Origin of the sequence: Aliagarivorans marinus DSM 23064 (assembly GCF_000429485.1) — a bacterium.
Taxonomy (GTDB): Bacteria; Pseudomonadota; Gammaproteobacteria; order Enterobacterales; family Celerinatantimonadaceae; genus Aliagarivorans; species Aliagarivorans marinus.
Window position 1 is genome coordinate 104,361 of record NZ_AUBY01000014.1, and the last position, 56,585, is coordinate 160,945.

Below are 56,585 nucleotides of genomic sequence, written 5' to 3' on the forward strand. Positions count from 1 at the left end.
GGCGGTCAAGGCGGTCAAGGCGGTCAAGGCGGTCAAGGCGGTCAAGGCGGTCAAGGTGGCAACGGCGGTCAAGGTGGCAACGGCGGTAGTGATGGGGGATTTGCGGTCTACGACTTCGATTTTAACCGTATCTTCTCAGACGAAGATAACCCGCAGCTTAACTTCATGACTCCGTATCAGCTATCGGGCACCATCAATACCGATGACTTAGGCTTTGCAAACTTTTCACATATCGACTTTTGGGCTCGAGATCCATCTGTGACCTCAAGTGTTCCAGAGCCGCGTACAGTTCTTTTGTTTGCTCTTGCGTTGCTTATACTTGCCGGGTTAAGCAGACGTGTAAGGGTGTAGTAACAGCGCTTATCTTACATTCGGGCAAAAGCGGGCTGGTCCCGCTTTTCTTAATTTTCAACTTTAACCTCAGACATTTGTAGAACGTCATCCCTGTCGATACACTTGGCCTCTCCAATCCCACAAGCACCAAATTGATGTACACCCTTCGTCCCTACCAGCGAGATTGCGTTCGCGCCACCATCGACTATTTCCGTAAAAATGATGCGCCCGCCTTGCTCTGTTTGCCCACCGGAGCGGGCAAGAGCTTGGTGATTGCCGAGCTGGCGCGCATTGCACGCGGGCGTGTGTTGGTGCTTACTCACGTGAAAGAGCTAGTGGAGCAAAACCATGCTAAGTATAAGAGCTACGATCTTAGCGCGGGCATCTTCTCGGCGGGCTTAGGGCGCAAAGAGAGTGACGACAAGGTGGTGTTTGCCTCGGTGCAATCGATGGTGAAGAGTCTGGATCGCTTCGCCAAAGAGTTCTCGCTACTGGTGATCGACGAGTGTCACCGGGTGCCGGATGATAAAAACTCCAGTTATCGCCGGGCCATTAGTCATCTGCAGGAGGTCAATCCGCAGCTTAAAATCCTCGGACTCACTGCCACCCCTTATCGCTTGGGGATGGGCTGGCTCTACCAGTACCATACCCGTGGTTTGGTGCGCAGCGAAGACCCGCGCTTTTTTAAAGACTGCATCTTCGAGCTGCCGATTGCCTACCTGCTGGATGAGGGCTTTTTATGCCCAGCCAAGATCATGGATATGGCAGTACTGGGTTACGACTTCTCCAGCGTGCACCCCTCTAAAAACGGCTACTTCAAAGACAGCGAACTCAATCGGGTGATTGCCGAACACAAGCGCGCCACCCCGCAGATTATTCAGCAGGTGGTGGATGTGGCTGCCGATCGCAAAGGGGTGATGATCTTCGCCGCCACCGTGGAGCACGCTAAAGAGGTGCTCGGCTACCTGCCCGACGGCGAAGCGGCACTGATTATTGGCGATACCCCGCTGGCCGAGCGCGATGCGTTGATCCAATCCTTCAAGCAACAGCAGCTTAAATACTTGGTGAACGTGTCGGTACTCACCACCGGCTTTGATGCGCCCCATGTGGACCTAATTGCAATCCTGCGTCCCACTGAATCGGTCAGCCTCTATCAGCAGATCGTCGGGCGTGGGTTGCGCCTTAGTGATGGCAAGCAGGATTGCTTGGTGCTGGAGTACGCCGGCAATCACTACGACCTGCATCAGCCAGAGGTGGGCGAGCCCAAGCCTGATTCCAAGGCGGAGATTGTCACCGTTCCCTGCCCAGCCTGCGGCTTTAACAATAACTTTTGGGGCATCCTCGATGACGATGGTTTTTTGGTGGAGCACTACGGCCGCCGCTGTCAGGGTTATTTGGAAGACGATGAGGGCGAGCGCGAAGACTGCGGCTACCGCTTTCGCGCCAAGTTCTGCGATGAGTGCGGCGCCGATAATGATATCGCCGCCCGCCGCTGTCACCTGTGCGATGCAGTGATGGTCGACCCAGACAAAAAGCTACGCGAAGCGCTCAAGCTAAAAGACGCGCTGATCTTCCAGTGCCAAGAGATGCGCTTGGAAGCGACCAAAAACCAATACGGCAAGCCACAGTTGCGGGTGACCTATATCGACGCTGGTGGCGCCGAGCTAAAAGAGCATTGGCAACTCGCCACCAAGCGCCAAAAACAGGATTTCTTAGCCCGCTTTGTGCCCGCCCATTTGGTAGATCGCCATCGCCCCTTCGATACCGCAGCCCCGAGCAAGGTTGCCAAAAGCGCCCACCGCTTTCGCCCCCCGGCGATTATCATTGCCCGCAAGCAGGGGCGTTTTTGGAGTATCCGCCACAAGCTGTTTGAGCTGGAGGGCATCTCCGAGAGCACCGAACGGGCGCTAGCAGGCGAGCTCTAAGGCCGTTAGCACCTAGTCACTGGTGCGTGGCCGGCGACCGATGTTGTGCAAACCAATCTCATCGCCATCCTGATCGCTGGCACTTACCTTCGCCAGTGGACTGCCGGTTTGCTGGTTAAAGAACTGGTAGGGACTGCGCTGCGCACTGGGCACCCAGTTCTCCGACCATTGCCATAATGCCACTAGCACTGGGAACAGATCCCGCCCTTTATTTGTGAGCTGATATTCCTGGCGCGAGCCGTGTTGGCCCACCTCTATCTTTTCCAGGATCCCCGACTCAACCAGTTGGCTTAGGCGGTTGCGTAGGATGTTCTTGGCGATCCCCATGCTGCGCTCAAAATCAGAGAAGCGACGCACACCGGCCATCGCATCACGAATAATCAGAAACGACCAATTATCTCCAACCTGGGCTAGGCATTGGGCTACTGAGCAGTTGAACTGCGAAAAGTTAACTCTAGTCATAAACCCTAGTGTGATTTATTTGGTTGCAATAGGCAACCAAATAATCTAGTCTCCTAACGCAACCAAAGTTGGTTAAAAGATAAACAGCATGTAGGAGGCAATATGGCCAATCTAAGAAAACGCTCGATGGCAATGGTGATGGTGGCAGCAGCGTTGGCGCTGCTGTGGTGGTCGGAGTCGGTGGTGGCTGAAGGTTTGAGTCTAGAGATTTTTGTTGCCGAGCCAGAGGAGATCAATGTCACCTCGGCCTTGATTATGGGGCCCACGGAGATGATGGTTATGAGTGCTCAAGGTACCCGCTCGGCGGCCCTGCGCTTGGCTGACTTGATTGAGAGCAAAGGGCTGGCACTCAAGTATGTTTTCCTTAGTCACCCACACCTCGATCACTCACAAGGTGCCGGGATACTGTTGGAACGCTTCCCTGAGGCTCGCTTTATCGCCACCCCTGAGGTAGCCGCCTTGCAACGCCATCGCATCCCACTAGATGACAAGATGGCGACATCGCGTTATGGCACAAACGCGGCGGTCCCCTCGTTACCTGCAGAGGATTATCTTGCCGATACCATCGAGATCGATGGCTACCCGATTGAGATCTGGAAAGACATCATTGGTGATGCCGGGATCGGCCACCCGGACGAACCCCATGTAGCGCTACATATCCCCGCTTTAAACGCTTTGCTGCCCAGTGACGTGGTTTACTACAACGCCCACGTCATGCTCGGCGGTACCACTGAGGAGAGTCGCCGAATCTGGCTGGAGCAGCTCAATAGTTGGTTGGCAATGGACTTAAGCGTTGTGGTGCCGGGCCATATGCCCAAGGGCGCAGATCTATCACCCAATGGTGCGCTAACCCATACCCGCGACTACATCTTGGCCTACGATCGCGCCATGGCACGACACGACAATGCCGATGCGGTGATTAAGCTTATGTTGGAGCAGTATCCCAACACGCCACATCGCAGTGCCTTGCTGTTGGGCACCTACCTGAACTTTAGTCAGATGCATCGTCTGACCTTTAACCCCAAGGTGGAGAAAGTGGCATCCTGGCTACCGCGCTCGCTGGTAGAGTGGGCCGACAGAAAGTTGTTTGAGCAGCGTAAAAAGGCCTATAACAACCTTGCTGAGGAATAAAAAAGCTGGCCTCAAACGGCCAGCTTTAGCCAAGAGCAATCGGCTGATGCGCTAGGCGCCAATCACCCCGCCATCATCACGAGTGACCACCACAATGGTGGAGCGCGGCTTGCTGTCGCCACCCGCAGGATAATGCGAAGGTTTACCCTTCTCGCCCGGATGTTGGATGCCTACAAACATGCTGCGCTGGTCGTCGCTGAAGGCCAGGCCGGTGATCTCACAGGCAATCGGGCCGGTCATAAAGCGGCGCACTTCACCGGTCATCGGGTCGCCACACAGCATTTGGTTGTTACCCTGGCCCGCGAAATTACCCTCGTTGGAGTAGTTGCCGTCGGTTTGGATCCATAGGCGGCCGGCTTTATCGAAGCCGATACCGTCGGGGCTGTTAAACATGTTGTCTTTATTGATGTTGTCGCTGCCCGCATAGAGGTTGCCTTGGTGCACGGTCGGGTTACCGGCAATCAGGTAGAGATCCCAGTCAAACTCATTGGCCGTGTGGTCGCCACCGGCCGGTGACCAACGTACGATTTGGCCATAGTGGTTCTCGGCGCGCGGGTTCGGACCGCCAACCGGTTGATTGTCTTTAACGCCGCGATTTTTGTTGTTGGTTAGGGTGCAGAACACGTACTGGTTGCCCGGATGCACCGCGACCCACTCAGGGCGGTCCATGGTGGTAGCGCCGACCACGGTTGCTGCGCGGCGGGCGTAGATCAGCACCTCGGCTTGGTCGTTGAAGCCGTTGCTGGCATCCAGGCCATTCTTGCCAAAGCTCAGCTCGATCCACTCGCCTTTGCCTTTCAGGGCATCGGGCTCCATGGAGAACTTGGCGACATACAGGGTGCCTTCTTCCAGCAAGCTGCGGTTGTTGGCGTTGTCGCCCTCGATGTACTTGCCTTTGGAGACGAACTTGTAGAGGTGTTCGCCACGCTCGTCATCGCCCAAGTAGACCACCGCGTGGCCGTCGCCATTGATGGTCATCGCGGCATTTTCATGCTTAAAGCGGCCTAGCGCGGTGCGCTTGAGCGGGGTAGAGCTTGGGTCCATCGGGTCGATTTCCACCACCCAGCCATGGCGGTGCGGCTCGTTGGGGTGCTTGGCCACATCGAAGCGCTCATCGTGGCTGTGCCACAGGTATTTGCTAGGCTTGGCTTTGATGCCATAGCGGCCGTAATCGTCGTTAAGTGCTGTTTGCGTGTTGGCGGCTTGCTCGGTGCCAAAATAGCCGTGGAAGTTCTCTTCACAGGTCAGATAGGTGCCCCACGGTGTTTGGCCGTTAGCACAGTTATTAAAGGTGCCCAGTACTTGGGTTCCACTAGCATCGGCGGCGGTTTTGAGCAGCTCATGGCCAGCGGCCGGGCCGGTGAGCTCCATCTCGGTAAAGGCGGTGATGCGGCGGTTGAGTTTGCCGCCCTTGTCGATTTGCCAGCCATTGCCAGTCTTCGCTAGCTCAACAATGGTGACGCCGTGGGCGGCTTGGGATTTACGCACTTCGTCGGCGCTGAGCTTCTTGCCATCGTGGGCGAACATCAGGTCGATGTTGATGTACTCGTTGTTCACCGCCAGCACGGCACGCTCATCGCTAAGCTGGAAAAAACTCATGCCATCGGTGTTGTCACCAAATTGCTGGGCTTGTGCATCAGAGCCTTGGTTGCCGCTCGGGTCAAACTCTGGCGCGCCGTTAAAGATCGGGTCACCCCAAGACATCAGCACCTCAGCCTGGTAGCCCTTTGGCACCACCACCTTATCGGCGGTGGAAGCGGGCACTGCGTCGAAACCAATCAGCGGGCTACTGGCAGCTGCAATCGCCTTGGCGACGGGGTTGAGGCTTAGGAAGGCACCAGCACTTAGTGCGGCGGTCGCACCCAGAAAGCCACGGCGTGATAGCTGGCTATTAATCATCTGGGTAAATTGTGCGTCCTGCTCTGACATCTCTCTCTCCTTGCTTGTTGAGTGTCGAAACCATCAGATTAGTCGTTGAATGTTGCAAATATGTTAACTTGGGCGTTGGGTTGAGCTCGAGGAAGTTTGCTGAGTTACTGTAGCTGGGTGGAGATGACTGGTGCAGAGAGTCTGCACCAGTTGTAGTGATGCTCGTGGTTAATTACGGTCGAGCATTGTGTAGTTGTTAGGCACTTCAAAGTTACTGTTATGCGCTAAACGATTCTCGACACTTTGGATATCGTAGATATAGCGAACTCTCACATCTTTCATCCATGCGTCGACTTTCTTGTCTACTGCATCATTGGCGGCACTTTTTAGTAGCCCCCCAAGTAAGCTGGTTGCTGCATCTTCCAGCCCATCTACTCCATTGGATAGATCGATACTCAGCGACTCTTTTTCTTTCGCTGGCTTGCTCTCTACACAGGCTTCTTGTTTTTGGAACCATTCAAACTTAATAGACAAAGGGTAACCTTGAATTGCGCTCAGCTCTTGGTTAATAGAGCCCAGTAAATCGGGGCTACCTTTTTCGGTATCGCCGGTTAGTGCGCTAATCGCTCTGAATCCATCTTGGCCCAATAGACGCGATAGCGGCTGATTATTGCCAACCGAGTCTAAATAACGATCTGTGGCTTTTTGATGAATCCTCCAAGCCTCGGTCATTTCGGCATTGGGGGTGGTGGTCCAGAATACCATCTGCACTAAGTTGAGATCCTTAAGCCCTTGGTCATCGGTAAACTCAGTGGTCCATGTGACCTTGTACTCTTCGGTCTCCATTCCCTGCATTTGCCGGGACTCTCCGGTTGCAGCAACCTCAAAGTCGTTGCGGGTTAGCTCCGTTTCGCAGCCTCGCTCCTCGTAGCTTTCGTAGCTCTCGGTATCATCGTCGCGTGGAAACAGCTCTTCGAGCAGGTTGCTGCAGCCAGAAAGCGCGCACTCTTGGTATTGTTTCTTTGTGTGGTCAACTTGCCAGAGCAGGTTTTGGTCCATGCGAAAGATACCGCTGGTATCACTGTTCGCCCAGCGCATGTAAAAGCTGTCGCGTTTAACTTTGTCATGAATCGTTCGCATATCTTCACGGGTGTAGACTGTTTGCTCGCCTTTTGAATCTGGAACAAACAACCCGTTTAATACGTAACTGGCAGTAATGACGGAGGTTAATTCTTGTGGGGTGTCGTCGCTGGGGGTTGAGGCACACGAGCTCAGACCTAGTGCAGCCAAACTGGCGAGTAGAGTAGTTGAACAACGGAGTTTCATTTGCATCCCTTCCAATAAAAAATAAAACTATCAACGAAAGGGAGTGTAACAAAAGGCTTTTTTATCAATAAGGTGGCAGATCAATTTCTATACAGTCGCAGTTTGAAAAATGCTCTGTAACGCACTTAGCGATAAATGGTCTTTATATTCGAACAATTAGCTACTCATAGCCATAATTTCGAAACGAGCATTGATGGAGTGAGTAGTGAAGCAAACCCGAATCTTGGTGGGCATCGGCCTGCTGTTTAATATCATCGCTGCGCTGATTACCAACTTCTATATCGATGAGGCTGGAGCCGAGGCGAATGTCTTGTCTCAGCGACAGCAGCAAAACGACAACCTGATCCGCCAGGTGTGGTTGCAGCTCGACTCGCTGGAACGCAAACGCGAGTTAATTCTTGGCTTGGTCTCGCAGGACACGCCTCCTCCGGCGTCGGTTGGCCAGTTGATCGAGCAAGACCTGCGCTATTGGACGCCCGATATGCCTGCCGCCGAGATCAAGCTTAGTAACTTGCCGGCGTTGAACCAGCACATTCAGGGGATTCAGCTGGAGCTACGCGAACGCATCGACAATTACTATCTGGAGAACCTCGACCTTAATGAGCAGATCAACGAACAAATGCTCCATACCTCGCGCATTCGTAACTTAGCTTTATTTTTACAGATCATTGGCTTAGCCTTGATTTTGGCACGAGACCTGAGCCGGTCGTAGTGCACCTCTCATTTGAGCTCAAGGATTAAGGACCGAGGAGTAGTTATGGACGATCCCCACCACCGCCCGCAGATGGATGCCTTCGATAGCTTGAGTGTGTTGCTCTATCGTGGTGCGTGGCTCAGTTTAGCGGCCATCTTGCTATATGGTTGCTGGCCATTGCTCACAGGTGGCCATGCGGTGGTGCCGCTGTGGCTGTTGGTCGCATCGGTGGCAATGCTCGGCGCGCAGCTGCATATCTACTTAAAGCCGGTGCGGGTCGTTCTGCAACTGGCGGCTTGGAGCGCGCTTGCTCTGGCGCTCATCTACTACCGTTGGCACTGGCCCTTGGCGGCCAGTTTAAGTTTGGGGGCCTGTTATGTGGTTGCCGCAGGGCTTAGTTATAAAGAGAGCTTCTGCTTTCAGTTCGGGCCGCTGCGGCTGCTGCCGATTGTTTTTGTGGCGGATTGGCTAGCCGCACAATTTGCCGTCGGAAGGGTTGTCACCCTGCCAGTGTTGGCGCTTGGAGTGAGCTATATCGCCATTGCCAAGTGTCGCCAACCGCTCGACTTTGATATCGGTGATAAGAGCAAGTATCAGTATTAACCAGCGTTGGGCTGCGGGCTGCGGGCTGCTAGCTTCGGGCTCTTAGCTAGGCGAACACTGTCTTTAACAGAAACACCACCAAACCCAGCATCATCACCGCGATCACCCCATCGATAATCCGCTGAGCAGTCGGGCGGCTTAGCACTGGCGCCAGCTTGCTGCCCAGCAGCGAGAGCGAGAAGAACCATGCGAATGATGCGGTGATCCCGCCCATAACAAAGGCCGGTCGCGCTTCCGGCGTGAGGTTGGCGGCAAAGCTGCCTAGTACCAAAATGGTGTCGATATACACATGAGGGTTGAGCAGGGTGAAGGCCATACAGGCCAGCAGCACCGCCTTGAACTGCCCTTGAGTGCGAGCGCTGGCGACCTGCGATTGACGACGCCACGCACGCTGCGCGCACTGCCAGCCGTAGTAGAGCATAAACAGGCTGCCGCAGATGGTCATGGTGTAGAGCAGCCAAGGCTGGCTGGCAAACAGGCGGGCACCGCCCCATACGCCAATGCTCATAAAGATCACATCGGCAAATGAGCAGAAACTGGCAACAAACAGATGATGCTGTCGGCGGATCCCTTGGTTAAGCACAAAGGCGTTTTGCATACCAATCGGCATAATCATGCCGGCCATCAGGCCTAAGCCACTCAAATAACTGCTCAATATCATTGCTTGTTTCCTTACTCTTTACTCACGCGTTATTGCTGCATTCACGCGTCTTTGTTCACGCGCGTTAGCTACGTGTATTCGCCGTCACTATAACTAGCCGCCTTGATTAATTGCAGCTAATAATATTTATTGGTTATTAGGAAAATTAATATGAGTGTTGTCTATGTCAGGGATGAACCTGGAGCAGCTTGACTACAAGCTGCTAAAAGCCCTTGAAGCGGTGCTGCGTCATCAAAGCTTTGAGGCTGCCGCCGTCAGCCTGCACCTAAGCCAAGGGGCGGTGAGTCAGCGCATCAAGCAATTGGAAACGCTATTGGCACAGCCGGTGTTGCTGCGCACCCAGCCGCTAAGACCAACCCCCTTGGGCCAGCAGTTATTGGGGCACTATCAGCGGGTTCGCCAGTTGGAATCGGAGCTGGCGGTGCAGCTTGAGCAGCAGCAAGGCCCACAAACCCTGCCGCTGGCGGTTAATGCCGATAGCCTGGCCACCTGGTTTATTCCCGCCTTACAGCCCTTGCTCGGCGCCGGGCGATTGGTGCTGAACCTGATGGTGGAAGATGAGTCGCGCACCTGGCAGCGGATGCGTAGCGGCGAGGCCATCGCCTGCGTTACCTCGCGGCAGGAAGGTATTGCTGGTAGCGAGGCGCACTTTCTGGGCTACATGGAGTACCTCTGTGTGGCTACCCCTGAGTTTGCCGAGCGCTACTTTGCCAAAGGCGTCAGCGCTGAATCGTTGCGGCTCGCCCCGGCAATGGTATTCGACCAACACGACGACATGCAGCTGCAGTTTCTCTCCCAGCACTTTGACCTGCAGCCCGGTCAGTATCCTTGCCATGTGGTGCGATCCTCGGAGGGCTTTGTGGCACTTACCGAGGCCAGTGGTGGCTATAGCCTGTGTGCTCGTCCTCAAGTCGAACAACAATTAGCGGCAGGAACCTTGGTAGATATTTGCCCCGAGCGGATGGTGCGGGTGCCCTTGTTCTGGCATCACTGGCAATTAGCAGGTAACTTAGTGATTGAAGTTACAGACTATTTACGGGCATACACCCGTCAGGTGCTGTCTCAACAAACGGCAACGGAATAACGCAACACCATCGTAGAAGGAATTCGCCGATGAAAGTGATTATCGCTCCCGACTCTTTTAAAGAAAGCCTCACTGCCATGGAAGTGGCGGACTATATCGAACTGGGCTTTCGTCAGATCTATCCCGATGCCGAATACTGCAAGGTGCCGCTGGCCGATGGCGGCGAAGGCACCGTACAAGCACTGGTCGATGCCACTGGCGGTCGGATTATGCCGGTGCTGGCGCAGGGACCCTTGGGCCAATCGGTGGAAGCCTTCTTCGGCATGCTCGGCGATGGCGAAACCGCCGCGATCGAGATGGCCGCGGCATCCGGCCTGCACTTGGTGACTCCCCCCGAGTTACGCGATCCCAGACAAACCTCCAGCTACGGCACCGGTGAGCTGATTAAGGCTGCGCTTGATAGCGGCGCTAAGCGTTTGATTCTCGGCCTCGGCGGCAGCGCCACCAATGACGCAGGCTTAGGCATGCTGAAAGCGCTTGGGGCGAAGTTCTTCGACCAGTTTAACAAGCCCTTGGGAGATGGCGGCGCTGCGTTGATCGATCTAGCGCATATCGATGTGAGTGAACTGGACCCGCGCCTTAAGCAAGTGGATATCGAGGTGGCCTGCGATGTGGACAACCCACTGTGTGGCGACAATGGTGCATCGGCGGTATTTGGCCCGCAAAAAGGTGCCACCGAGGACATGGTCGAGCTGCTGGACCGCGCCTTGGGCAACTTTGCCAAGGTGGTCAACACACAGCTAGGTCAAGACGTCGCGCACTTACCCGGTGCCGGTGCGGCCGGCGGTATGGGTGCCGCTTTGGTGGCCTTTATGGGGGCAGAGCTACGCCCCGGCGTGAACATCGTCACTGAAGCGGTGGATCTGGAAAGTAAACTGGAAGGGGCGGATCTGCTGATCACTGGTGAGGGCCGTATCGACAGTCAGACCATTGCCGGTAAAACCCCGTTTGGCGCCGCGCAATTGGCTAAGCAGTTCGACATTCCAGTGATCGCACTGGCGGGCAGTATGCGCTACGACTACGAAGTGGTGCTCGAGCACGGTATCGATGCGGTGTTCTCGGTGGTACCCGGGCCGTGTAGCTTGGAACATGCGCTAACCCACGCAGAGCAAAACTTAGCGGTGGCGGCACGTAATGTGGCAGCGACTCTGAAGATGGGTGGCGGGTTTTAACGTCTCACTTTCGCATTAGCTTACAAGGACAGGTTTGATGTTCGTTATATCGCTGGATTACATCGTCGATTTGGAGCGGGTTGAGCCGCTGATTGACGAGCACTTGGCCTTTCTCGACCGCTACTATTCGCAAGGCGTGTTTGTCGCCTCCGGCAGAAAAGAGCCCCGCACCGGTGGCGTGATCTTGGCGAATAAGGTTTCACGAGCAGAGCTTGAAGCACTGATTAAGGAAGATCCTTTTTACCGGGAGAAGGTGGCTGACTATCAGATAACAGAGTTTCTGGCGACCAAAGTGGGCGAGGGCTTTGAAGCGCTGGCAAGTTAAACGCGCGCCAGTTGTCACGTCCACTTGTCTTGGAAAGAACTTCCGTAAACGTTCAACTAAAACTGGTTGCCTGCGATAGGTAATCCAGTTTCGCCTTTTGCCCATGGTGACCAAAATACCCTCATGTTCGGTCATGCCAAGGAGTCGGGTTAAACAGGCTTAAGGTGTAACACCTTGAGAGGTCTTAGCTACCGCCGTGTTGGCCAGAGAAGGAACCCTATGCACTACAAAGTAATGAAGAACTATTCAGACAACCCATCTAAACCGATACGAGTGCTAGCTGGTGAAGAGCTAGTGGTCATTGAAGAATCTAACCCTGAAGGGGATTGGCCGAACTGGGTGCTCTGTAAAGGGACTAACAAGCAAGGCTGGGTGCCAAAGCAATTGCTTCGCATAGTTGGGAGCAGCGCCACAATGCTAAGCGATTATCACGCTATTGAGCACAGTCTAATCGTGGGAGAAACAGTTGTTGCCCAATCAGAGTTAAATGGCTGGGTGTGGGCAGAAAAAACAGCTGCGCCGGGTCAATTTGCTTGGGCACCGATCAACCACCTGGAACGGCTACCGACAAGCCACCGAGGTTAAGTACTTATTTTATAGTTTTGGGTGTATTGGGAGTCTCTGTTATATGCCTGCGGCCATACCAGCTGTGGACGCGCTGATAGCAAAAACAAACCACGATGGGGATCAGTGAGAACCACAGAATAAACTCTGGCAAGATGGTGTATGCCCGATCTGGCTTACTCACCCCATGAATAATCGAGACTAACCACGCGATCACGGACAGCCAGCAGCTGAAGAAGGTGATCACCCAGTAGGGGGCCCACTCACTATCTGCCGGGGTGAGCTTTTTGGCGACAAACCAGCAGACCAGCCCGGGGATCCAAGCATAAACAATGACGATAGCACTGAACAGGGCCTGCCCGGAGGGGGCGGGCAAAGAAGGCTCAGCTAGGATAAAGCGGTCTTGCCACATATCCACCGCGACCAAGCCCGCAATGGCCAGTTGGATGAGAAGAAAGAGTTTGGTTTTAGCGTGCATCAAAGCGGCTGACATCCTTTGTCGATTGGTGAACAGGCCTATCCATCCTTAGTCAAACAGCGCAATATGCGTGTTTAGATAGTGCTTTCAAAACTATCAACAGAAGTGTGTTTGTTCAAACTATCAATGACCTATGTTTGATCTGATGCGTCTGCCACGCAGCCCTCACCCTACCTTGATAGCTCATCCGCAACAGCATGGCTGATGGATAAGCGTTGGCGCGGATGATAACCTTTTGGTCAATCCTCGGTATTGGCTGCTCCGCTGTTTGCCGTGTTTAGCCGCCATGAAACCGCGTTGTTGTAGGCCCGTAGTATGAAATTGATTTCGATAGTTTTTCTGCTGTTTTTCTCTGTGAGTGCCCATGCTTCTTGTGTGGTGCTTCTACACGGCCTTGCTCGTACGCCAAGTTCGATGAAGGTGTTGGAAGCAACCTTGCAGGAGGAAGGCTTTACACCGGTTAACTTGGGTTATCCGTCGCGGGATTACCCCATCGAGCAGCTGGCCGAGATGGCCATTGAACCCGCCTTAGCAAAGTGTCCAGACGGTATGACGGTCCACTTCGTCACGCATTCCCTTGGCGGTATTTTGCTGCGTCAGTATCTGAGTCAACAGCCCATCAACAACTTGGGACGAGTGGTGATGTTAGGGCCCCCCAATCAAGGCAGTGAGGTGGTCGACAAGCTCGCCGACGTGCCCGGCTTTCGTTTTCTCAATGGTGAGGCTGGGCTGCAGCTCGGCACCGGTGAGCTGAGCGTGCCGAATCGCTTGGGTAAAGCCGAGTTTGATCTGGGCATTATTGCTGGTACTAAGAGCATCAATCTGATCTTGTCACAACTGATCCCAAGCACTGATGATGGCAAGGTATCCATCGAGCGCACCAAGCTCGAGGGGATGAATGATCATATCGAGATGCCGGTTAGCCACCCCTTTTTGATGAAGAACGAGGCGGTTATCAAGCAGGTGGTGCACTACCTGAGAAACGGCAATTTTGAACACCAACAGCCACCTTCGGCTAAGTCGTGAGTTTGCAGGAGTGTGTAGTAGCAATGAGTGAGTATTTTGATCAGTTAGCCAGCACATGGGAGCAAAACCCCATGCGCATCGAGAGAGCTTCGGCGACTGCGGAAAGGGTGAGGAAGACATCGATTAGTTCTTATCGGCACCTGGTTGATTTTGGCGGCGGTACTGGCCTTTTGGGCTGCCTATTGGCGGATCAGTTTGAACGCGTCACCGTCGTCGATACCTCGCAGGCCATGCTCAAAGAGGCAGAGCAAAAAGCACTGACAAACTCGCTGAGCAATATTGATACATCAACGGCTCTTCCCTCTCAGCCTGCATCAGCACTGGTAACGCTAATGGCGCTGCATCATGTCAAGGATCTGGAGGGTTTCTTTAGCCACGCATCCGTTTGCCTCGAGGCGGGTGGAACCTTGATGATTGCCGATCTCTACAAGGAAGACGGCTCATTTCATCACTATGAGCCTGGCTTTGATGGTCACAATGGTTTTGATATCGAACAGTTGTCAAAGATGCTCACCCAGCATCACTTTACGGTGGAAGGTGAGAGCCAGTATTTTTCGATTACTAAAGAAGACGCTGATGGTGAGCTACGTGACTACCCCTTGTTCTTTTTGGTGGCAACCAAGAACTAACAGCGTACTAACTCGCAGCGTGATTAATGCCAAGGAGCGGTGATGATTATCAGCAACACCCTGGAACCCGGCGATCTGGGCAGTATCGTTACACAGCATGGCCTGTTGTATGCCAAAGAGTATGGCTTTGATGCCAGCTTTGAACCCTACGTGGCAGAACCCTTGGCCCAATTCGCCAAGCGTTGCAGCGAGCGAGAGCGGATTTGGCTAGTAAAACAACAAGGAGCACTGCTTGGGTGTATTTGCATCTGCGAGAACTCGATGGCCGAGGCCCAGCTGCGTTGGTTCTTTCTCGATCCCTTCGCTCGAGGCAAGGGGCTCGGTAAACGGCTAATGGATGAAGCGATCACCTTTTGTGCAGAACATGACTATGAAAAGGTCATCTTGTGGACGGTGGCAGGTTTAGCGGTATCCAAGTCGCTGTATTTGCGTTCCGGCTTCGTGTTGGTCAAAGAGTACCCACGTGATCTTTGGGGCAAATCGCTGCTGGAGCAGTGTTACGAAAAGCTGCTTTAGTTATGTTTGGCTGAGTATCAGCGCTTGGTTTTAAGAGGAGTTTTGTCGCGCTTACTTCACCGCAAACTCGACAAAGCTCTCCAGCAATGCTCCGCGATACTTGCTTTTGTGCAGCACCAAGTAATAGTCACGAAACAGCGCTTGCTTAAGCGGTAGGCGCACCACCTGATCGGCCACCCGGCTGGCACGAAGCGAATGCAGTGATAAGCAGGAGAGGCCCAGGCCTGCGGCGACGCCGTTGATGATCGCGGTGGTGGCGTTGAACTGATAGCCCTCTTGCCAGCTGTTAAGCGCGGGGGCCACGTGCTTGAGGAAGTAGTTGCGACTGCCTGAGCCAGTTTCGCGCAGTAGCCACTGCTGTTGCTCTAGCTCGCTAATATCCAGTGATGATGCCGAGGCCAGCGGGCAGTCTTTTGGGGCGATAACGCACATCTCATCGCTGCCAAAGCGCTGAGCGGTTAGCTGAGGGTCGCTCACCTCACCTTCGGTCAGGCCCACGTCTATCTGAAAATCCAGTAGCTGTTGGCATAACAAGTCGTTGTTGGAGATGCGGATATCCTTGTCTACCAAGCCTGGCCCTTGATGGTTGGGGCTAAAGGCCGCCAGCATTGCGGGGAGCAGGTGGTTGCCGATGGTTTGACTGGCGCCAATCTTCAGTTGGCCGGTCAGTGCATTGGGCTGGTTTGACAGGCTTGCTAGCTGCTGATGACGCTGCAACAGTTCATCGCTCAGAGGCAGTAGCTGACGGCCTTGTTGATTGAGCTGGAGTCGCTTGTTAACCCGGTCAAACAAGGAATAGCCTAGCTGCTTTTCAAGCTCGCCAAGGGCCAGACTGACCGCCGCTTTAGACAGGTGCAGCTCAATGGCGGCCTGACTCAAGGATCCCTGCTGGGCAATCTGGCTAAACACCCGCAGCTGTTTGATGGTGATTGCAGGATTCATCGCTGGCTTTTCCTCTGCTCTTCTATCCCTAGTGTGTTTAGTTTCTCAAAACAGCTGTAAATAACAATTAAATATATTAAAACATCAAGCAGGCGTATTATGGCGGCTGTAAGAAAGGCGCGTATGCGCCCGTTGGTTAGGCCCGGTGGGTTACTCTCTTGTTGGTTGTCTCCTTGTTGGTCGCCTCTTTATTGGTAGATAGTGATGAAGCAGAAAGTCGTATTTGTTGCCGCAGCATTGTTATGTTTGTACCCGTTTATCTCCTCTGCGTCAGCATTGGTGATGGGCTTTACCTTGGCGACTTTGGGGCTGGTGCCGGCAAACCTCGAGCTGACGCGCTGGACTAAAAAGCTGCTGGCTTACTCGATTGTCGGTTTGGGCTTTGGCATCAACTTTCAGCAGGCTCTGGCGGTGACCAGTGATGGCCTGGGGCTGATTGTTACCAGCATTGTGGCTACGCTGGCGCTGGGTATGGGGCTGGCGCGGCTACTCAAGCTAGAGGTCACCACTTCCTATCTTATCTCGGCGGGTACCGCCATCTGCGGTGGCAGTGCCATCGCCGCTGTCGCACCAGCGATTAAGGCCAAGGATCAGCAGATTGCCATGGCGCTAGCCACAGTATTTATGCTCAACTCTGTCGCCTTGTTTGTGTTCCCGGTGATTGGTCATGCGCTGCAATTGGACCAAACCACCTTTGGTACCTGGGCGGCGATTGCAATCCACGACACCTCCTCGGTGGTGGGCGCCGCATCCGCCTATGGCGAGCAGGCGCTGATCACCGCCACCACCTTAAAGCTGTCGCGGGCGCTGTGGATTGTGCCAGTGGCCTTGGTCAGTGCGCTGCTGTTTAGAAGCAACAGCCGTAAGATTGTCATTCCCTACTTTATCTTGTTTTACTGCGCCGCCATCTTGCTGAGTGATGCACTACCGCAGTTCCAGCTTGCCTACGATTGGGTATTTAGTCTGGCCAAGCAAGCCTTGGTGCTGTGTCTGTTCTTGATTGGCTCGAGTATCTCGCTGGAGAAGGTGAAGGCCTCGGGGGGCAAGGCCTTAGTGTTTGGCGTGATCCTATGGTTGGCGATATCCAGTGCGACCTTGGCTTGGTTGCTCTTGGGGTAGTGGCTGCTTAGTTACCTGCAAGTTCCTTGCGTAATGTGGGCGCTTGCCAGCGATAGCTGCCTTGATTATGATTACTGTTTTTATATACAGTAATTGCCATGCGTTTATACATTGCAGAAAAGCCTAGTCTGGGGCGCGCCATCGCGGCAGTGCTGCCCAAGCCTCAGAAAAAACACGAAGGTTATATCGAGCTGGCGAATGGCGATTGCGTAACCTGGTGTATTGGCCACTTGCTGGAGCTGGCCGAGCCCGAGCAGTATGACGAGCGCTTCAAACAGTGGCGCTTGGATACCTTACCCATTGTGCCCGAGCAGTGGCAGTGGCGCCCCAAGCGGCAAACCTCCAAGCAGCTTACGGCGATCAAAAAGCTCGCCAAGCAAGCCTCTCAGCTGGTACACGCCGGTGACCCGGACCGCGAAGGGCAGCTATTAGTCGATTTGGTGATTGAACATTGCCGCCTGCCCAAGGCCAAGATGACCAGCATTCAGCGGCTGCTAATCAACGACCTTAACCCGCCTGCGGTGCGCAAGGCGCTGGATAAGCTACGCGGCAATGGCGAGTTTGCGGCCCTGTCGGATTCGGCCCGTACCCGCAGCCATGCCGATTGGCTGTATGGCATCAACCTGACCCGTGCCTACAGCGTGCGTGGTCGTCAGCAGGGTTATCCGGGTGTGCTGTCGGTCGGGCGGGTGCAAACTCCACTGCTTGGCTTGGTGGTAAGGCGCGATCTGGAGATCGCCAACTTTGTTGCCAAGCCCTACTATCAAGTGCGCGCCGAGCTGCTTACCGAACATGGCGAGCGCTTCTCGGCAATGTGGCAACCCTCCGAGGCCTGCTTGCCCTACCAAGATGAGGAAGGCCGGGTACTGCTGCGCAAACTGGCCGAGCATGTGGCGCGCAAGATCACCCAGCAAAACGCGCTGGTGGATAAGCTGGAGGCCAAGGACAAGCAGCAGGCGCCGCCGCTGCCTTATAACCTCTCCAGCCTGCAAATCGACGCTGCCAAACGCTTTGGCATGAGTGCCAAACAGGTGCTGGAGGTGGCGCAAAGTCTGTATGAGCGCCATACCCTGATCACCTACCCGCGCTCGGATAGCCGCCACCTGCCTCGCCAGCAACATGCCGGAGCGCCCAAGGTGGTGGCTGCGCTGGCCAATAACCATCCTGCGCTCGGTGAGTTCACCGCCAAGGCTGATACCAGCCTAAAATCCAAGGCCTGGAACGATGCAAAGGTGGATGCCCACCATGCGATTATCCCCACCGAAAAACAACTGGCCTCGGCCAAGTTGAGCGATGTGGAGCAGAAGATCTACGGGCTGATCGCCCGTCAGTACTTGGCTCAGTTTTATCCCCACTATCGCTACCGTGAGGTGCGGGCGGAGATCCGCATCGAAGAGGGGCTGTTTTTAGCCAAGGCACGACAAGATTTAGCCTTAGGCTGGAAGGTGTTGTTCCAGCGTGAAGGGGCTACCAACAAGCAAGATAATGCTGAAGAGCAAAGCCGCCTGCCCGCGCTTAGCCAAGGCCAGCAGCTGTTGTGCGAGCAAGGCGTGGTTGAGGACAAGCTGACTCAGCCGCCTAAGCCGTTTAGCGATGCGACTTTACTTGCGGCGATGACCGGGATCGCCCGCTTTGTGCAATCTAAAGAGCTGAAAAAGGTACTCAAAGACACCGATGGTCTGGGTACCGAGGCGACTCGTGCCGGTATTATCGAGCTGTTGTTTAAGCGCGGCTTTTTGCAGCGACAGGGGAAGCAGATCCATGCCTCTGATGCCGGAAAGGCCTTGATTGGTGCATTGCCCGAGGCCTGCAGCCTGCCGGATATGACCGCACTGTGGGAGCAGCAGCTGGAAGCGATAGCGAGCGCCCAGCATCAAAGTGGCGCGTTTATGACAGACCTCAAGCAGCAGTTACAAAGCTTGCTACAGCAGCCGGTGTCTGCGGCGGCCTTCAGCGGCCTGAAAGCGCCGAGCAAGCCGCGCTGGAGCAAAGGTTCGCGAAAAGGCTCTAGCCGTAGTGGCGGGAAGCGGCGTTCAACCAGCTCTCGTAGCACTGGCGGGCGCAGCAAGGCGACCAGCTAAGCGCTTAGCTTGCCGCAAACTGCCGTCGGTAGTGGCTGGGAGAGATCCCTAGCTGCTTGCGAAAATGATGGCGTAGGGTAATGGCGTTATCGAAGCCACTTAGCTGGGCGACCTTATCTATAGCAAACGCCTCGCTCTCCAAGATCTGCTTGGCCAGCTGCAAGCGCTGCTGAGTCAGCCACTGTTGCGGGCTTAGCTTAAAGCTGCTGCGAAACTTGCGATCAAAGGTGCGTCGCGACATGGCGGCCTTGGCTGCCAGAGCGTCGATATCTAAGGGCTCGTGTAAGTGCTCAATTGCCCAATCCAAGGCTTGGGCAAAGTGATTGGGGTGGGCCAGAATTGGCGTTTCTACAAACTGACTTTGCCCACCATCGCGCTGGGCCGATACCACCAAACGCCTTGCCACTTGGTTAGCAATGGCATAGCCATAGTCTTCACGGATCAGCGCCAGACCAAGGTCGATAGCCGCAGCGCTGCCTGCCGAACAGGCTAAGTTGCCATGGCGAACATAGAGCACATCATCCACATAGCTCACCTTGGGAAAGCGTTGCTGAAACAGTTCGGCATAGCGCCAGTGGGTGGTTGCGCGCTGGCCGTCTAGCACGCCCAGCTCGCCCAGTAAGAATGCCCCAGAGCAAAAGGAGACCAGCCGACAGCCACGTTGGTGGGCATGCAATAGCTCTGAGTGCAATAGTTCCGAGCACAGTGGCTCGCTGAGCGTCGGGGCTGCGGTGGGCCAGCTGGGGATCACCACCATCTGATAATCATTCAGGCTCGTCACCGTTTGTGCCTGTAGGGTCAAACCGCCAAGGCTGGCGATGGGTGCATCCTCAAAGCTGACCATGTCACACTGATACCACTGCTCAAACTCCGGCCGTGGCAAGGCAAATAGCTCACTGGCGCAGGCCATCTCGAACAGGGCGACATTGGGGTGGCAGAGTATTGCAACGCGCATAGCGATTCCTTTTCTAAGCGCTAAAGTTCAAACGCGATGGCTGGATATTATCGATAGTTGACTATAAAGCCAATTTCGCAAAGGCTCAACTTGGTGGAGACTGGATTGGTACTCGCGAGGTAACACGCGTAAAACCACAAAAGGAGATTTGATGATGAGTTCCGCCGTTAGCCGTATCCCTGCCGCCAGCCCCGAGCAAGCGTTGGCCCACTTCCAGGCCCTGCAGCAGTTTGAAACCGACTGCTGGGATGTCCACCATGCCCTCAGCAACCAACGCCAAGACTTTGTGCTGTTGGATGTGCGCGCCGAATCGGCCTTCAGCGAAGGGCATATCGCCGGCGCAATAAGCTTTCCCTACGCCAAGTTGAATCAAGCAAACCTAGCGGAGTATCCCCAAGACACGCTGTTCGTGGTCTATTGCGCCGGGCCACATTGTAATGCCACCGAGAAGGCGGCGATCCGCTTGGCTAAGCTTGAGCGCCCGGTGAAGAAGATGATTGGCGGCGTCTGTGGCTGGCTGGACGAAGGCTTTGAGTTGGTATCGGGTAGTGAAGGCTAGCCTGCCGCGTAAGGTTTTTCTGAGAAATCGCAGAGACAATCACCACTAACTTCAGCCCTTGCCGGAGCTTTGCCTGCAAGGGCTTGCTGTGCTGGCGGTAACTACTGAGTTTTCGTTGGCGTTTCAAACAGCTACGGCGATCAATTTACCTGCAGAACTAAGTGTTTATACTGATGCTTTGACTAAATATTCAACAGCTTAAGGACGAGTTATCGATGAAGCCGCTCTATCCACCTGCCAACCCCAACTTTTCTTCTGGCCCCTGCGCGAAGCGTCCGGGCTACGATGTGGCCAAGCTTAAATTGGACACCTTGGGGCGCTCCCACCGCAGCAGCCTCGGCAAGGCAACCTTAAAAGAAGCCATCGAGCTGACCCGGGAGATTTTGCAGATCCCCAGCGATTATCGCATCGGCATTGTGCCTGCCTCCGATACTGGCGCGATGGAGATGGCCATGTGGTCATTATTGGGCGAGCGCCCGGTGGACGTGTTCTCCTGGGAAAGCTTTGGCGCTGGTTGGCTGACCGATATCACCAAGCAGCTCAAGCTGGATGGCGTGACCAGCTACAGCGCCGACTATGGCCAGCTGCCCGAGCTTAGTCAGTACAACGGCGCCAACGATTGCATCTTTACCTGGAACGGCACCACCTCCGGCGTTTGTGTACCCGATGGTGAGTGGATCGCTGATGACCGTGAAGGCTTGACCATCTGCGATGCGACCTCGGCGGTGTTTGCGATGGCGATGCCTTGGCAGAAGCTGGATGTGACCACCTTTAGCTGGCAGAAGGTACTCGGCGGCGAAGGTGGCCACGGCATTATTATCCTTAGCCCCAAAGCGGTGGCGCGTCTGGAAAGCTATACCCCAGCCTGGCCACTGCCGAAGATCTTCCGCTTAACTAAAGGCGGCAAGCTGATTGAAGGGATCTTTGAGGGTGCCACCATCAACACCCCGTCGATGCTGTGTGTGGCCGATTACATCGATGCGCTGCGTTGGGTGGAATCACTGGGTGGCTTGGAGGCCTGTATCGCCAAGTCGAAAAGCAATCTGGCGGTGCTGGAAAACTTTGTGGCCCAACATGATTGGATTGATTTTCTGGCCAGCGACGCGGCTTGTCGCTCGAATACCAGCGTGTGCTTGAGCCTGTCATTGGAAGCCGCGCAGGTGAAGCAGATGATCAAGCTGCTCGATAGCGAAGGTGTGGCCTATGACATCGGAGCTTATCGGGATGCGCCTTCGGGGCTGCGGATCTGGTGTGGTGCTACGGTGGAGAGCCAAGACCTAGAGGCCTTGGTGCCATGGCTCAACTGGGCCTACCACCAAGTAGCATAAAAAGGATTTTGTTTTGGGCAGCGTTTACGTTGCCCTTTTTATTTCAGGGAGAAAGATAACGATGAGAAACATCCGTACCTACAACAACATATCCCCTGTCGGACTGGCCCGCTTTCCTCAAGACGACTATCTGCTATCGGCGGATATCAGCAACCCCGACGCCTTGATGCTGCGCAGCCAGAACCTGCATCAGGAGGACTTTCCCGAATCAGTTAAAGCCATTGCTCGCTGTGGCGCGGGGGTCAATAACATTCCGGTGGACCAGTGTACCCATCAGGGCATCGTGGTGTTTAACACCCCCGGGGCCAATGCCAATGCGGTCAAAGAGTTGGTATTAACCGGTATGTTGATGAGTGCCCGTAAAGTGGCCCAAGGCCTGGAGTTTGTGGCGGGGCTGGACGGTCAATCCGGGGCCGATGACTTTAACAAGCTGGTGGAGCGTGAGAAGAAACGCTTTGTCGGTGGCGAGCTGAATGGCAAAACCTTAGGCGTGGTGGGCCTCGGCGCGATTGGTGCCAGCGTCGCTCACGCTGCGTTGAATTTGGGCATGCGGGTGATTGGCTATGATCCGGTACTCAGCGTTGATGCGGCCTGGCGCTTATCGTCGCAGATTGAGAAGGCGGAGAACCTGGCCTCGCTGCTAAGTCGCTGTGATTACGTTAGCCTGCATGTGCCGGCCAATGCTCATACCAAAGGGCTGATCAACGCCGAGATGCTGGCCAATATCCAGGTGGGAGCGACCCTGCTCAACTTCGCCCGCGGCTCGATTGTGGAAGAAGACGCACTGCTAAGCGCCCTGGCGGAAGAGCGCCTGTCGGCTTATGTGTGCGACTTCCCCTCGCCAGCTCTGCTGGGCCAATCGCGGGTATTGCTGCTGCCACACCTTGGCGCGAGTACCCAAGAGGCCGAGCAAAACTGTGCGCGCATGGCCGCAGAGCAGCTGATCGATTTTCTGGAGAACGGCAATATCCGCAACTCGGTTAACTTCCCAGATATCTATTTAGAGCGTAGTGGTGGCCACCGTATTGCTTTTGCTAACGACAATGTACCGAATGTACTGAGTCAGGTACTGGCCAAGCTGTCGGCCTTGGATATCAATGTGATGGATATGCTCAACAAGAGCCGTGGCGATATCGCCTATACCATTCTCGATGTGGCCGATGAGCCGGGCGAGCATGTGCTCAATGAGATTGCCAGTATCGAGCATGTGTTTCACGTTAGCCGTTTTTGACGTGACACTGCCGCAATAAAAAAGGGCCTGCACGTGCAGGCCCTTTTTTTAGCTCGGTAGCTTACAGGGTAAAGATAAACTGCGCGCTGAGGGCATAGTGATCGTCTTTGCCCACTTGGCCGCTGAGATCGAGACCAAATTTACCCCAAGGAGTAAAGCCGAAGCCGGCGGTGAACAGGTCGCTGCCGGAGCTGGTGATGCTATAGGCGTAGCCCACTCGAACCTGAGCCCACTTGGCTTCTACCTCGGCACCTAAGCGTGCGTATTGCAGCTTGTAATCATACTCTTTGAAGTACTGACGTTTGTTCAGATCGATGTCGAAGGCCATCTGGTACCAGTCGCCGGTAAACGCTGCTGCAGCGGTAAACTCTGGCTCCACCTGGAAGGTGGCTTGGCTGCCCTGACTGATATTGGTTTTAAGCTCGCGCGAGACTAAGTTGCGGCCCGCTAACCCCAGGCTCACCCCATTGTCGAAGTGGTAGGCAGTACCCAGGTCGATGTTAAAGCCGCTCTTTTCCAGACGATCATCGATGTCAAAGTCATCGTCTTCGTAGCTATCGACGGTTGCTTTGTAGTTCAGCGAGTAGAGGCGTTGATACTTGGGTGAGACGCCCACCTGCCAGGTGCCGCCATTGGTCTCAAAGCTTTTCGCTAGGCTCAGGCCGACGTCGAAGGTGCCGCCACCGATGGCTTGAGCGAATGAGTTGAGGTCTTCAAAATTTGGGTCGTCAAGGTCTAGGTCGTCCTCATCGACAATGGTCTTGCCAAGGCTGATTCCGTTGGCCTTGGTAAAGAAGTTGGTGCTGACCAAAGAATTGGGAATGGCTATCACCAGGCCAAAGGTCGCCTCGGCATTGACCTCATTGCCATCGAGCTTGCGCAGTGCGTTACGCCATTGCTCCAGCTCTTGCTCGCTGGGGTTACTGCTGAGGTTATCGTTGATGTCCTGGAAATCCTCCAGCTCATCAATCATATCGTCGCCATCGTGGATACGTGCCGCTAGGGTGGGCAGCAGCATACCAAAGCCATCTTCGCTGTTGTGATTAGCGGCAAGCGCCGGATTATGCAGGCTGGCACTGATGTAGTTGGCCGAGGCCACGCCGGTGCCACCCATAGCTACGCTGCGGCTATCTGCGAGCGTTGAGGCGCCCGCCTGCCCTGCCAGGGCTAATGCAATTAGAACACTGAGTTTTTTCATTTTCTTCCTAGTACTCATCCGTGATAAACCCGCTCGGATCGAGCGGGCAGAAAGCTTAAAGTACTGATATTACTGAAGAGTGAAACGAGCGCCCAGTGTTTTTAGGCGGCATTGCTGACGAGTAGCGTTTGCTCGGTCGGCGTTTGGCGAAAGCGTCGGACTTCTTTAAGCAAGAAATAGGCGATCACCATTCCCAGCAGCAAGTTGGACAGCGGTACGGTCATCCATACCCCGGCGACACCCAATACACGGGGCAGCAATAACAGCAGCGGGATCTGCGCCATCATATTGCTGATCGATATCATGGTGGCCTGACGTCCTTTGTTGACCGCCATATAGTAGACCGAGGCGAGGAAGATAAAGCCGTCTAGGGCCAGGCCCAAAATATGAATACGGATCCCCGGGATACTCGCTGCCAGCAGTTGTGGATCGTCATCGACAAACAAGCCGATGGCTTGCTCGGGGAAGAGGTTCAGCACGAGCGTGAAGGCTAGTCCGCTAATAATGATGGTGGCCAAGGCCAGGTTAAAGGTCTGGCTGATCCGCGGGTACTGGCCTGCGCCAAAGTAGTAGCTGACCGGTGGCTGCAGGCCGCTGGCGATCCCCTGACTAAACAGGTAGTAGAGGGTGGCTAGATAGCCGACGATGGCAAAGGCGCCGACATCAACGGTATCGCCCACTTGCATAAACATGGCGTTGTGCAGGGCGATAATAAAGCCAAAGTAGCAGTACATCAGCAGGCTAGAGGCACCCAAGCCGGTGAGCTTGATTGCTTGGCTAAAGTCAAAAGAGAGTGTGTTCCAGTGCAGGCGCAACTTGGCATACCGGCTAAAGAAGTAGCCAATCCCCAGCACACAGACAACGCCCTGAGCGGCGGTGGTGGCCAACGCCGCACCGCGCAGCCCCCAGTCGAATACTCCAATAAACAGATAGTCGAGCAAGATATTGAGTACCGCGCCCAGGCCAATCAAGGCGGTGGAGATATTCGGGCTGTCATCGTTGCGCACCAGCAGCGGCAGGGCTGCGGAGACCACGGCAATACCAGCGGCCCAGATAAACACTTGGATGTAATCTTGGGCATGCACCAGCACATCGCCCTGTGCGCCTTGCAGTTGCAGCAGTGAGTCACCAAACAGCCATAGCAACACGGTGCAGGCCAGTGAGTAGAGCAGTGAGAGGATCAAACCGGTGGAGAGTACCTGACGGGCTTTTTGCTCGTCCTGCTCACCACGGGCGATGGACTGCAGGCTGCCCGCACCCATACCAACCAATAGGCCAACTCCGATAATCACACAGATCAGTGGCCATGCCAGGTTGATCCCCGCCAGGCCTTTCATTCCGATAAACTGACCGACAAAAATCCCATCGATAATCTGATACAGCCCGCTGATCAGCATGGCCATGACCGAAGGAATCGCATAGCGCCAGAAGGTGCGGGCTACGCTGGTTTGGATGGGGGATGTGTCTTTCATGGGTTTACCTCTGTCATCATCCGGGCATTATCGGCATAATTGAGATGGAATAAAGTTATTATGTATCCGTTAAACGGATGGATGAGTCATGAACTGGGATCTGGAACAAGTTCGCGCCTTTGTCGCTGCCGCCGACAAGGGCTCGTTCTCTGCCGCCGCCCGCCACCTTGGCAAGGCGCAATCACGGGTTAGTACCGCAGTGGCCAATCTTGAGCTCGATCTGGGGGTGGACTTGTTTGATCGCTCCCGGCGGTTACCGGTGCTAACCCATGCGGGGGCCGAGTTGCTGGAAGATGCGCGGCTGTTGCTTAATCAAAGTCAGCGATTGCAAGCCCGAGCTGGGGAGTTTTCTCAAGGCAGTGAAATTAGCCTGCAACTGGCCGTTGATGAGTCAATGATGATCACGCTGCAGCGGGAGTTTTTTCAAGACTTTGCTAGTCAGTTTCCACGCCTCAAACTTACGCTGATCAATGGCAGTCAGTCTGATATTACCCAATGGGTAAGCCGGCGGGAGGCTGATCTGGGCCTAACGTTTTACCCGAAGAGATTATATGCAAAAGACGAACAGGACAGTTTGCAGTACAGCTTATTATCACAGTTTCGCCAATGTCTGATTGTGGCGAAATCACATTCGCTTGCACGGGTAGAAAAAATAAACTTAGAGCACTTGCAAGCCTATCGGCAGTTGCTTATCTGTGATCAGCAGGGGAAATCGGGCGAACAGATTGTATCTAGTGACCATTGGTTTATCGATAGTTATTACTCGATCATTGAGTTGGTAGTAGCAGGCTTAGGCTGGGCTATCGTGCCAGAGCATCTGGCCGAGTCTGAATGGTACCAGGCAGAAATGCAGCGCATTCCAGCAGATAGCCTTGGCACAAGTATGCTGACGGAAGTTGCTTTGGTAAAAAGGCGTGATCGTGGCAAAGGGCCGGCGATAGATTGGTTTTATCAACACGCCGCTAAGCTGTTTAATCGCGACAACTAAAAAAGGCCACAAATGTGGCCTTTTTGCTGACAGTGCTGCGGTTTACAGCGCTGGCGGGTATACGTAGCTGGCGCCCAGACCCAGAGGGAAGCCTAGTGCCCAGTAACCCAGTAGGAACAGGGTCCAGAAGATGGCTAGCGCAATCGAGTAAGGCAGCATGGTCGCAACCAGGGTACCGATACCGGCGTTCTTCGCGTACTTCTGACAGTACACCACTACCAGTGGGAAGTAAGGCATCAGCGGGGTGATGATGTTCGAGCTTGAATCACCTACACGGTAAGCCGCTTGTACCAAGTCTGGAGAGATGTTCATCTGCATCAGCATCGGTACCAGTACTGGCGAAATCAGCGCCCATTTGGCAGAGGCTGAACCTACGAACAGGTTCACTAGAACAACCAGAATAATCATGCCCACAATGGTGGCTGGTGCTGGCATGCCAACCGCTTCCAGGAAGTTGGCACCTTTCATCGCCATCAATACGCCGATGTTTGACTGACCGAAGGCCCATACAAACAGCGAGCAGAAGAACGCCATAACGATGTAGTGGCCCATGGTTTCCATGGTCTTAGACATCGCGGCAACGACGTCGTTGGAGTTCTTGAAGCTACCGTTCAGGTAACCAAACACAACACCCGGAATGACGAAGAAGATGAAGATAAGCGGTACGATGATCTGCATCATCGGCGCAGCGAAGCTGGTCAGTGAGCGAACTTCTTCGAACACGATCTCGCCGCTTGGCAGTACCACTTCAACCAACTCGGCTGGTGCACGCAGTACTGACTCGTGTGGCCAAGCGATAGCAACCAAGGCACCGATCAGGGCAAGCATGATGCAGCCAGCAACACGGAACGCGAAGCTTTCGCGGCTTGAGGTGGTTTGCAGATCGTTGTCGATCTCTAGGTCATCAGCCAGCGGTGCGTTCTTGCGCAGACGTGGCTCAACGATTTTGTCGGTGATGTACCAAATGGTGGCAACGATAGGCAGACAAGAGGCCGATGCGAAGAACCAGTTGTTCAGCGGGTTGATCTTCATGTCGGCGTTGTATAGCTGAGCTGAGCTCTCGGTGAAGCTCTGTAGCAGTGGGTCCAGACCTGAAGGAATGAAGTTGGCACAGAAACCGCCCGATACACCAGCAAAGGCCGCGGTGATACCAGCGATTGGGTGACGACCTACTGCGTGGAAGATAACGCCTGCTAGTGGAATCACCACAACGTAACCGGCGTCAGTCGCAACACTCGAGATAACACCAATCAGTACCACTGCTGGGGTAATCATTTTCTTCGGAGTGAACTTCAGCATCGCTTTTAGCGCGGCGTTAATAAAGCCGGAGCGCTCAGCAACACCTACACCCAGTACCGCCACCAGTACCACACCTAGCGGTGCGAAGCCGGTGAAGATTTTAACCATATCGGTCATCAGCTTGACCAACCAATCGGCGCTAAGCAGGTTGTTGATAACGATAGTTTCGCCACTGCGCGGGTCAATCTCAGCAAAGCTGAACTGAGCCATGATCATGGAGAAGATGCCGACAACAAATAGCAGTCCCAAAAACAGCATGGCTGGATCTGGCAATTTGTTACCAACACGTTCAATCGTGTCTAGGAAGCGTGCGATCCCACCCTTAGGTTGGGCAGCGTCGCTGGCGGTGGTTGAAGTCATAGGTACCTCTGGTTATCCCTAAGTTGTTGCATTTATTTGGTATTTAACCGCCATCCCTAGCTTTATCTTTGTCTTTTCTCTGCTTCCTTGAGAGTAGACAGTCCAAAAGTTTTACTAAACCGCGCAAAGGCAGTGAATAAATCTGGCGTCATTTTGCCACAAACCCTGCTTTAGTATCAGCGCGGGCTGACTGGCAAATAAACAAATGTAATCTATCTGTCGTTTTTAATACGTCGAATTCGTGAGTTGCCGCGCAAACTAACAGTCGATGTTTATTGGGTTGATCGTGCATAATACGTGGGATCACTGCGGTCTATTACTCGCATTTATCCGCGCAAGGCAAGAGTTTTTCGCATTAATATTTTTCATGTTATCTGATAACATTTTTTTATTTCTACAGCTTAAACTGCGACCTGGCCTGCTACTGAAAAGGTTAACAACTGAGTTTCTATGCCCCAAAGCCCACACCATAATCATCGCCTCGACTGGGCGCGCGCAATTGCGTTGCTGGCCGTAGTCATCATTCACACCAAGCCCTTTATGAGTAGCTTGCTGATTAACCAGCAGCCGTGGATCGGCATGCTGATGAATCAGCTGGCGCGCTTTGCGGTACCGCTGTTTTTTGTGATCGCCGGTTATCTGATTCAACCAAGGTTAGTACAAAGTACCGCAATCACCTTGCGCAGCTATAGCCGACCCTTGCTCAGGATGTGGGGGCTGTGGACGCTGCTTTATCTGTTATTGCCGTTTAACCTAAAAACGCTTGGTAGCGAGGGCTACTTGGTCGAACGAAGCAACTACTGGCGACACTTGGCCAGCGCGCCGCTAGACAGTTTGCTGGAGGGCGGTATGGTGCACCTTTGGTACATCCCGGGGCTGCTGTGCGCGCTTGGCTTAACCGTGTTGCTGGTTAACCGAGGATGGCTGCGGTGGCTATTGCCTATGTCCTTGGCGCTGTATCTACTCGGCTTACTGGCCGGCAGCTATCAATCACTCAGCGGTATCGATCTGGGTATCACCACGCGCAATGGCCCGTTCTTTTCTTGGTTGGTGTTCGCGCTCGGCTTTGAGGCGCGTCGCCGTCACTGGCAACTGTCACCCTATACGGCAATGGCGATGATGCTGATTGGCATGAACATCCATATCTTTGAGGGGCTGGCGCTCAGCCACTTCGAGGTGGATTTTATCAGTCATGACTTCTTGTTCGGTACCCCGCTGTGGGGCATGGGGCTGTTTATGCTGCTGATCGGCCTGCCGGATACCGATAAGCGCCTGCCATTTAAACTAAGCAGTGAAGATGTGCTGGGCATCTACCTGTGTCATATGCTGGTGCTTATCTATCTGTTTAATCTGGCCGGCATGCTCCAGTTTTCTCCGCTGCTGCGAGATGTGCTGATCACGCCATTGACCTGCGTAATTTCGTGGCTGTGGGTGCGTGGAATCAAGCTGACGCCTCTGCAACTATTGGTTACCCGCCAAACTGCGTAGGTTATTAAAATTTAACAAAATTAAAGCGATAGCTCTGGTTGTCATAAAAATGTAAATAGCACTATCTAGTCTAGGCGAGTCAACTCAACGCTAAACACACAAGGATGTGAATCATGATGGCTCGCTCTGCCCGCCTGGCCCTGCTTGGCGCCTTTAATCTCTCTGTGGTTGCTTGTGCAACCCATACCGCCAGCGAATCGGCTGGGCCCACCGGGATCGAAGCCCAGCTTGCTGAGCTGGGGATCCAATGCGCCAGCGTCGAGCGCGCGGCCACCGCAGAGTTTAGCTCGCTTAAGCTTGAGCTGGTGGGACGCCACATATCGAGCAATGACTTTGATACCTCATCTGCGGAAATCGTCAGCTACGATGGCTGCAGCGATCAGCTGTACGTGGTGAATGCCGAAGATAAAAGTGTGGATGTACTGAGCTTCGACGCACAAGGTGCCCCTGACTTCAGTGCGCGTCTGGACTTAGAGAAAGCCGCTGAGATGGCCGGCGTGAAGATCGGAGCTGCCAACAGTGTGGTGGCGAAAAACGGCTTGGTAGCGGTGGCCATTGAAAACAAGGTGAAGCAACTGGACGGGATTATCGCCCTGTATCGCTCGGATGATCTGAGCTTGTTGGCAACCTTCCCGGCTGGGGCGCTGCCCGACATGGTAACCATGAGCGAGGATAGCCGTTACCTAGTGGTGGCCAACGAGGGTGAGCCAAGCGACGACTATCTGGTTGACCCAGAAGGCAGCGTGACCTTGATTGATCTGGCCAGCGGTATCACCTCAGACAGTGCCAGCGTCACCCAGATTAACTTCCATGATTTTAACGATGACGGTGAACGTGCCGGTGAGCTAAATGGCGCGCGTACGCCGCGCCCCCATGGCGCCAGCGTTGCTCAAGACCTGGAGCCTGAGTACGTCGCCCTAACAGACGATGGCAAGAAAGCCGTGATCAGCTTGCAGGAAAACAACGCAATCGCGGTGGTCGATATTGCCAGCGCCTCGGTCGATGGCATCTTCGGTCTGGGCACCAAGAGCTGGGCGCCAGTGGCTGACGGCGGCCAAGGCTATCAGCTCGACGTGACCAACAAAGATGGCAAGTTCCATCGCGCGAGCTACCCGCAGCTTGTCGGCTACTACATGCCCGATGCTATCGCCAGCTTTAGCGTTGACGGTGAACGCTATGTGGTGACCGCGAACGAGGGTGATGGCCGTGAATACGTGTTCGAAACCACCCAAATGCACTGCGAGCAGGCTGGGTTCAAATGGGATGGCGATGAGTACCAGAGCGGCGGTGAAGACGAAGACGCTCAAGCCTACCGTGAAGCGCTCGATGATTGTATCTCGTATACCGATGAGACCCGTGCCTACAAACTTAAGGTAGACCCTGCCCATCCGTTGATGGATGAGAGCCGCTATGGCAAAAAAGGCATCATTGGCAGCAAGAAAGCCATCGGTCGCATCAAGGTGGTTGCCGATGACAAGACCATTGCCGCCGACCAAGACGTGATCACCTTTGGCGCGCGCTCGTTCAGTATCTTCCGCCTTGATGGTGAGCAGGTGTTTGACAGCGGCGACCAGCTATCGACCATGGCCAATACCGAGCAGCACTGGAATGCCAGCAATGACAGCCAGGTGAGCGATGATCGCAGCGACGACAAGGGGATTGAGCCAGAAGCGGTGACTATCGCGATGATTGCCGAGAAGCCCATCGCCTTTATTGGCTTGGAGCGTCAAGGCGGTGTGGCGGTGTACGACCTGAGTGACCCAAGCATTCCGCGCTACCTGGACTTCCACAACAACCGTAACTTTGCTGAGCCGGTGTGCAGCGAAGTGGATGACGACGGAGAGTGTGATAACGACCAGTACAACCCTGCAGCGGGCGACCTTGGCCCTGAGTCGATTGCCTACTTTAGCCGTCTTGGTCAGCACTTTATTGCGGTAGGCAATGAAGTCTCTGGCACCACCTCGGTGTACCGCTTGAACCTTCAATAAGCCACTATTTCCTGGGTAGCGTTAGCTACCCAGGACTCAATGAGATCTATATCCCACTTTTTTGCAACGATTGGCAGAATCCCCATGAAACAGTTTCATGAAGTTGCTAAAAACCTGACTATTGTCTGAGGTCAGACATTTTCTCATCCCGCTCTGTGTAAGGCTGCGGTACATTTGAAACTGTTTTCACGTGTGTTGGGCCTACAGCTTACCTTGCCCGGATAGGGTTTCACCAAACAGTGATGCAAACCGAAGCAATAGCTCACTAAATGAGCGGTAACAAACTGAAAGCATGCCCGCACAGTATAATTCTAATAGAACGCTATCAAACCTATGACGACTGTGACTGATAAGAAAAAGCTACGTCCTACTATTTACGATGTAGCCAAGTTGGCCGAGGTATCGGCCAGTACCGTTTCACGGTTTTTGAACCGCACCACCTTTATCTCTGAGGCGAAACGGGTCCGTATCGAGAAGGCGATTGCCGAGCTGTCCTACAAGCCGCAATACAGCAATAGTGATGGCAGAGGTGGCCGCAGCATGACGGTCGGCCTGTTAGTGCAAGACGCCGACAGCCCCTACTCCAACGAGGTGGTGTTAGGTATCGAGCGTGAGCTAAATGCCAAGGGCTATTCGGCACTGATTATCTCAGGTCATTGGGACAACAAAACCGAATACCACTCCATGGGGATCCTCAGCAAGCATGGCGTTGATGGGATCATCGTGGTCAATGGCAGCCTCAACCCCAACCAGTTCCGCGAGTTCTCAGGGCCGATTCCGGTGGTGAGCCTGGGCCAACTGGTACAAGGTGAACAGCTGCATGCCATTAAGCTGGAGAACAGCGTCGGCGCCTATATGGCCACCAACCACTTGATCCAGCAAGGGCACCGTCAGATTATCCACATGATGGGCATGGTGGCCCACCACGACGCGCAGCAGCGCCTGGAAGGTTACAAGAAAGCCCTGCGCGATGCCGGTATTCCCTATCGGGATGAGTTTGTTATCTATGGCGAGTTCAACTCGGCGGCATCAGAAAAAGCGATGCTGCAGTTTTTAGATAAGAAGCTACGCTTCTCTGCGGTGTTTGCCGCCAATGATCAAAGTGCCTACGGTGTGGTTCAAGCTCTGCACAGACGCAAGCTTAAGGTACCAGAGAACATCTCGGTGATTGGCTTCGATGACTTGGATGTATCCCGCTATTTCGTACCGCCACTCACCACTATTCGTCAGCCGCTACTGCAAACGGGCGCTGCCGTTGCACAAGCGATGCTATCGATGTTGAGCGGTGGTGAATTTGATTATCGGATCCCGCCGATCGAGTTGATCGTGCGCGAATCGACCCGGGTGATTCAGCCCAGTTAAGCTATACCCAAAAAAACCAAGGGGCGTTATCTGCCCCTTTTTACTTTCTGCCATATCGCGCTCAGTCGTAAGGACAGGGGCAATCAACGGCGAGATCTTCCAGATCATTAATCTTGGGAATGTGTTGCTCACTCAAGCCAAACTTCAAAGCAAGTACCGACGCAAATATCTGCCAGTGGCGCAACTGAGCTTGATCGCCCGTCTTACCAACGCTGTCTTCTAACAGTGGGGTTAAGCTTGTGGCGGCGTGGGCCCAGCTAATCATCATCCACTTGAGTTCTTTCAGCTGAAACTCTGTCAACAATCCCAGTTTCTGGGTATCGATAAACAATGACTCCATCTGCTCATGGATCCGCTGATCGTCGTTAAACAGGTGATCGAGCATCTCTCCTTCTTGGCTAACCGCATCCTTAAGTAGTTGCAGCGGGCGTGGATCTGACAACAAACCTGCCACCATCCGAATCAGCAACTGATACAAGCGCTCTGGAGCGGGAAGTTGCGCATCGATATCATCGAGGATGTGGTAGATATAGTCGCGAAAATGCTCATGCATGTTGTCACTCACCTGTTTCCAGATGTTGAGTTTGCTGCCAAAGTGGTGGCGCAACAGGCTATGGGAAACGCCCGCACGTTCACCAATGGCGCGCAATGAGACTGCGCTATAGCCCTGCTCACTAAACAGGTTGAGGGCCTCCCGCAGGATAGTTCCTCGGGTTTGCTCCGCATTGGCGGCGCTCTGTCGACCGACCTTTTTCACCTTCTTCCCCTCACACCATGACGCCAAATTGTGGCGACAAACTATAATTTGATGATGTCAACAAAACATACTGTACAATTGGAAAGTATATCTTGATGGTACCACGGTCATCAAATATACTGCACGCCTGTATAGTATACGCTTGAACAACCCGGCTGGCTAACTCAGCCCCCCATGACGGAGCGGTATTGCCCCATGTTACACCTATCTAAACGAATGATGAGCCTGGCTGGTGTCGGCTTGGTATCGCTCGTTTCTGCCTGCATGCTGTTTGGCAAGAATGCATATTCAGAAACGGAAGCACCGGTATCAGCCGTGACACCGGTCAAGCTGATGAAGGTTCCAGACACATTGACCAGCGACAGCTTTCACTTTGTGGCGCAGGTTGAAGCCAACGACCGTGCCCAGCTGGCCTTTCAGGTGCCGGGCGAGATCCAATCGCTGCCGGTAAGAATGGGCCAAAATGTGTCGCAGGGCGAGCAGATAGCCAACCTTGACCCCAACGATTACCAGTTATCGCTGGAAGCGCGCCAGGCCGAGTATGATTTGGCCAAGGCCCAGCTTGCCCGGGCCAAACAGTTGTCAGAGCGACGCTTGGTCAGTGAGGACATGTACGATCAAGCCCGCACCAGCTTTACCGCGGCCGAAGCGAATCTGGAAAAAGCCAAAACCCAGCTAAGCTACACCAAGATTACTGCGCCGTTTGACGGGGTGGTGTCGCTCAGCTTTGCTAAGCAGCATCAGTTTGTTGGGGCCAATCAACCGGTGTTAGCCGTGGTGGGGCGCGATGTCTTTGATATCAACTTCAGCTTGCCGGTGAGTGTGACTAAACGTTTACCGGTAGAGAGCCTGCGCGACGCGTCCTATTGGGTGACAGTAGCGAACTTTGCCGGTACTGAGCTGGCTGCTGAGTTTGAAGAGATCTCCACCCAGCCGGATCCTGATACCAACTCCTACAACATCACCTTGTCAGTTGACCGACCTGAGCATCTGAACTTCTTGCCGGGCATGGCGGCCAGCGTGTCAGTACGTGGTGAGGAGTACAAAAGCAACTGGCGTCTGCCGACAGGCTCGATTGTGCGCCGTGACGGTCAGCAGGTGACTGTTTTTCAGTACGATCCCGTTGTCAAAGTGGTCAACGAAGTGATTGTGACCTTGGATGAGAATGGTGAAGTACTGGGCGGGCTGAAGGCTGGTGAGCAGATTGTTCAGGTTGGAGCAAACCAACTTAAGCCGGGTCAGCGGGTTCGTCCACTGGTGCGTGAGGGAGGCATCTAATGCGTAAATGGCAACAAGCAAGCATCGTAATGGCGGTGTTGAGTATTGTCGGTTGTGAGCGTGGCGGTCTTCCTGAAGGTCTACCGACCCTGCAAGTCTCGACCGTGCAAGTGGGCGCAGTGGAAAGCTCGCAATATCGTCAGTTTAACGGGGTGACCGAAGCCGCCGAGCTAACGCCACTGGCGTTTCGCTTAGAAGGCGAGATCAGCCGCATCTTGGTGCGCGCCGGAGACATCGTCGAAAAAGGTCAGCTACTGGCTGAGCTAGACAATCGCACCCTGAGTCAACAACTGGCCGATAGCAAGGCGCAGTTCGAGCTGGCATCGCGTCAGCTGAGTCGGGCCCAAGGGCTAGTTCAGCAAAAGCTACTGTCACCTGCAGAGTTTGATGAGCTTAAGGCAAACAAGAGCCTGACCGAGGTGAATTACAAGCTGGCACAGGCGCAACTGGGTTACTCAAAACTGTATGCTCCGTTTAGTGGTGAGATTGCCGAGGTGCCGAAAGAGGCCTTCGAGAGCACCTCGCCCGGTGAAACGGTGTTAAGCCTGTATCAGCATCAGCAAGTGCATGTGCGTCTGCAGCTGCCGAACTCGGTGATGGCACAGATCGACCCAGATGCCCCCGAGACCAACTATCAGCCTTCAGCAACCTTTGGCAACCTCCAACAAAGCTTCCCGGTGCGTTACTACAAGCACAGCGCAGAGCCGGCACAAGCCAGTCAGAGCTTTGAGATGTGGTTGGCAATGCCGCAAATCACTCCGCCAGTGCTGCCGGGCACTGAAGTACAGGTATTGGTGGATATGGCCGCAGCCGGCCTTAGCTCAGAAGTGGGCTATCTGGCTCCGCTAACGGCCTTGCAGCCGGGCAGTGCGCCGGGTGAGTTTTACGCTTGGAAGGTGGTTGATGGCCAGGCACAACAGGTGCAAGTTGAGATTGGTGAAGTAGTGAATCAAGGCGCTTTGGTCACCCAAGGTCTCAGTGAAGGCGACCAACTAATTACCAGCAGCCTCAGTCGCCTACGATCCAATATGCCAGTGGTAGTTGAAACACAGGAGCAAGCCCAGTGACCATTGCAGAATACTCAATTCGAAACAAAGTCATTTCCTGGCTGTTCTTAGTGATCTTAGCGGTGGGCGGCTCGCTGTCGTTCTTCGAGCTGGGCCGTTTGGAAGACCCTGCCTTTACGCTAAAAGATGCCATGGTGATTGCCACCTACCCCGGTGCTACCACCCAAGAAGTGGAAGAAGAGCTAACCTACCCACTTGAGAAGGCGATTCGTCAGCTGCCGTATATCGACAAGATCACTTCCACCTCGTCGGCGGGGATGACCCAGATTATGGTGAGCATGCAGATGACCTACGGGCCAGATGAGCTGCCACAGATTTGGGACGAGCTACGCCGTAAGGTCAACGACCTTGAGCCTAGTCTGCCGCCGGGCGTCAATCCGGTGCAGGTGATGGACGACTTCGGTGATGTGTTTGGTGTGATGCTGATGGTCTCGGGCGAGAACTACAGCATGGTCGAGCTGCGTCGCTACGTTGACCAGCTGGTGCGTGAGTTGGAGTTGGTCGACGGTGTCGGTAAGGTCAGTGTGGCCGGTGAGCAGCAAGAGCTGCTGTATGTGGAAACCTCGCTGCAACGTCTAGCCGCGCTTAACCTGGATTTTTCCGTGGTTGCAGGCTTGCTGAACCAACAGAACAGTGTGGAACAAGCGGGCTACATGACCATCAATGGTGAGCGACTGGCGCTGCGTCCTAATGGTGAGCTGAACTCGGTTGAAACCCTGGAAAACCTGATTATTCACGGTAGCGATACCGGTAATCTGATCCGCCTAAAAGATGTGGCAACGGTGACCCGTGGCTTGGTGGAAGTACCGAGTAACTTGATCAACTTCGATGGGGCGCCTGCGCTTAATTTAGCGATCTCCTTTGCCTCGGGGGTGAACGTGGTCGATGTCGGCAAGGCGGTTACCCAGCGCTTGGCTGAGCTCGATGGCATCAAGCCCGCCGGTGTTGAGATCAACACCTTCTACAACCAAGGTGAAGAGGTAGAAAAGTCGGTAAATGGCTTTGTGATGAGCCTTGCTCAAGCGGTAGGCATCGTGATCGTGGTGTTGCTGTTCACTATGGGGATGCGCAGCGGGCTGATTATCGGTGCGGTGCTGTTACTGACCGTGCTCGGCGCATTCATCTTGATGAGTGTCTACGACATTGAGCTGCAACGGATCTCATTGGGTGCCTTGATCATCGCACTAGGGATGCTGGTCGATAACGCTATTGTGGTGGTTGAGGGTATTCTCGTTGGCATGAAGCGCGGGCGTACCAAAGTGCAGGCCGCGGTGGATATCGTACAGCAGACCAAGTGGCCACTACTGGGTGCAACGGTGATTGCAATTGCCGCTTTCGCGCCAATCGGTCTGTCATCTGATGCTACCGGTGAGTTTATGGGCTCGCTGTTTTGGGTGCTGTGTTTCTCTTTGTTCCTTAGCTGGATCACCGCGATTACTCTGACTCCCTTCTTGTGTGAGATGTTACTGCCAAAAGACCAAGTCGGTGGCGCTGAAGACGAGCCAGAAGAGGACCCTTACAAAGGCCTGTTGTTCGTGGTGTTTGGCGGCATGCTGCGTTTTTGCTTGCGTTTCCGCTGGTTGACGGTGATTGCCATGGTGGCGATGTTGTTCGCTTCGTTGGTCGGATTTGGCATGGTAAAGAATACCTTCTTCCCGCCTTCCAATACGCCGATCTTCTTCATTGATTTGTGGATGCCTGAAGGAACGGATATCCGTACCACCTATCAGCAAGTTCAAGATGTTGAAGGGTTTATCCTTGAAGATGAACGCGTTGAGTTTGTCAGTTCAAGTACCGGTCAAGGGATCCAACGCTTTGCATTGACGTATTCTCCGGAGAAGAGTTATGCCGGCTTTGCTCAGCTCCAGGTTCGGGTCAGCTCGCGTGGCGAAATGCTGCAAATGATGCGCGATCTGGAGGGAGGCTTAGCCGCCAACTTCCCTCAGTCGACGTTCCAGCTACGTTTTCTTGAGATTGGCCCCTCGCCTTCGTCGAAGATTGAAGCGCGTTTGATTGGCCCAGATCCGCAAGTGTTACGCAGTTTGGCCTCAGAGGTTGAAGACATCCTGGCAGCCGACCCTGGTGCGCGTAATATTCGCCACGACTGGCGTGACCGTACCAAGGAGTTGCAGCCGGTGTTTAATGAGTCCCAGGCTCGCCGACTGGGTATCTCTAAAGCCGAGCTATCGCAGAGCTTGCAGTTCGCCTTCAGTGGTCAGTCGATCGGCTTGTTCCGCGACGGTACCGAGATGTTGCCGATTGTGGCGCGTCTTCCAGAAGAGGAGCGGGTCGACTTCTCGACCGTGCAAAACCTCAAGATCTGGAGCCCTGTGGTACAGCGTTATGTACCCATCGAGCAAGTGGTGGACAAGGTTGACTTGGTGTGGACCGAGCCGCTGATTCAGCGCCAAGATCGTAAGCGTACCCTGACTGTGATGGCCGATCATGACATCTTGGGTAACGAAACCGCAGCGTCGCTGTTTGCCAGGGTGCGCCCAGAGATTGAAGCTATCGATTTCCAGCCAGGCTATGAGCTGGAATGGGGCGGTGAATACGAGTCAACCAATGACGCGCAGAGTGCACTGTTTGCCTCGTTGCCGATGGGCTATCTGTTCATGTTCATCATTACGGTGTTCCTGTTTAACGCCATCCGTAAGCCTTTGGTGATTTGGGCGACGGTGCCGCTATCGGTGATTGGTGTGGTAGTCGGCTTGTTGGTGACCGACTCGGCCTTCAGCTTTACCGCACTGCTGGGTCTGCTGAGTCTGACCGGGATGATCCTGAAAAATGGTATCGTATTGATGGATCAGATCAACGTGGAGCTGGACTCGGGCAAGCATCCTTACTCGGCGGTATACGACAGTGCCATTAGTAGGGTGAGGCCGGTGAGTATGGCGGCAGCCACCACCATCTTGGGGATGATTCCGCTGTTTGCCGACCCGTTCTTCGGCTCGATGGCGGTGACCATTATGTTCGGTCTAGGCTTTGCTACCGTATTGACCTTGATTGTGGTGCCGGTGCTATACGCATTGATGCATAAGGTACCCGCTAGCGCCGATGCTTAAGCGGTCATAGCAACGAAAAAAGGCGAGCTCAATGCTCGCCTTTTTGCTATCTGAGACTTAGTTCCCAGCGGGCTTACTGCACTTGCTGGACCAAGGCAGAGATACCGGCGTCGGCAAAGCGTTCCGCTTCGGCCATTTCCAATACTTGATCTTGGCTGTACTGCTCACCGTCGTAAACTACCACGATGCTGGTATCGCCTGATTGCAGGAAGTTGGTCTCACCATACTCGGTGTAGCGGGTGGCGCCGATGCTGATCAGCGCTTGCTCTGGGTGCTCAGCTTTGGCCATCAACGCCGCGATGTTCTCGGTTGGGCCAACGTCTTGCTGGTTGTTCATGCGATCAACAATCCAATCGAGCAGGCGCTGGTGGAAGTAGCTGTAGCCAACCACTGGGCTGTCTTCACCGTAGCGAGCTAGTTTGCCATCACGCTTGTGGAAGCTGGCGATGCGGTAGCTATCTAGGGTGCCGCCGGCTTGCAGGTGGTCCAGTTTATGAAGTTGCGCCGAGATGCCTTTGGTCTGGCTGCCCCAGTTCTTCTTCTCACTGATCTTCTTGGCGTTTGGCTTGCGGATCGAGCAGTCGTTGTACGCAGCAAACTTTCGTGGGTGCAGGGCAATCACTTGCTCGCCTTGGTACTCGATATCGCACAGCAGCGCGACTTCAGGCTCGATCTGCAGGTTGTCGGCATCGTTTGGCGGCACGATGGCGCTGTCACACAGCGGGTAGGTCGCCAGAAAGCCAGCTTCCTCGCTGGGTACGTAGAACGGGAAGATCGCTTTAGGTTGGATCGCTTCTTGGACTTCTACCTGCAGGAAGTCTTTCGCTTCGCCAGCTTGCTCCAGGTGGCCTGCAAAGTTGCCCGCCACACCGAAGCCAATCACGTGTTTGTACGGCATAATTCACTCGGATTGTTGAAAATTAAGCCGCTAATCCTAGCAGAAGCGCTTTGTTAGACAAAGAGCACAGAGCAGGAAAGCTCAATGATGGCTGACGTACCCGAGAACTTGTTGGATTTCAGGGAGTTTTTCATCGATCCAAGTGGCGTTAATCGCCCCCCAGTCGTCCACCTGATAGTAGCCGTTTTTGTTAGCACCGACGAAGCGGACCTTCACATCTAGATCCGCCAAGGCTTTGATGGTGTCCTGCGCGGTGCGCCGTGGCATCCCAGTGGCAGCCATAATTGCAGGCACGGTGTTGTGTCCCTGTTCGATCAGGCGAGCGACCAGTAGGCGTCGGTAATAGGAGGTCTTGGTTTTACTTGCTTCGTTCATCCATGCACATTCGCAGCATACAGTGCTGCAAATCTACCAAAATTTAGCCAATCTTGGAGGCGTTACAGTGCGGTTTTATGAGTAAGGGCACAAAAATTTAACATCGTTACTAATATCTATAACCTTTAAAGCGCCATTAACCGATTGTTTTGCAATTACAAATTCTGTCTATGCTCAGACTAGTGCGCGATAGATAAAATCGCGATGGGTTTGGAGGTATTCGATATCTGCCAGATAAGCCAGGTGATGGCCATCATCGAGATTGCTTTGAAACTGCTGGTCTCCGCGTTTGGCTTGGCTTTGCATAAATCCCACTAAGGCATTCAAGCGTTCGATCATCTCGTTGACTAACAGCTTGCGCTGGTGATTAGCCAGGCCGTAGGCATCGCAGAATAGTTTCGCTCGCTGCGCTTGTTGCTCGAGTCCTCCGAGCTTGTCATCAGCTTTGGTTTTAAACGGTGCCCAGCAATACACCGCGTAGGCGACATCCCACAAGCGCGGGCCGGGGTGGGCGCAGTCGAAGTCGAACACGCCGACAACCAGGTCACCTTGTAGTGCCACATTGTAGGGCGCAAAGTCGCCATGGCAGATCACCTCCGCAGGTGCTCTAGGCGCGAGCATCCATGGCATCTTCTGAGTGGCGGTTTGCTCGATAAATAAGGCGCTGCAATCGTGCAGTTTGCGCAGCATTCGTGCTGCCGAGGTAAGTGCTGACTCACTGGCTATTGACCCCTGCAGCGGGTAATCGTAGCTTTCTCCTTCAATAAAACTCAGTTGCTCGAACTGTTCATCGGTGGCGAGCAGGCGTGGGCAGTGGCGAAAGCCGTGTTGGTGCAGATGGGCCAACACGCGGTGCACCGAATGCGACCAAGGCTGCAGCGGACGACGCACCGCATCGCCTTGCTTGATAATCTCGCGGCCGCTGCCTTGTTTGAGTACTTCCAATAGCTAGCCTTGTGGGTGCGCCAAGAAAAACTGATAAGCCGGGTTGCTGCTCTCATCGCGGTAGGCAAAGCCTAGCTGGCTAAGGTGGCGATCGAAATCGGCAATCTGCTGGTCATCCACCTCAAAACCGGCCATCACCCGGCCGTAGGCTGCGCCATGGTTGCGGTAGTGGAACAACGTGATGTTCCAGCGATTGCCCAGGGTGCGCAGAAACTTAAGCAGCGCACCGGGGTGCTCGGGAAACTCAAAGCTAAACAGCTTCTCTTGTAGCGGCTTGGCTGGGCGACCTCCCACCATATAGCGCACATGCTGCTTGGCCAGTTCGTCATCGCTGAGATCGGCCACCACATAGTCATGCTCGCGTAGCCGATCTAACAGCGGTGGCAGCTCTTGGGCGCGATCGGCAAAGCGGATGCCGACAAAGATATTGGCGCGGCTGTTGTCGGCATAGCGGTAGTTAAACTCGGTGATGGCGCGGCCCCCCAAGTGCTGCACAAACTCCAGATAGGCCCCTTGGCGCTCAGGAATGGTGACCGCCAGTACTGCTTCTTTCTGCTCGCCGATCTCGGTTCGCTCAGACACATAGCGTAGGTTGTGAAAGTTAACATTGGCGCCAGAGAGGATGCAGGCCAGGCGTTTGTCGGTAAGTTTGTGCTCACTTGCGTAGGCTTTTAAGCCCGCCAATGCCAGCGCGCCGGAGGGCTCGGCAATGGCGCGGGTATCTTCAAAGATGTCTTTGAGCGCAGCGCAGATCTGATCGGAGTTCACTGTGATAACGCCATCGAGATAGCGCTGACACAAGCGGAAGGTCTCCGAGCCAATCAGCTTCACCGCAACGCCATCGGCGAACAGGCCAACCCGCTCCAGTGGCGTGGGCTTGCCCGCTTCCAACGCCGCTTTTAAACAGGCAGAATCTTCCGCTTCTACCCCGATAACCTTCACATGAGGCATCAGCTGCTTGATATACACCGCCACGCCAGCGGCAATGCCACCGCCACCCACTGGCACAAATACCGCATCTAGGTGGGCATCTTGTTCCAGCAGCTCTTTGCCGATGGTGCCTTGCCCGGCAATCACATCCACATCATCAAACGGTGGAATACGGGTGTAGCCGTGTAGCTCACTCAGTTGCTGACTGTGGCCGCTGGCCTCATCGAAGCTGTCGCCATGCAGGATCACTTCAGCGCCATGGGCGCGTACCGAGCTGACCTTGATATCGGGGGTGGTGGTGGGCATGACGATAACGGCTTTGATACCCAGCTGTTTAGCGGAGATGGCGACGCCTTGGGCATGGTTACCGGCCGATGCCGCAATCACCCCTCGCTGCTTTTGCATCTCGCTAAGTTGCGCCAGTTTGTTGTAGGCGCCACGTAGCTTGAAAGAGTGCACGATCTGCTGATCTTCACGCTTGAGTAATACCTGGTTGCCGAGTCTGGCCGAGAGCTTGGACATATTTTGCAGCGGCGTTACTCGGGCTACTTCATACACCGGAGACAGCAGAATACGCCGCAGATAATCAGCACTGCTGGGACACATGGGTGATAGCTTGGCGGCAGCTTGCTCTGGCTGTTCGGGATTCTGTGCTTGGGACATCGTTACTCCAAAACCGGGTATTGCACGGTACACATTTTTTACGCTTTAGACACAAAGGGCAGACCGAAGTCTGCCCTTGTTTAGCTACGCGCTTTACAGTTTGCTCTTATCGCGCACCGCACCTTTGTCGGCGCTGGTGGCGAAGTGGGCGTACATTTTTAGCGAAGTACTTACCTCGCGTACGCGATTGACCGGCTGCCAGGCTTTCTCGCCACGTGCTTCCATTGCGCTACGGCGCTCGGCCAGTACCGCGTCATCGACCAGTAGCTCAATGCGACGTTTCGGGATATCGATATCGATGATATCGCCGTTCTCCACCAAGGCTACGGTGCCGCCGCTGGCCGCTTCCGGTGAGATATGACCAATCGACAGACCCGAGGTACCGCCAGAGAAGCGGCCGTCGGTGATCAGCGCACATTTCTTGCCCAGTCCCATGGATTTCAGGTAAGAGGTGGGGTAGAGCATCTCTTGCATACCCGGGCCACCTTTCGGGCCTTCATAGCGGATCAGCACCACTTCACCGGCTTGTACGCTGCCATCGAGGATGCCTGCTACCGCGTCGTCTTGGCTCTCGAAGATGCGCGCTGGGCCTTTGAACACCAGGTTCTCATCGTCCACACCGGCGGTTTTTACGATACAGCCATCGGCAGCCAGATTACCGCTCAATACCGCCAGACCACCCTCTTCGCTAAAGGCATTCTCATAGGAGCGGATACAGCCGCCTGCGCGGTCATCATCCAAGGTGTCCCAACGGCAGTCTTGGCTGAAGGCTTGGGTGGTACGAATACCGGCAGGGCCGGCGCGGTAGAACTCTTTCACTGCTTCATCTTGGGTTTGCATGATGTCGTACTTGGCTAGGGTATCGGCCAGGGTTTCACCCAGTACGTTGGTCACGTTGCGGTTGAGTTTACCGGCGCGATCCAGCTCGCCAAGGATACCCATGATGCCACCGGCGCGGTGCACGTCTTCCATATGATAGAGGTTGGTGGACGGGGCCACTTTACATAGCTGAGGAACTCGGCGGCTCAGCTCGTCCATGTGGTCCATGTTGTAGTCGACTCCAGCTTCTTGAGCCGCAGCCAACAGGTGCAACACGGTATTGGTGGAACCGCCCATAGCGATATCCAGCGTCATGGCATTTTCGAAGGCTTCGAAGCTGGCGATGGCGCGCGGCAGTACGCTCTCGTCGTCCTGCTCGTAGTAACGCTTACACAGATCAACGATGCGGCTACCGGCGGTTTTAAATAGCTTCTCACGGTCGGCGTGGGTGGCCAGCAGTGAACCGTTACCCGGCTGGCTCAGGCCAAGCGCTTCGGTCAAACAGTTCATCGAGTTGGCGGTAAACATGCCCGAGCACGAACCACAGGTTGGGCAGGCGCTGCGCTCTACTGCTTCGCTGTCTTCATCGCTGACGTTCTTGTCGGCGCCCATCACCATGGCGTCTACCAAGTCGAGCTTGATGATTTGGTCGCTTAGCTTGGTTTTGCCCGCTTCCATAGGGCCGCCCGAAACGAAGATGGCTGGGATGTTCAGACGCATAGCCGCCATCAGCATTCCCGGGGTGATCTTGTCACAGTTGGAGATACACACCATGGCGTCGGCGCAGTGGGCGTTGACCATGTACTCGACCGAGTCGGCAATCAAATCACGCGAAGGCAGGCTGTAGAGCATGCCGCCGTGGCCCATGGCAATGCCGTCATCCACTGCGATGGTGTTGAATTCCTTGGCTACGCCGCCGGCTTCTTCAATCGAGCGAGCGACCAGTTGGCCGAGATCTTTGAGGTGCACGTGGCCGGGCACGAATTGGGTAAATGAGTTCACCACCGCAATGATCGGTTTGCCGAAGTCGCCCTCTTTGGTGCCAGTGGCACGCCAGAGCGCTCGGGCGCCCGCCATATTGCGTCCTTCAGTGGTGGTTGCACTTCGCAGTTTAGGCATTGCCTTTCTCCATTAAGCTGTGTTTGTTCCGTCTACGCCTTCGCCGAGGCTGCGCTGTGGGTAGCGTTGAGTTCGACCTGTTGCACGTCGACCAGCTTTTCCAGCTGAGAACGCAGCAAGTGAATCGGCCGTTCACTGCTCACCCGCAGAGCGATATGTTGTTGTTGCTCATAGCCACTGCCGTGTTGGCTGAGTTCCATGGATTGTACTCGAAAACCCCGGTGACGTGTTACGCGAAGTACCCGTTCAAATAATTCGTCCTGTCCGCGGGCGGTGAGCGAGAGACTGTATTCCATTAGCATTGCTCCAACATGTTGTGATTTGCCGCGTTAGGTGGCACCAGCGGCCAGACGTTTTCTTCGGCATCAATGAGTACGTGTAATAAATAGGGGCCATCGGCGCTGAGCATTCGCTTCAGTGCTGGCGCTACTTGTTCTTTTTTGACAATGGTTTCGCCGGGAATGTTAAAGGCGGCGGCCATCGCCACGAAATCGGGGTTGTCGTCGAGGATGGTTTCGCTGTGGCGGCCATCGAAGAACAGCGACTGCCACTGACGCACCATACCCAAGCGATTGTTATCCAACAGCACCATTTTAAGCGGTAGGCGGGCACGCTTGATGGAGGTGAGCTCCTGCACATTCATCATAAAAGAGCCGTCGCCGGAGACGCACACCACGGTATCGTCGGGGCGGGCAAACTGCGCACCGACCGCTGCCGGCAAGCCAAAGCCCATGGTGCCAAGTCCTGCGCTGCTTAGGTGATTCTCTGGGGCATCGAATTCCATGTGCTGGGCTACCCACATCTGGTGCTGGCCTACATCGCAGGTGACTACCGAGTCCTGATTCAGGCTGTCGCTCAGTTGCTTAAGTAGCAGCGGTGCGTAGATCGCATCCCCTGGGTGGTCGTAGCGCCAAGCATTCTGTTGCTTAAGCGCTGCGGTGTGTTCGCGCCAAGGGCCAATGGCCAACTCGGTGGCCAGCAGTGGCAGGGTGGTTTTCAGCGGGCTGGACAGGCTAACATCCGGCGCGCGGCGTTTGCCAAACTCACTGGCGTCGATGTCGAGGTGGATAACCTTGGCGTGGGGGGCGAACTCATCCAGCTTGCCGGTTACCCGATCATCAAAGCGGGCGCCGATCACCAGCAATAGGTCACATTCTTGAACACTGAGGTTGGCGGCTTTGGTGCCGTGCATGCCCAACATGCCCAGGTGGGAGGGGCTGTCGGAAGACACGGCACCAATGCCTTTAAGGGTGGTGACACTGGGCATACCGGTCACCGCTAAGAATTCGCGCAGCTCGTTAACGGCATCGGCCATGCCTACGCCGCCACCGATGTAGGCCATTGGCTTATGAGCGCCCAGTAGCAACTGGCGGGCGCTATCGAGTAGCTCTTGGCTGGGGATGGCAAAGTCAGGCGCACTGGCTAAATAGGGGTGAGATTCCAGGATCTCCGCCAGCTGGATATTCTTAGGTACGTCAATCAAAACCGGGCCGGGGCGACCTGAGGTGGCGATATCAAAGGCCTTGGCGATGGTGTGTTTGAGCTCTGCCGGGTCATTGACCAAGAAGCTATGTTTGGTGACTGAGAGAGACATGCCCAGTACATCGACTTCTTGAAAGGCATCGGTGCCGATGGCGTCTTGGGCCACTTGCCCGGTAATGGCAACTAGCGGGATCGAATCGAGCATGGCTTCGGCCAGGCCGGTGACTAAGTTGGTGGCACCGGGGCCGGAGGTAGCGATACATACGCCCGGGGCAGCTGATTTGCTGGCTCGCGCATAGCCCACCGCGGCCATGGCGGCACCTTGTTCATGACGGCATAGCAGGTGCTCGACTCCGCCATCGTATAAGGCGTCGTACAAGGGCATGATGGCCCCCCCCGGATAGCCAAACACCTGAGTCACACCTTGCTGCCTGAGTGCCTCAACAATGATCTGTGCGCCGTTCATATTCTTTGATCCCTAAACTCTTGTCCTAAAAAACGAAAAACCCCCGGACCTTGCGGTGCGGGGGTAATCTTTGCTCGATGCTTTTATGCTTGCAGCAAGGCTCCCCCGCGTGAGTCAATAATGACCACCAGGACTAGCACTAGAATGACGGCTGCAGTTGTAAACATCGAAGATCCCTTAATCAATCTGCCATAACAAGTATCACAGTGATTTATTCGAGGCAAGGGGGAGAATGTTGCGGAAAGTTCTGCTGATGGAGCGAATAATAAACAATGAGCAGTCAAAGTGATTGCTGAATTTTTCTTATACAGTATAAAAGGGTGCGGTCTGGCCTTGATGCCGAAGAAATTACTGTAAAACCCGTAGAATTCACTATCGAAATTAATTTGAAATTAACCGGTTTCTTGGTGGCTTGTGCGCTGGATGCTTTGTGACGCGCTGTGGCTTTGCAATACTGGGCGAAGCCCAAATGAAGTGAGCATGCGATGACTGAAAAAGAAAAAATGTTAAGTGGTGAGGCCTATCAGGCCTTTGATGGTGAGTTGGTCGAAGAGCGCAAGCAGGCCAAGATGCTGTGCTACGAGTTCAACCAGATGCCACCGGATGAAGACCTGCGTTCAGACGTACTTGCCGACCTGCTACCCAACAGCCTCGACCCCTGGATTGAAGCGCCGTTTTACTGCGATTACGGTTACAACATCGTGACCGGCAAGAACTTCTATGCCAACCATGGTTGTATCATCCTCGATTGCGCCGAGGTGAAGATTGGCGATGACGTGCTATTGGCCCCGGGTGTACAAATCTCCACGGCAACCCATCCACTGAATGCGCGAGAACGTACCGAAGGCTGGGAGTATGCCAAGGCGATCACCATTGGCGATCGGGTATGGATAGGTATGGGCGCGCAAATATTACCGGGCGTTACCATTGGCGATGATGCGGTCATAGCCGCTGGTGCGGTGGTTAGCCGCGATGTACCAGCTGGCATGGTGGTTGGTGGCGTGCCCGCTAAGGTGATTAAAGCCTGCGACTAGCGCGTGGCTGGCACCCAATTAACAAGTGAGACACTGTTGCAAGATATTATCGAGATAGGCTGGGGACAGCTAGCGCTTTTCTCCCTGATCCTGTTGATTCCAGTGGGGATCGATCGGGCGTTTAAGTTAGGCCTTCTGGCTGAAAGCGCCGTTTCCATCGCGCGAATGATAGTGCAACTGGCGCTGGTTGGCCTCTATCTCGAGTTCTTGTTTGAGCTAAATAGTGTGTGGGTCAACCTTGCATGGCTAGCCGTGATGTTGGTGGTCGGTAGCCGCGCCATCAGCCGTAAGGCAAAGTTGCGCAGTTGGCGAGTGAGTGTGCCGGTGTTTTGTGGCTTGAGTCTGGGCGTTTTGCCGCTAGTCGGGCTGATGCTGTTCGGTTTGCTGCAACCTTCTCCTTGGCACCATGCCCAGTATTTGATCCCACTGGCGGGAATGCTGCTGGGCAATAGCCTCAGCGCCAACATCGTCGCGCTACAACACCTGTTCGGCGCTTTTGAGCAGCGTGAGCTGGAGTACCACGGTGCACTCTCGTTGGGAGCCTCTCCCGGCTATGCCTGTTTCCCCTTTGTGCAAGCGGCGATGCGTCAGTCGTTTGCGCCGATCTTAGCCTCGATGAGCGCAACCGGTTTGGTTACCCTGCCGGGCATGATGACCGGACAGATCCTTGGCGGCACCTCGCCACTGCTCGCCATCAAATACCAGCTAGTGATTATGCTAGCGATCTTTGTCATGTTGTTCGTGTCGGTGGCAGTTTGCTTGAGCTTGAGCGTACGTAGCCTGCTTAACGACAGCGGCCGCTTGCTAGTACAGCGCGACGCCTAAGACTTCCCTATCAATCTGATTGAAAATAGCCATTTCTCTCGATGGATGCACCCAACTATAGTTAAAGGGTAAGCGACAGTCAGGAGAGACACGATGCAGGACCTAAGTGTTAAACAATATATGCGCCGCCAGTTTTTGAGCTTTACGCCAGAGACCAGCATCAGCGATATCAGCCATGCGCTGGTGGAAAGCGGCCAACTCGGTGCCCCGGTGGTCAATCAGCACAAACAGTTGGTGGGCTGGGTATCAGAGCGCGATTGCTTGGTGCAGATGCTGCAAGCCGGTTATTACTGCGATCAGACCGCATTAGCCAAAGATTTGATGAAGCCCGAGGTGCTGAGCGTTTCGCCAGAGACCAGCATTCTTGATCTAGCCAGACAGATGACCGACGACAAACCGAAGGTCTATCCAGTAGTCGAAAACCAGCGCATCATCGGCTTGATCGATCGCAGTATGGTGCTGAAGGTGCTTGATCAACAGCAACAGCAGTGCTTTAAACATCAAGCTTAAATCAAGGCGCTCACGGGGAAGCAATCGCTAACCCGAGCGCCGTTGTAGAAATAATACTCAAGGCTTGAGGGGAAGAGCCGATAAAGCTTGTGCGTGGCAGCAATGACTGGCGTTACCGATAGGACAGCAACCTGGTTGCTGGGTAACACGGCCAATGTTTGCAACGCGGCAAGCTCGAGATGCAGCGAGCGACGTACGAGTCGACCCTGTCAGCGGCAACTGGCAGGGTCGAGGCCGACAATCAACACAGTTTGGGAGTATGTGGATGACCGTCAGCAAGCGAAGCTTAACAACCAATCGCAACAATATCAACGACTTAGCTCATAGCGCTCTATGTGCTTTGCGCTCCGGCCAAAGCGTTATCGCCCGGCATTACTGGGAAGCCGCAAAGTCTCAACTACAACTCAGTCAACGCAACCCGCGCCATAGCAAATAGCTCAGAGTTCTACCCCACTAACATTTCGGCTTAATGCTCACGCCCTCTCTCAACTATTATTGTCTTAGTTGTCAATTGCGAGGGTGAGTAATGAGCTTAGCGTTGGTGGGTACGCGCGGTTTGCTCGGCATGGAGGCGCAGGCGGTCACGGTTGAGGTGCACCTCTCCGCTGGCCTGCCCGCTTTTAATATCGTTGGACTACCCGAGGCCTCGGTTCGAGAAGCGAAGGACCGAGTGCGTAGCGCGCTGATAAACAGCGGCTTCGAGTTTCCTTCCAAAAGAATCACCGTGAGTTTAGCACCGGCCGATCTGCCGAAAAGCGGTGGCCGCTATGACTTGCCCATTGCCCTCGGGATCCTCTCCGCGTCCGGTGGCCTGCCCGGTGTCGATCTGTCCAAGGATTGCTATGTGGGCGAGCTGGCGCTATCAGGGGAGCTAAGAGGGGTGGAGGGCGTGATTGCCACCGCCCTAGCCGCGCGTGAGCAACAGCAGCGCTTGTACCTGGCCATGGGCGACGCCTGCCAAGCTGCGCGTATCAAAGCGCTGGATGTGGTAGGCAGCGAATCCTTGGCCCAGCTAACTGCGATGCTCAATGGCCAGCAACAGCTAAGCGTTATCCCACCGCAAGTCGCTCTGGATGAGGTGCCCGAGCAGCTGCCGGATCTTCAGGAGGTGTTGGGGCAGCCGCTGGCCAAGCGGGCGCTGGAGTTGGCCGCTATCGGGCGCCATAACCTCTTGTTTCTGGGGCCGCCCGGCACTGGGAAGACCATGCTCGCCAGCCGCTTACCTGGGATCCTACCGCCGCTCGATGAACTGCAGGCAGTGGAAGCGGCGGCCATTGCCTCGGTGGCGAACCTTCCAAGAGAAGATGGCCAGTGGTATCTACCACCGTTTCGTAGCCCCCATCACAGCGCCTCGATGGTAGCGCTGGTGGGAGGCGGCTCGGTGCCCAAGCCCGGTGAGATTAGCTTAGCGCACAATGGTGTGCTGTTTCTCGACGAGCTCCCAGAGTTCCCCCGTTCAGTGTTAGATGCACTGCGCCAACCTTTGGAGGCCGGTGTGGTCAATATCTCGCGCGCTGCGCGTCAGGTGAGCTTTCCGGCGCGCTTTCAGTTGATTGCCGCAATGAATCCCTCGCCGTGTGGTCATTACCAAGGTGCGCAGATGCGTAGCAACCCTGATCAGATCCTCAAGTATCTGCAGCGTCTCTCTGGACCGTTTCTTGACCGCTTCGACTTGAGTATCGAAGTCAGCCCCTTACCTCAAGGTAGCCTGTCAAAGAGTGGTGATGGTGAAAGCAGCGTTGAGGTGCGAGAGCGGGTGATGACGGCGCGAGCACGCCAACTGCAACGACAAGGCAAGCTAAACAGCGAGCTAAGTGGCCGAGAGCTGTCCCAATACGCCCGCTTGGATATCGAGGATGCCCGCTTTCTAGAGCAGAGCATTCACCAGCTGGGCTTGTCGACCCGGGCGTTTCATCGTATCTGGCGGTTGGCGAGAAGTATTGCCGATGGACAGGATCTGGCCGATATTAAGCGGGTGCATCTCAGTGAGGCTTTGAGCTATCGAGCGATGGAGCGTTTGCTGGCGAAGTTGGCGGCCTAAGCCGCCGATATAGCTTAAGCGAGTAATCCAGCTAGGCGGGCTTGGGTGAAGGCGGCGATGGTTTTGGCGTCGGCAACATCGCCTTGTTTGACGGCTTGCTCAAACTGCTCGATATCCATCTCTATCACTTCGATAAACTCATCCTCGTCGCACTCGCCTTGTTTAAAACTCAGGTCGTGGGCGGCGAAGATATGTTGCACCTCGTCGCAGAAGCCAACGGCGGGGTATAGCTTGCCGATTAACTGCCATTTGTCGGCGCTTAGGTTGGCTTCTTCCTGCAGTTCGCGTTGCGCGCAGTGCAGCGGCGAAGCCTCATTTTCTTCAAGGGTGCCGGCAGGGAACTCGACCACCCAGGCATCAACAGCCGGGCGATACTGACGCACTAATACTAGTTTTCCTTCTTCACTCACTGGGACGATCACCACCGCGCCCGGGTGATGGATGTACTTTACGGTTTGACGCTGGCGGTCAGGGAACACCCGTTGGGTACGGTGTAGTTCTAGTCGGCTCCAGCTATGTTCAATATGTGTCTTAAAGTCGTTGCTATCGGCCATTCAGGCCCCCCTCTATGTGGTTCGCGGCTCTCGCAATCTTAGCCTAGACTGTTGTCTAAATTGGATTTTCTGTATAGTCCTGTGATTTCAACACAGTTATTACTACGGGTTCTCAGGCTTGGCCGTTCACCCGTTTATCGATGTTAAGGAGCCGCAGTGTTCAATTTGACTCGCTTACTTCGTCCCAAAGCGACCTCCCAGTCGCTGGCCGCGCTAGATCTTGGTAGTAACAGCTTCCACCTGATCATCGCCGATTGGCAAGACGGTGAACTGAAGGTGCGCGACAAGGTCAAGGAGATGGTCCGTCTTGGTTGGGGCTTGCAAGAGGATGGCTCCTTAGACAGTGCGGCGGTTAATCGCGCATTGGGCTGTTTGGAACGCTTCGGCGAGCGGCTGCGCGAGTTTGAGCCCGGCAGTGTGCGGATCGTCGGCACCAAGACCCTGCGTAGCGTGAGCAACTCGGACCGCTTTTTAGCCGAGGCAGAGCGGCGCTTAGGCCATCCGATTGAGATTATCTCTGGTGAAGAAGAGGCGCGCTTAATCTACTTGGGCGTGGCCCACTACTTAGCGCCGACTAAGGGCCGTCGCATGGTGGTAGACATCGGCGGTGGCAGTACCGAAGTCTGTTTGGGCGATGGTATGGACCTGCGCCTGAAAGAGAGCCTGGATATGGGCTGTGTGTCTATTACCAAGAAGTTTTTCCGCAGCGGTAAAGTTACCGAAAAGCGCCTCAAAGCCGCCAGCACCTATTGCTCCCAACAACTGGTAGCAATCGCCGACGACGTGGTCGATATGCGGTGGCAGGAGTGTTTGGGCGCATCGGGGACCATTAAAGCGGTGGCCAAGGTGTGCCGTGAAAATGGCTTTAGTGATGGCACTATCGACCTGAAGAGTCTGGATAAGATTGTCGAGATCTATCGTCAGGCGGGCAATAGCGATGTCAGCATCGAGGGGCTGTCAAAGGAGCGTCAACCGGTGTTTCTAGGTGGGGTAATCACCCTACTATCGCTGTTCGGAAGCTTACATATCGAGCAGATGCATGCGGCGGAGTGGGCGCTGCGCGAAGGCCTGCTCTATGAGCTGAAAGGGCGTTTAGAGCATACTGATATTCGTCCAACGAGTGTGATTCGCTTAGCTGAGCGCTATCGCTGCGATAAGGTGTTTAGTGGTCGGGTTGCGAAGACTTGCTCGAACTTGCTAGCTCAAGTCGCTGAGACCTGGGAGCTGGATGAGGCGGAAACCGGGCAGCTGCTACACTGGGCTTCCCAGCTGTTCTTGGTAGGACTGGAGATTACGCATAGTGATTACCAAAAACACGGCGCCTACATCGTTCGTCATGTCGACTTGGCAGGCTTCTCCCGGGAAGAGCAGCAGCAGTTAGCGGCCTTGGTATTGGCCCACCGCAAGCGCATTCCACAGCAAGAGTTCCCAATGGACAACCTGGAGCTGCTAAAAGCCTGCGTATTACTGCGACTGGCCGTTATCTTCAATCGCGCTAAGCGTAAACAAGCCGCTCCAGATCTCGAGCTGCGCGCCGCCGGAGAGCACATCAGCTTGTTGGTGGAAAAACAGTGGCTGCAGGAAAATCCCTTAACTAAAGCGGACTTAGAGAGCGAGCGCCGCTATATGCGGCACATTGGCTATCGCCTCAATGTGATTGCGGTTTAATCGATTTGACGATCTAGTGCGATGTTTGGCCATGTGTTATGCTTATTTAGTAGCCAAATTGATTTGGCGCACAACAGGTAAATAGGTAATAACAATGGCCATCAATTCTATTAATAATACATCTTCACCGGCCGACTTTTATGCTCAACAGGCACAGAAGCGACGGGAAGAACAAAGCGAGCAGTTGGCATCTGGCACCCGCATCACCACTGCGGCTATCGACCCTGCTGGTTTGCAGATTGCTAACCGCCTGACCTCTCAGGTCAACGAGGCGGAAGCCTACGGGCGCATCTATCAAAACCAAGTCTCACTAAACAACATTGCATCTGCAGAGTTGCAAGGCACTACTGAAGCGCTGCAAGCTAACCAAACCTTGGCGATTCAGGCGGGTAACGGCATCTACAACGCCGATGATTTAGCGGCCCTGCAAGCCCAAGCGGATGCAAACACTGCCACCATCCCTAACGCTGGCGATCTGGGCGTTGATGGTGTGGATATCACCGACCCCGGCGCGGGCGATGCATTTACCCAAGCACAGCGCACCACCGATGCGGCGAATGCCCAGTTGGGTGCTGAGTCGAATGCTGCTGAGTCAGCCTACCGTTCGACCCAAGCGGCGCTGGAAGCGCAAAGCGCAGCACGCTCGCGGATTCTGGATACCAACTATGCATTGGCCAGCTCTCAACAGGCTCAGAACGATGTATTGTTCCAAACTTCGGTACAGAGTATTCGTGGACAGCAAGAGTATGCGCGCAGCGTAGACCGCCTCTTGTAGTTAGCGTACTACCTACTTGATAAAGGCAGCTTTCGAGCTGCCTTTTTGCTTTGTTGGGCCAGGGTTTTTATTTGTGGGGAGTTTGGTTAAGATGCGCCGCAATTTTGCTATTGATACTGAGGAATACTGATGGACGCATTGTCTGCTGCCGTGATGCTGTTTTTAATCATGGACCCACTGGGTAATCTGCCGGTGGTGATGTCGATGCTCAAGCATCTAGAGCCAAAGCGTCGTCGTATCGTGCTGATCCGCGAGCTTATCGTCGCTTTGGTTGTGATGTTTAGCTTCCTGTTTGCCGGTGAGCATATCCTTGGCTTCCTCAATCTGCGCCAAGAGGCGGTGGGTATCGCTGGTGGCCTGATCTTGTTCTTGATTGCCCTGAAGATGATTTTCCCTCAGCCGGGTGGTGTGGCGGGACTCGCTGCCGGTGAAGAGCCGTTCTTGGTGCCGCTGGCGATCCCGATGATTGCTGGGCCTTCGGTATTGGCATCACTAATGTTATTGGCCAATCAAGATGCGACTCGTATGACTGATTGGTCGCTAGCACTACTCGTGTCCTGGGCGATCACCGTCTGTATTCTGATGCTTAATGAATTGTTGATGAAGCTACTGGGTGAGCGCGGTCTAAAAGCGTTGGAGCGCTTGATGGGCATGCTATTGATTATGCTGGCGGTACAGATGCTGATGGATGGTATTGCCAACTATCTGATGTCGGTGGCCGGTTAAGCTCGATTGAAAAGCGCCTAGTAAAGGCGCTTTTTTATTGCCTTACTCTTGTTGCTCGCTCTGTTGCTGCTGGGCGCGTTTATGCAGCTCCCACATAGCGAAGAAGCCAAACAGTAGAATGCGCCAGCCATCGCCGGGGCGGTATAGCCCACTTTGCTGAAGGTTGGCCCTAAGCGCGAGCAACTGCACCGCGTGAAGTATCAACATGATCAAGCCAAAGCCGAGCACCAACCAGTTGTAGGGCGGGGTGAACAGCAGCGGCGCAAACAAAAACACCAACCAGATCAACGCCATTAATCCTTTGCCAACGGTAATCATGGGAACTCCTTAAGCGTGTTCGATGTGATAGAGGTTGTAGCTCACCTGGCCGGCTTGCTTGGATTTTATCTTCTCCCAGCCGCTCGGTAGATTTGGTTCGGCGGCTGAGCTCTCTTGTTCTAGGTACACCAAGGCATCGTCAGCCAGCCAGTTGTTGGCAATCAGCAAGTCGATACATTGCTGAACCAACTGCTGGTGGAATGGCGGGTCGATAAACACTACATCATAGGCGTGCTCAGGCACTTTACGCAGCAGTTGCAGGGTATCGGCCACTTCCAGCTTGGCTTGGTTTGCATCCACTTGCAGCAGCGCCAAGTTGTCTTTGAGTTGCTGAGCGGCTCGTTGGTCACGTTCGACCAAGGTGACATGTTTGGCGTAGCGTGAAAGGGCCTCGAAGCCTAGCCCGCCACTGCCAGCAAAGGCATCCAGGCAGCGAGCGCCACGAATATCCATCGCCAGCCAGTTAAACAGCGTCTCTTTTACCCGATCGGTGGTGGGGCGCAGACCTTCGCCATCGAGCACTTTTAGCTTGCGACCACGCCACTGCCCGGCAATGATACGAATGCTACCGCTGCGGGTGTTGCCGCCACGGGCGGAAGACTTTGGGCTTTTTTGGGGAGAACGACGTGGCATGACTAAAGCTCGTTGAAATCTGTGATAAAATCGCTGCAATTTTGCGGATTGTAGCAGTCCGTATATACCAATCACACTAAATTAATACACTTGTATTACGCAGGGAAAAACGCCGAATATGAGGAAGCGCTTGGAGTGACTAGTGGTTCTAGTGACAAAAGCGGTAACGACATAGTCGGTGTTTTTAACCAGCAATACTGAGTAGTAGTTTAGTTTGATTGGTATTAGCAAAGCAGAAATTCCAAAAGATAGGTAAATGCCAATGGCAAAGAAAAAGGGGCTATTTTCCTGGTTTAGTCGTGGAAAGTCCGACAGTGAGCAGCAAGCGGAAGAGCAGGTAATTGCGCCAGAGCTTGAGGTAAGCCAACCCGAAGCAGAGCAAAGCAACGAGAGTGAGCTTGCAAGCGCAGCTGTTACCGAGAACACTGCTGCAGAGCCAGAGCCAGAGCCAGAGCCAGAGCCAGAGCCA

The 56,585-nt window shown here is 54.5% G+C and carries 52 protein-coding genes and 1 pseudogene; 32 read left to right on the forward strand and 21 right to left on the reverse strand.

Features of this window, described 5'->3' with window-relative positions; all coding sequences use genetic code 11:
• Together G461_RS26255 and radD are read left to right on the forward strand one after the other, a co-directional pair.
• On the forward strand, window positions 1-351 hold a 351-nt coding region (locus tag G461_RS26255; RefSeq protein WP_211236252.1), incomplete at its 5' end, for a PEP-CTERM sorting domain-containing protein.
• 134 nt (window positions 352-485) lie between these two features.
• A complete protein-coding gene (gene radD / locus G461_RS23435) occupies window positions 486-2,258 on the forward strand; it encodes a DNA repair helicase RadD (protein WP_245587156.1) in 1,773 nt (590 codons plus the stop codon).
• A 12-nt stretch (window positions 2,259-2,270) separates the two neighbouring features.
• On the opposite strand, the gene G461_RS23440 is transcribed toward radD, so the two are convergent.
• Complete coding sequence (locus G461_RS23440; protein ID WP_035479472.1) at window positions 2,271-2,720, reverse strand: winged helix-turn-helix transcriptional regulator; 450 nt, start codon at window positions 2,718-2,720, stop codon at window positions 2,271-2,273.
• Between the two features lie 102 nt (window positions 2,721-2,822).
• Between G461_RS23440 and G461_RS0105680 the strand changes: the two genes are divergently transcribed.
• Window positions 2,823-3,851, forward strand: a complete 1,029-nt coding sequence (locus G461_RS0105680; RefSeq protein WP_026971100.1) for an MBL fold metallo-hydrolase — start codon at window positions 2,823-2,825, stop codon at window positions 3,849-3,851.
• Between the two features lie 51 nt (window positions 3,852-3,902).
• Here the strand turns inward: G461_RS0105680 and G461_RS0105685 are convergent, their stop codons facing one another.
• Both G461_RS0105685 and G461_RS0105690 read right to left on the reverse strand, forming a co-directional pair.
• On the reverse strand, window positions 3,903-5,780 hold the full coding sequence (locus G461_RS0105685; protein WP_026971101.1) for a PhoX family protein: 1,878 nt from the start codon (window positions 5,778-5,780) through the stop codon (window positions 3,903-3,905).
• Between the two features lie 168 nt (window positions 5,781-5,948).
• Window positions 5,949-7,046 carry a hypothetical protein gene (locus G461_RS0105690; protein ID WP_026971102.1) on the reverse strand — a complete coding sequence of 366 codons (1,098 nt, stop codon included), beginning with the start codon at window positions 7,044-7,046 and terminating at the stop codon, window positions 5,949-5,951.
• A gap of 205 nt (window positions 7,047-7,251) precedes the next feature.
• Here G461_RS0105690 and G461_RS0105695 point away from each other — a divergent pair, with 205 nt between their 5' ends.
• Window positions 7,252-7,758 carry a hypothetical protein gene (locus tag G461_RS0105695; RefSeq protein ID WP_035479475.1) on the forward strand — a complete coding sequence of 169 codons (507 nt, stop codon included), beginning with the start codon at window positions 7,252-7,254 and terminating at the stop codon, window positions 7,756-7,758.
• Window positions 7,759-7,803: 45 nt separating this feature from the next.
• Window positions 7,804-8,343 (forward strand): DUF2301 domain-containing membrane protein, encoded by a 540-nt coding sequence (locus tag G461_RS25405; protein WP_051333382.1) that lies wholly within the window; start codon window positions 7,804-7,806, stop codon window positions 8,341-8,343.
• Between the two features lie 46 nt (window positions 8,344-8,389).
• Here G461_RS25405 and G461_RS0105705 read toward each other — a convergent pair whose 3' ends face one another.
• A complete protein-coding gene (locus G461_RS0105705; protein WP_051333383.1) occupies window positions 8,390-9,004 on the reverse strand; it encodes a LysE/ArgO family amino acid transporter in 615 nt (204 codons plus the stop codon).
• Window positions 9,005-9,167: 163 nt separating this feature from the next.
• Here G461_RS0105705 and G461_RS0105710 point away from each other — a divergent pair, with 163 nt between their 5' ends.
• From G461_RS0105710 to G461_RS0105725, 4 genes are all read left to right on the forward strand, one after another.
• Window positions 9,168-10,088 carry a LysR family transcriptional regulator ArgP gene (locus G461_RS0105710; protein ID WP_245587157.1) on the forward strand — a complete coding sequence of 307 codons (921 nt, stop codon included), beginning with the start codon at window positions 9,168-9,170 and terminating at the stop codon, window positions 10,086-10,088.
• Window positions 10,089-10,117: 29 nt separating this feature from the next.
• Window positions 10,118-11,260, forward strand: coding sequence for a glycerate kinase (locus G461_RS0105715; RefSeq protein ID WP_026971106.1), 1,143 nt, complete (start codon window positions 10,118-10,120; stop codon window positions 11,258-11,260).
• 37 nt (window positions 11,261-11,297) lie between these two features.
• Window positions 11,298-11,585 carry a YciI family protein gene (locus G461_RS0105720; protein WP_026971107.1) on the forward strand — a complete coding sequence of 96 codons (288 nt, stop codon included), beginning with the start codon at window positions 11,298-11,300 and terminating at the stop codon, window positions 11,583-11,585.
• 219 nt (window positions 11,586-11,804) lie between these two features.
• Window positions 11,805-12,170, forward strand: a complete 366-nt coding sequence (locus G461_RS0105725; protein ID WP_026971108.1) for an SH3 domain-containing protein — start codon at window positions 11,805-11,807, stop codon at window positions 12,168-12,170.
• Window positions 12,171-12,174: 4 nt separating this feature from the next.
• On the opposite strand, the gene G461_RS0105730 is transcribed toward G461_RS0105725, so the two are convergent.
• Window positions 12,175-12,627 carry a hypothetical protein gene (locus tag G461_RS0105730; RefSeq protein WP_157360246.1) on the reverse strand — a complete coding sequence of 151 codons (453 nt, stop codon included), beginning with the start codon at window positions 12,625-12,627 and terminating at the stop codon, window positions 12,175-12,177.
• A 315-nt stretch (window positions 12,628-12,942) separates the two neighbouring features.
• Between G461_RS0105730 and G461_RS0105735 the strand changes: the two genes are divergently transcribed.
• Genes G461_RS0105735 through G461_RS0105745 form a run of 3 tightly spaced genes read left to right on the forward strand, consistent with a single transcriptional unit; the run spans window position 12,943 to window position 14,798 of the window.
• Window positions 12,943-13,653, forward strand: coding sequence for an esterase/lipase family protein (locus tag G461_RS0105735; protein ID WP_026971110.1), 711 nt, complete (start codon window positions 12,943-12,945; stop codon window positions 13,651-13,653).
• 23 nt (window positions 13,654-13,676) lie between these two features.
• On the forward strand, window positions 13,677-14,282 hold the full coding sequence (locus G461_RS0105740) for a methyltransferase domain-containing protein (RefSeq protein WP_026971111.1): 606 nt from the start codon (window positions 13,677-13,679) through the stop codon (window positions 14,280-14,282).
• Between the two features lie 42 nt (window positions 14,283-14,324).
• A complete protein-coding gene (locus G461_RS0105745; RefSeq protein ID WP_026971112.1) occupies window positions 14,325-14,798 on the forward strand; it encodes a GNAT family N-acetyltransferase in 474 nt (157 codons plus the stop codon).
• Window positions 14,799-14,849: 51 nt separating this feature from the next.
• On the opposite strand, the gene G461_RS0105750 is transcribed toward G461_RS0105745, so the two are convergent.
• The gene (locus G461_RS0105750; RefSeq protein WP_026971113.1) at window positions 14,850-15,740 is read right to left on the reverse strand and encodes a LysR substrate-binding domain-containing protein; all 891 of its coding nucleotides are present in this window, start codon (window positions 15,738-15,740) and stop codon (window positions 14,850-14,852) included.
• 204 nt (window positions 15,741-15,944) lie between these two features.
• Between G461_RS0105750 and G461_RS0105755 the strand changes: the two genes are divergently transcribed.
• Entirely contained in the window at window positions 15,945-16,859 is a 915-nt protein-coding gene (locus tag G461_RS0105755) for a YeiH family protein (RefSeq protein ID WP_035479482.1), read from the forward strand.
• Between the two features lie 98 nt (window positions 16,860-16,957).
• Window positions 16,958-18,940, forward strand: coding sequence for a DNA topoisomerase III (locus G461_RS0105760; RefSeq protein ID WP_026971115.1), 1,983 nt, complete (start codon window positions 16,958-16,960; stop codon window positions 18,938-18,940).
• Window positions 18,941-18,944: 4 nt separating this feature from the next.
• Here G461_RS0105760 and G461_RS0105765 read toward each other — a convergent pair whose 3' ends face one another.
• A complete protein-coding gene (locus tag G461_RS0105765) occupies window positions 18,945-19,895 on the reverse strand; it encodes a helix-turn-helix domain-containing protein (protein ID WP_035479486.1) in 951 nt (316 codons plus the stop codon).
• A 151-nt stretch (window positions 19,896-20,046) separates the two neighbouring features.
• Here G461_RS0105765 and G461_RS0105770 point away from each other — a divergent pair, with 151 nt between their 5' ends.
• The 3 genes from G461_RS0105770 to G461_RS0105780 all read left to right on the forward strand — a co-directional run bounded on the left by G461_RS0105770 (window position 20,047) and on the right by G461_RS0105780 (window position 23,013).
• Complete coding sequence (locus tag G461_RS0105770) at window positions 20,047-20,454, forward strand: rhodanese-like domain-containing protein (RefSeq protein WP_245587158.1); 408 nt, start codon at window positions 20,047-20,049, stop codon at window positions 20,452-20,454.
• A 215-nt stretch (window positions 20,455-20,669) separates the two neighbouring features.
• A complete protein-coding gene (locus G461_RS0105775) occupies window positions 20,670-21,782 on the forward strand; it encodes a phosphoserine transaminase (RefSeq protein WP_026971118.1) in 1,113 nt (370 codons plus the stop codon).
• Between the two features lie 61 nt (window positions 21,783-21,843).
• Window positions 21,844-23,013 carry a 3-phosphoglycerate dehydrogenase family protein gene (locus G461_RS0105780; protein WP_026971119.1) on the forward strand — a complete coding sequence of 390 codons (1,170 nt, stop codon included), beginning with the start codon at window positions 21,844-21,846 and terminating at the stop codon, window positions 23,011-23,013.
• A 61-nt stretch (window positions 23,014-23,074) separates the two neighbouring features.
• Here the strand turns inward: G461_RS0105780 and G461_RS0105785 are convergent, their stop codons facing one another.
• A complete protein-coding gene (locus G461_RS0105785; protein ID WP_051333384.1) occupies window positions 23,075-24,211 on the reverse strand; it encodes a conjugal transfer protein TraF in 1,137 nt (378 codons plus the stop codon).
• A gap of 101 nt (window positions 24,212-24,312) precedes the next feature.
• Window positions 24,313-25,683, reverse strand: coding sequence for an MATE family efflux transporter (locus G461_RS0105790; RefSeq protein WP_026971121.1), 1,371 nt, complete (start codon window positions 25,681-25,683; stop codon window positions 24,313-24,315).
• Between the two features lie 88 nt (window positions 25,684-25,771).
• Between G461_RS0105790 and G461_RS0105795 the strand changes: the two genes are divergently transcribed.
• A complete protein-coding gene (locus tag G461_RS0105795; protein WP_026971122.1) occupies window positions 25,772-26,671 on the forward strand; it encodes a LysR family transcriptional regulator in 900 nt (299 codons plus the stop codon).
• 42 nt (window positions 26,672-26,713) lie between these two features.
• Here G461_RS0105795 and G461_RS0105800 read toward each other — a convergent pair whose 3' ends face one another.
• A complete protein-coding gene (locus G461_RS0105800; protein WP_026971123.1) occupies window positions 26,714-28,330 on the reverse strand; it encodes an AbgT family transporter in 1,617 nt (538 codons plus the stop codon).
• 450 nt (window positions 28,331-28,780) lie between these two features.
• Here G461_RS0105800 and G461_RS0105805 point away from each other — a divergent pair, with 450 nt between their 5' ends.
• From G461_RS0105805 to G461_RS0105815, 3 genes are all read left to right on the forward strand, one after another.
• Window positions 28,781-29,818 (forward strand): acyltransferase, encoded by a 1,038-nt coding sequence (locus tag G461_RS0105805; RefSeq protein ID WP_026971124.1) that lies wholly within the window; start codon window positions 28,781-28,783, stop codon window positions 29,816-29,818.
• A gap of 113 nt (window positions 29,819-29,931) precedes the next feature.
• Window positions 29,932-31,806: a choice-of-anchor I family protein gene (locus G461_RS0105810; RefSeq protein WP_026971125.1), complete on the forward strand. Its 1,875-nt coding sequence runs from the start codon at window positions 29,932-29,934 to the stop codon at window positions 31,804-31,806.
• 333 nt (window positions 31,807-32,139) lie between these two features.
• Window positions 32,140-33,168, forward strand: coding sequence for a LacI family DNA-binding transcriptional regulator (locus G461_RS0105815; protein ID WP_035479490.1), 1,029 nt, complete (start codon window positions 32,140-32,142; stop codon window positions 33,166-33,168).
• A 61-nt stretch (window positions 33,169-33,229) separates the two neighbouring features.
• Here G461_RS0105815 and G461_RS0105820 read toward each other — a convergent pair whose 3' ends face one another.
• Window positions 33,230-33,925 carry a TetR/AcrR family transcriptional regulator gene (locus G461_RS0105820; RefSeq protein ID WP_035479491.1) on the reverse strand — a complete coding sequence of 232 codons (696 nt, stop codon included), beginning with the start codon at window positions 33,923-33,925 and terminating at the stop codon, window positions 33,230-33,232.
• A gap of 195 nt (window positions 33,926-34,120) precedes the next feature.
• Between G461_RS0105820 and G461_RS0105825 the strand changes: the two genes are divergently transcribed.
• The 3 genes from G461_RS0105825 to G461_RS0105835 are packed head-to-tail and all read left to right on the forward strand — an operon-like array spanning window position 34,121 to window position 39,335.
• Window positions 34,121-35,203: an efflux RND transporter periplasmic adaptor subunit gene (locus G461_RS0105825; protein WP_169727233.1), complete on the forward strand. Its 1,083-nt coding sequence runs from the start codon at window positions 34,121-34,123 to the stop codon at window positions 35,201-35,203.
• Window positions 35,203-36,270: an efflux RND transporter periplasmic adaptor subunit gene (locus tag G461_RS0105830; protein WP_026971129.1), complete on the forward strand. Its 1,068-nt coding sequence runs from the start codon at window positions 35,203-35,205 to the stop codon at window positions 36,268-36,270. The genes G461_RS0105825 and G461_RS0105830 overlap by 1 nt, the downstream gene beginning before the upstream one ends.
• Entirely contained in the window at window positions 36,267-39,335 is a 3,069-nt protein-coding gene (locus G461_RS0105835) for an efflux RND transporter permease subunit (protein WP_026971130.1), read from the forward strand. The genes G461_RS0105830 and G461_RS0105835 overlap by 4 nt, the downstream gene beginning before the upstream one ends.
• 73 nt (window positions 39,336-39,408) lie before the next feature.
• On the opposite strand, the gene G461_RS0105840 is transcribed toward G461_RS0105835, so the two are convergent.
• From G461_RS0105840 to ilvG, 7 genes are all read right to left on the reverse strand, one after another.
• On the reverse strand, window positions 39,409-40,233 hold the full coding sequence (locus G461_RS0105840; RefSeq protein WP_026971131.1) for a DUF5718 family protein: 825 nt from the start codon (window positions 40,231-40,233) through the stop codon (window positions 39,409-39,411).
• 81 nt (window positions 40,234-40,314) lie between these two features.
• Window positions 40,315-40,608: a helix-turn-helix domain-containing protein gene (locus tag G461_RS0105845; protein ID WP_026971132.1), complete on the reverse strand. Its 294-nt coding sequence runs from the start codon at window positions 40,606-40,608 to the stop codon at window positions 40,315-40,317.
• A 174-nt stretch (window positions 40,609-40,782) separates the two neighbouring features.
• The gene (locus tag G461_RS0105850) at window positions 40,783-41,553 is read right to left on the reverse strand and encodes an aminoglycoside phosphotransferase family protein (RefSeq protein WP_026971133.1); all 771 of its coding nucleotides are present in this window, start codon (window positions 41,551-41,553) and stop codon (window positions 40,783-40,785) included.
• Between the two features lie 3 nt (window positions 41,554-41,556).
• Entirely contained in the window at window positions 41,557-43,089 is a 1,533-nt protein-coding gene (gene ilvA, locus G461_RS0105855) for a threonine ammonia-lyase, biosynthetic (protein ID WP_026971134.1), read from the reverse strand.
• 150 nt (window positions 43,090-43,239) lie between these two features.
• Window positions 43,240-45,084, reverse strand: a complete 1,845-nt coding sequence (ilvD, locus tag G461_RS0105860) for a dihydroxy-acid dehydratase (protein WP_026971135.1) — start codon at window positions 45,082-45,084, stop codon at window positions 43,240-43,242.
• A 32-nt stretch (window positions 45,085-45,116) separates the two neighbouring features.
• On the reverse strand, window positions 45,117-45,380 hold the full coding sequence (gene ilvM / locus G461_RS0105865) for an acetolactate synthase 2 small subunit (RefSeq protein WP_026958391.1): 264 nt from the start codon (window positions 45,378-45,380) through the stop codon (window positions 45,117-45,119).
• Complete coding sequence (gene ilvG / locus G461_RS0105870) at window positions 45,380-47,032, reverse strand: acetolactate synthase 2 catalytic subunit (RefSeq protein WP_026971136.1); 1,653 nt, start codon at window positions 47,030-47,032, stop codon at window positions 45,380-45,382. Before ilvG ends, ilvM begins: the two co-directional genes overlap by 1 nt.
• A gap of 485 nt (window positions 47,033-47,517) precedes the next feature.
• On the opposite strand from ilvG, the gene G461_RS0105875 reads away from it, so the two are divergent.
• The 4 genes from G461_RS0105875 to G461_RS0105895 all read left to right on the forward strand — a co-directional run bounded on the left by G461_RS0105875 (window position 47,518) and on the right by G461_RS0105895 (window position 51,442).
• Window positions 47,518-48,066: a sugar O-acetyltransferase gene (locus G461_RS0105875; RefSeq protein WP_026958389.1), complete on the forward strand. Its 549-nt coding sequence runs from the start codon at window positions 47,518-47,520 to the stop codon at window positions 48,064-48,066.
• 36 nt (window positions 48,067-48,102) lie between these two features.
• Window positions 48,103-48,891, forward strand: a complete 789-nt coding sequence (locus tag G461_RS0105880) for an ABC transporter permease (protein ID WP_026971137.1) — start codon at window positions 48,103-48,105, stop codon at window positions 48,889-48,891.
• A gap of 93 nt (window positions 48,892-48,984) precedes the next feature.
• Window positions 48,985-49,401 (forward strand): CBS domain-containing protein, encoded by a 417-nt coding sequence (locus G461_RS0105885; RefSeq protein ID WP_026971138.1) that lies wholly within the window; start codon window positions 48,985-48,987, stop codon window positions 49,399-49,401.
• A gap of 526 nt (window positions 49,402-49,927) precedes the next feature.
• Window positions 49,928-51,442 (forward strand): YifB family Mg chelatase-like AAA ATPase, encoded by a 1,515-nt coding sequence (locus tag G461_RS0105895; protein WP_026971139.1) that lies wholly within the window; start codon window positions 49,928-49,930, stop codon window positions 51,440-51,442.
• 14 nt (window positions 51,443-51,456) lie between these two features.
• On the opposite strand, the gene G461_RS0105900 is transcribed toward G461_RS0105895, so the two are convergent.
• Window positions 51,457-51,996 carry an NUDIX hydrolase gene (locus G461_RS0105900; protein ID WP_084429042.1) on the reverse strand — a complete coding sequence of 180 codons (540 nt, stop codon included), beginning with the start codon at window positions 51,994-51,996 and terminating at the stop codon, window positions 51,457-51,459.
• 156 nt (window positions 51,997-52,152) lie between these two features.
• On the opposite strand from G461_RS0105900, the gene G461_RS0105905 reads away from it, so the two are divergent.
• The 3 genes from G461_RS0105905 to G461_RS0105915 all read left to right on the forward strand — a co-directional run bounded on the left by G461_RS0105905 (window position 52,153) and on the right by G461_RS0105915 (window position 55,165).
• Window positions 52,153-53,664, forward strand: a complete 1,512-nt coding sequence (locus tag G461_RS0105905) for a Ppx/GppA phosphatase family protein (RefSeq protein ID WP_026971141.1) — start codon at window positions 52,153-52,155, stop codon at window positions 53,662-53,664.
• A 94-nt stretch (window positions 53,665-53,758) separates the two neighbouring features.
• A complete protein-coding gene (locus G461_RS0105910) occupies window positions 53,759-54,439 on the forward strand; it encodes a flagellin (RefSeq protein WP_026958383.1) in 681 nt (226 codons plus the stop codon).
• Window positions 54,440-54,568: 129 nt separating this feature from the next.
• Window positions 54,569-55,165 (forward strand): YhgN family NAAT transporter, encoded by a 597-nt coding sequence (locus G461_RS0105915; protein WP_026971142.1) that lies wholly within the window; start codon window positions 54,569-54,571, stop codon window positions 55,163-55,165.
• 42 nt (window positions 55,166-55,207) lie between these two features.
• Here G461_RS0105915 and G461_RS0105920 read toward each other — a convergent pair whose 3' ends face one another.
• Entirely contained in the window at window positions 55,208-55,483 is a 276-nt protein-coding gene (locus G461_RS0105920) for a DUF1145 domain-containing protein (RefSeq protein ID WP_026971143.1), read from the reverse strand.
• A gap of 9 nt (window positions 55,484-55,492) precedes the next feature.
• Window positions 55,493-56,116 (reverse strand): 16S rRNA (guanine(966)-N(2))-methyltransferase RsmD, encoded by a 624-nt coding sequence (gene rsmD, locus G461_RS0105925; RefSeq protein WP_026971144.1) that lies wholly within the window; start codon window positions 56,114-56,116, stop codon window positions 55,493-55,495.
• A 262-nt stretch (window positions 56,117-56,378) separates the two neighbouring features.
• Between rsmD and G461_RS26610 the strand changes: the two are divergent.
• Window positions 56,379-56,585, forward strand: a pseudogene (locus G461_RS26610) (signal recognition particle-docking protein FtsY); the annotation flags it as partial.

What these genes read in the sequence shown, in the direction of transcription:
- ilvD (WP_026971135.1), bottom strand. Translation starts at nt 45,084, where the DNA reads ATGCCTAAACTGCGAAGTGCAACCACCACTGAAGGACGCAATATGGCG.
- G461_RS0105805 (WP_026971124.1), top strand. Translation starts at nt 28,781, where the DNA reads ATGCCCCAAAGCCCACACCATAATCATCGCCTCGACTGGGCGCGCGCA.
- G461_RS0105840 (WP_026971131.1), bottom strand. Translation starts at nt 40,233, where the DNA reads ATGCCGTACAAACACGTGATTGGCTTCGGTGTGGCGGGCAACTTTGCA.
- G461_RS0105830 (WP_026971129.1), top strand. Translation starts at nt 35,203, where the DNA reads ATGCGTAAATGGCAACAAGCAAGCATCGTAATGGCGGTGTTGAGTATT.
- G461_RS0105725 (WP_026971108.1), top strand. Translation starts at nt 11,805, where the DNA reads ATGCACTACAAAGTAATGAAGAACTATTCAGACAACCCATCTAAACCG.
- ilvM (WP_026958391.1), bottom strand. Translation starts at nt 45,380, where the DNA reads ATGGAATACAGTCTCTCGCTCACCGCCCGCGGACAGGACGAATTATTT.
- G461_RS0105720 (WP_026971107.1), top strand. Translation starts at nt 11,298, where the DNA reads ATGTTCGTTATATCGCTGGATTACATCGTCGATTTGGAGCGGGTTGAG.
- G461_RS0105760 (WP_026971115.1), top strand. Translation starts at nt 16,958, where the DNA reads ATGCGTTTATACATTGCAGAAAAGCCTAGTCTGGGGCGCGCCATCGCG.
- G461_RS0105915 (WP_026971142.1), top strand. Translation starts at nt 54,569, where the DNA reads ATGGACGCATTGTCTGCTGCCGTGATGCTGTTTTTAATCATGGACCCA.
- G461_RS0105780 (WP_026971119.1), top strand. Translation starts at nt 21,844, where the DNA reads ATGAGAAACATCCGTACCTACAACAACATATCCCCTGTCGGACTGGCC.
- G461_RS23440 (WP_035479472.1), bottom strand. Translation starts at nt 2,720, where the DNA reads ATGACTAGAGTTAACTTTTCGCAGTTCAACTGCTCAGTAGCCCAATGC.
- G461_RS0105800 (WP_026971123.1), bottom strand. Translation starts at nt 28,330, where the DNA reads ATGACTTCAACCACCGCCAGCGACGCTGCCCAACCTAAGGGTGGGATC.
- G461_RS0105715 (WP_026971106.1), top strand. Translation starts at nt 10,118, where the DNA reads ATGAAAGTGATTATCGCTCCCGACTCTTTTAAAGAAAGCCTCACTGCC.
- G461_RS0105920 (WP_026971143.1), bottom strand. Translation starts at nt 55,483, where the DNA reads ATGATTACCGTTGGCAAAGGATTAATGGCGTTGATCTGGTTGGTGTTT.
- G461_RS0105770 (WP_245587158.1), top strand. Translation starts at nt 20,047, where the DNA reads ATGATGAGTTCCGCCGTTAGCCGTATCCCTGCCGCCAGCCCCGAGCAA.
- G461_RS0105705 (WP_051333383.1), bottom strand. Translation starts at nt 9,004, where the DNA reads ATGATATTGAGCAGTTATTTGAGTGGCTTAGGCCTGATGGCCGGCATG.
- G461_RS0105895 (WP_026971139.1), top strand. Translation starts at nt 49,928, where the DNA reads ATGAGCTTAGCGTTGGTGGGTACGCGCGGTTTGCTCGGCATGGAGGCG.
- G461_RS0105885 (WP_026971138.1), top strand. Translation starts at nt 48,985, where the DNA reads ATGCAGGACCTAAGTGTTAAACAATATATGCGCCGCCAGTTTTTGAGC.
- G461_RS0105775 (WP_026971118.1), top strand. Translation starts at nt 20,670, where the DNA reads ATGAAGCCGCTCTATCCACCTGCCAACCCCAACTTTTCTTCTGGCCCC.
- G461_RS0105795 (WP_026971122.1), top strand. Translation starts at nt 25,772, where the DNA reads ATGAACTGGGATCTGGAACAAGTTCGCGCCTTTGTCGCTGCCGCCGAC.
- G461_RS0105910 (WP_026958383.1), top strand. Translation starts at nt 53,759, where the DNA reads ATGGCCATCAATTCTATTAATAATACATCTTCACCGGCCGACTTTTAT.
- G461_RS0105765 (WP_035479486.1), bottom strand. Translation starts at nt 19,895, where the DNA reads ATGCGCGTTGCAATACTCTGCCACCCCAATGTCGCCCTGTTCGAGATG.
- G461_RS0105690 (WP_026971102.1), bottom strand. Translation starts at nt 7,046, where the DNA reads ATGAAACTCCGTTGTTCAACTACTCTACTCGCCAGTTTGGCTGCACTA.
- G461_RS0105815 (WP_035479490.1), top strand. Translation starts at nt 32,140, where the DNA reads ATGACGACTGTGACTGATAAGAAAAAGCTACGTCCTACTATTTACGAT.
- G461_RS0105750 (WP_026971113.1), bottom strand. Translation starts at nt 15,740, where the DNA reads ATGAATCCTGCAATCACCATCAAACAGCTGCGGGTGTTTAGCCAGATT.
- G461_RS0105730 (WP_157360246.1), bottom strand. Translation starts at nt 12,627, where the DNA reads ATGCACGCTAAAACCAAACTCTTTCTTCTCATCCAACTGGCCATTGCG.
- G461_RS0105685 (WP_026971101.1), bottom strand. Translation starts at nt 5,780, where the DNA reads ATGTCAGAGCAGGACGCACAATTTACCCAGATGATTAATAGCCAGCTA.
- rsmD (WP_026971144.1), bottom strand. Translation starts at nt 56,116, where the DNA reads ATGCCACGTCGTTCTCCCCAAAAAAGCCCAAAGTCTTCCGCCCGTGGC.
- G461_RS0105710 (WP_245587157.1), top strand. Translation starts at nt 9,168, where the DNA reads ATGTCAGGGATGAACCTGGAGCAGCTTGACTACAAGCTGCTAAAAGCC.
- G461_RS0105745 (WP_026971112.1), top strand. Translation starts at nt 14,325, where the DNA reads ATGATTATCAGCAACACCCTGGAACCCGGCGATCTGGGCAGTATCGTT.
- G461_RS0105785 (WP_051333384.1), bottom strand. Translation starts at nt 24,211, where the DNA reads ATGAAAAAACTCAGTGTTCTAATTGCATTAGCCCTGGCAGGGCAGGCG.
- G461_RS0105875 (WP_026958389.1), top strand. Translation starts at nt 47,518, where the DNA reads ATGACTGAAAAAGAAAAAATGTTAAGTGGTGAGGCCTATCAGGCCTTT.
- G461_RS0105740 (WP_026971111.1), top strand. Translation starts at nt 13,677, where the DNA reads ATGAGTGAGTATTTTGATCAGTTAGCCAGCACATGGGAGCAAAACCCC.
- ilvG (WP_026971136.1), bottom strand. Translation starts at nt 47,032, where the DNA reads ATGAACGGCGCACAGATCATTGTTGAGGCACTCAGGCAGCAAGGTGTG.
- G461_RS0105680 (WP_026971100.1), top strand. Translation starts at nt 2,823, where the DNA reads ATGGCCAATCTAAGAAAACGCTCGATGGCAATGGTGATGGTGGCAGCA.
- G461_RS0105845 (WP_026971132.1), bottom strand. Translation starts at nt 40,608, where the DNA reads ATGAACGAAGCAAGTAAAACCAAGACCTCCTATTACCGACGCCTACTG.
- G461_RS0105735 (WP_026971110.1), top strand. Translation starts at nt 12,943, where the DNA reads ATGAAATTGATTTCGATAGTTTTTCTGCTGTTTTTCTCTGTGAGTGCC.
- ilvA (WP_026971134.1), bottom strand. Translation starts at nt 43,089, where the DNA reads ATGTGTCCCAGCAGTGCTGATTATCTGCGGCGTATTCTGCTGTCTCCG.
- G461_RS0105755 (WP_035479482.1), top strand. Translation starts at nt 15,945, where the DNA reads ATGAAGCAGAAAGTCGTATTTGTTGCCGCAGCATTGTTATGTTTGTAC.
- G461_RS0105810 (WP_026971125.1), top strand. Translation starts at nt 29,932, where the DNA reads ATGATGGCTCGCTCTGCCCGCCTGGCCCTGCTTGGCGCCTTTAATCTC.
- G461_RS0105900 (WP_084429042.1), bottom strand. Translation starts at nt 51,996, where the DNA reads ATGGCCGATAGCAACGACTTTAAGACACATATTGAACATAGCTGGAGC.
- G461_RS0105790 (WP_026971121.1), bottom strand. Translation starts at nt 25,683, where the DNA reads ATGAAAGACACATCCCCCATCCAAACCAGCGTAGCCCGCACCTTCTGG.
- G461_RS0105825 (WP_169727233.1), top strand. Translation starts at nt 34,121, where the DNA reads ATGTTACACCTATCTAAACGAATGATGAGCCTGGCTGGTGTCGGCTTG.
- G461_RS25405 (WP_051333382.1), top strand. Translation starts at nt 7,804, where the DNA reads ATGGACGATCCCCACCACCGCCCGCAGATGGATGCCTTCGATAGCTTG.